The sequence below is a fragment of the Streptomyces sp. NPDC003697 genome, assembly GCF_053587115.1.
The window spans coordinates 1-44,231 of the sequence record NZ_JBSFNN010000057.1 but is presented as its reverse complement, the minus strand read 5'-3'; the positions used below and the strand labels follow the sequence as shown (position 1 = coordinate 44,231).

The window sequence follows — 44,231 nt, the reverse complement described above, 5'->3', positions numbered from 1 at the left end:
CCGCCGACCCCGGCGGCGGGCAGGGCCCGGGAGATCAGCTCATGTACAGGTACGGCGTGGTCGTGGTGAGCGGTGTGAAGCGGAGGCGTTCGGGGCACCGCCCCTGATCTCCGGAAGGGCGGCAGAGCGCGGCTGGCGTCCGTGCCGATGAAGGGCCGCTCGACGGGTGTGGTGCGGGAGGCCGGGGGCGGATCAGGATTCGACGATGCGGCGCACGTTGTCCAGGGAACCGCAGCCGGCCTTCAAGTGGCGTTCGCGCTCCTGCTGGAACACCGCGCCGAGCTCCTGGCGCCGCCGCATGGCCACGTTCTCGCGCGCTCCGTTGAGAATGGTGCGTTCTTCTTCGTCCGCGTGGTGGGTGACGGCTTCCACGAGTTCTTCCAGCTTCGAGTCCCATTCCTCGGAGCCGATCTCCTTGACTTCGAGGAGCTCCAGCAGGGCCTTGTTGCCCTCCTCGTGCTCGTCCTCGCCGTGTTCGACCTCTTCGTCGTCGATGTTCTTGTACCGCTTCAGGGCGGGGTAGACCTCGGCCTCTTCGGCGAGCGCGTGCGCGATCAGGAGGTCCGCGAACTCCTGCAACGCGGCCGCGCGGTCCGCTTCGACGCTTCGCATCTGGCGGAACAGGTCCTCCATGCGCCGGTGGTCCTGGAGGATGAGGTCGACGACGTCGTGTGTCTCGGCCATGGGTCAGGTGCGCCTTTCGCGAGGGGGGCGGGCCTCTTCCGCTTACCCCGTCCCGCCGTTTTGAGCGCCCCGGGCTGCCTGCGTGCCGCCGTCGGCGGTGTCCGGTGTGGGCCTCCCGGGTGGTGGCGCGACCGACACGACGAAGCGTGCCCGCACCGGCGCCGCCCCCGTACCCGGCGCCTGACTTCCCCCCAACCGGCCCCGTGGCCCGCCGAGGAACCACTCCCGCGCCCTCTCGCGACCGAACGGCACGGCAACCCCGCAATCGCGTCGGAAAACATTGACGCGTCGGAAATTCCCAACGTATTGTTCCCTCATGCCTACCGACGTGTTCGGCGTGCTGGCCAACCCGGTGCGTCGCAGACTGCTCGAGCACCTGCGCGAAGGGCCCCGCTCCACGGGCGAGCTGGCCGCACTGTTCGAACTGGGCAGGCCCGCCGTCTCCGAGCACCTGGCAGTGCTGCGCACCGCCCAACTGGTACGCGAGGAACCGCGCGGCCGGCACCGCTACTACCACCTCGAACCCGCCCGGCTGGCCGAAGTGAGCCAGTGGCTGCACCCGTTCGAGCACTACTGGAAGCAGCGCCTGGACGCACTGGCCGAACTCCTGGACGAGGAAGACGAGAGATGACCGAGAACAACACGATCACCTGCGAGAAGTTCCTGCCCCACCCTCCGGCGGCGGTGTGGAAGGCCCTGACCGACCCCGGGCTCCACGCCCGCTGGTGGGCCGCCGGAGACGTCAAGCCCGTCGTCGGGCACCGCTTCACCCTCGACATGGGCACCTTCGGCAGCCAGACCTGCGTGGTGACCGAGGCGGACCACCAGCGCCTGCTCGCCTACCGGTTCGCCGAGGGCACGCTCGACACCACCATCACCTGGCTGCTCCAGCCGGAAGGCGACGGCACCCGCCTCGTCCTCACCCACACCGGCTTCGACCTCGACTCCCCGATGGGTCGACAGGCCTACGACGGCATGGGCAAGGGCTGGCCCCACGTCCTGGAGCGCCTCGACACCGTCCTGGGCGAGACCGCCTGACCCCGCCTGCCCCGGGATCGACCACCCCGGCCACGTCGCGGCCGCCGGCGGAAACGCCGTCGTGCCGCTCCGCCGATCAGGCCCCACCGCCAGCCGGTACAGGTAGGGGGACCGCCCGCTTCAGCACCCCCTCTGCCCGGGGACGACCTTCGTACGGGAACCGGATGGCGAAAGTCCGCGACAGGTGCGGTTCGAGGGTAGGGTGCTCCATCTGGAGGTGCTGGGATGTCCGAGCTGTTCGACGCGATCGACGCGCTGGTCGCGTCCCGGGCGTCGCTGCCGCCACCGCAGGAGCGAAAGCGGCTGCGGAAGGCCCACGGTCTGACGGTCGAGGAGGTGGCCGCGGCGCTCAAGGTGCGCCGGGCGACCGTGAGCGGCTGGGAGGCGGGCAAGACCGAGCCGCGGCCGCCGGAGCGCGACGCGTACGCCCGGCTGCTCAACAAGCTCGGGGAGCTGTACCCCGCCCCCGCCGGTGAGTCCGTGTCCGTTCCGGAACCGGCGGCGCCGCAGACGTTGCCCGAGGCGCCCGCCCCGCCCACGGACCCGCGGGCTGTCTCCGCATCGCGGGCCTCCGCATCCTCGCCCCGGACGGCTTCCGGCGACAACAACCGACCCCGCCCCGCGACCGGCACCCACGTCGCGCCGGCCGGCACGACGCGTCCGGCGCGCACCACCGGCCCGTCGCCGACGTCGCGCCGCCCGGACACGCGGCAGGCCACTCCCGCGGACACCCCGGCCGGCACCCCCGCGGGCGCCGAGGCGCGCTTCGCGAACGGCCCGCTCGCGGTCGTCGACGTCGACGACGGCCACACCGTGGCGTACTGCGTCGGAGGCCTGGTCCTGGACGTGCCCGCCAAGTCCCTGGCGGCCCTCGTGGAGTGGACGCTGAAGGAGGCCAAGCTCGGGCAGCCCAAGCTGTCCGGCCCGGGCAAGGACGCCGACCCGCTGCTGGTGCTCACCGAGGCCGCGTTGCGGCACTACGGCCTGCCCGCCGCTCTCACGGAGGAGGAGCGGCGGGCGGGACGGCTGCCCGACGGCCACAAGGTCATCGGGCAGCTGGCGCGCGCGGAATGGAGGCTGACCCGGCGCGGGTTCGGCCCGTGGGCGCGGATCTACCGCCCGGCGCAGGGCTCGGAACGCAACTGCGTGCAGCTGTGCATCCCGTCGTGGCACGCGCTCGACGCCCGGCACTGGGGGAGCGCCGCCGACCTTCCGCCGGCGGACCTCGCCCGGCTGCTCGGCATTTACGCGGCACGGGTGATGACGCCGCGCGGGTCGACGGCGGTGACCGGCCTGGAGCTGATGACCGCCCTGCACCCGCCGACCCGCGCCTCCGAGCCGGACGAGACGGGCCGGCGGCACAGCGTGCACAACCCGGGTTCGCTGGGGAAGGACCCGGTGGACCCGGCGCCCTGCGAGGCCCCCGACGGGCACCCGCTCCTGGCCCACCTGCCGCGCTTCCACCGCCGCACACCGGCGGAGGTCCTGGCGGAGGAGGCCTACGACTGGGCCCGCCCGCTCACCGACGACGAGTGCACGAAGCGGTTCCTCGTCGGCATCGACGTCAACATGGCCTTCGGCGCCGGCGCCAACGGCCTGGTCGTCGGCCTGGGCGCGCCCACCCACGTCAAGCAGCCGCAGTTCGATCCAAAACTGCCCGGCTCGTGGCTGGTCGACCTCTCCCACGTCGATCTGTCGAGGGTGCGGGCCGGCAAGGAATGGGTCCAGCTGGACGCCGGCCTGCTGCCCAGCCCGTTCACACCGTCCGGCGACCGCCCCGAGGGACCGGCCTGGTACGCCACACCGACCGTCGCCTACGCCGTCGAGCTGGGGTACGACGTCACCCCGCTCGAGGCCTACGTCCGCCACGACAGCGGCCGGTACCTGGACGCCTGGTACAACAGGCTGCGCGACGCCTACGTCGCCACCATGGCCGACCTCGGCGTGCCCGCCGATGTGCCGCCGGAGGAGTTCCTGCGGGCCATGGACGGCCACAGGGAGCGCGACCCCGAGCTGGCGATCGCGGTGGCCGCGATCAAGGCGACCGTCAAGGGCGGCATCGGCAAGCTGCGCGAGCGGCCGCGCGGCGAAGGCTGGAAGCCCGGCCGGCCCTGGCGCGCCCTCGCCCGCCCCACCTGGCGGCCGGACATCCGCGCCGCGGTCATCTCCCGCACGCGGATCAACATGCACCGCAAGATCGTGAAACACGCGGCGTTCACCGGCCAGTACCCGGTCGCCGTCCTGTCCGACTGCGCCGTCTACGCCTCCGCCGGACCGTCGCCGCTGGACTTCCTGCCCTACCGGGAGGGCAAACCGCTGCCGGGCGGCTGGCGGCTCGGCGTCTCGCCCGGGATGGTCAAGCACGAGGGCACCCGGACCGTGCTGTGGGGCGAAGAGGTCCGCGAGCGGTTCGAGGCACCGCAGCTCAACCTCGCCCGGTACATCAAGACCGGCGAGATCACCGCCAAGGACGACGGGGAGTGACAGTCCGATGAGCGTGTTCGGGGACGGCCTGGACAAGGCCGTACAGCGGGCGTTCACCCGCCCCGTTCCCAAGAGCGCGGGCGCGCAGATGCGCTACCTGGTCAAACAGCTCAAGAGCACCAGGGCCGTCGCCCGGCTGCTGCGGATCTCCCAGCGCACCGTCGAACGGTATGTGAAGAACCAGATCAAGACGCCCCGCCCGGACCTCGCCGCCCGCCTGGAGAGCGAGGTCAGGAAGCGGTGGCAGCCGCAGATCCGCGCCAAGGCACGGCAGCAGGCCGCGACCACCGGCGGCATCGTCATCGACACCCGCGCACGCATCGGCTACACCGCCCCCGTCGGCACCACCGACGACGCCCGCCTGCGCCATCTGACCGTCGCCCTGCCACCGCAGTACGCGGCCCGGCTGTTCGACGCCCGGGACCGGGGCGCGCCCGACCAGCAGCTGCGGCAGATCGCCGCCGAAGCACTCAAGGAGGTCTACTTCCAGGACAGCGGCCGCCGCGCCGGCTCCCTGGAGGAGGTCCGCCTCACCGACGTCGAACACGTGGAGTTCGACCTGTAGGCACCCCGACCCACAGTGCGCCCCGAACCGACGGGGCCGGGAACACCGCGTGGCACCGTCGGCGGCACCCCCGCACCGTCACTGCGGCGGCTTGCCCCGGACGGCGAGGACCGACGCCCGTGCGGGCGTACTTTTGCCCCGTTGCAGAACCTGCCCCAGTGGGGGAGGAGGGGGTTAAGCGAGGGGTAGACATGTCACGGAGGGAGCCTGCCGCCTTGATGCCGCCCTCGGATGCCTCTCACGGCCGGAGCGGCCCCTCGCACGACGAAGGCCTGCCCCACCCTCACAGGGCCGAGCAGGCCTTCACCGGGCCGACGAGGGCGAATCGGCCTCAGGCGGTGGCCACCGCGAAGATGTGGATGACGCCGCCGTCCGTCGTGGCGGGCAGCGTCACACTCGCCAGCTGCTTGCCGGCCTGCAGCGCGATGGGCGCGGTGGCGAACACCTCCGTACCCACCGGGTCCTTGCCGCCGCCCTGCACGTCACGGTAGGCGGTGTGGACGGCGACCGTGTTGCCGAACGACGGCGTCTGCGAGCCGCCGCCCAGCGTCCAGTCGCTGAAGCCGATGCCGGCCTGCTGGGTCGTGCCGTCGGTGTACGTGAGCGTCGCCGTACCGCTCGCCGCGCCCTCAGCGGCGCTTCCCAGGAAACTCAGCTTCGTGGCACCGGCGGCCGTCGGCACGGCGAGCACCTGACCGCCACCGACCACCTCGATGTTGTCGGGCTCACCGGCGGCGGCCTCGGGCCAGGTGAAGTCGAACCCGCCGGAGGAGACCGTGTCACCCGGTTCGACGCCGGCGGCGGCGAGAGCCGCGGCCGAGTAGCTCCAGCCCTCACCGTCGAAGTCGGCCAGCGGATTCGCGTCGTCGGCCGAGATGCCGGTGCTGTTGACGTTCCACAGCATGCTGTTCTTCGCGGCGACTGTCACCGAGGCGGACGTCTTCGGCAGCGCTGCACCGGACGAGGACGTGAACGTCACCGGGACCGTGTAGAAGCCCTTCTTCGTCCCGGCGGCCGCGGAGACCGAGATCTTCGCACTGGCGGACCCACCGCTCGGCACCCTGACGTCACCCTGGCCTGGCGTCACCGTGATGCCTGCGGGCGGGGTGGCCGTCCAGTGGACGTCGGTGTCCTGCCCGTGGAGTGTCTGCACCCTGACGCTCGCGGTGACGGCGTCGCCACCGGGCTCCGCCTTGAGCTTCCCCGGGGTGACACCGGTGAAGTACTTCACTCCGCCGCCCGGGAACGACGGCGGCGCGTCGGCCTTGGCGCTGCCCCACGAGGTGTTGGGCCGGGACCCGAGGGTGTAGTCCAGTCGGCCGCCGTGGGCGACGAACGAGGCGGGGACCCACGGCTTGCCGGACTTCTTGCCGTTGACCCTCAGGCTCTGGACGTAGATGTTGTCCGCCGAGGCAGCAGGCGCGTTGATGGTGATGGTCCTGTGGTTCCCGGTGTGTATCACGGCACGCGGGAACAGCGGTGCCGAGAGCACCATGTCGGCGCGGCTGGGATTCTGCGGGTACATGCCCAGCGCCGAGAAGACGTACCAGGACGACATGGTTCCGGCGTCGTCGTTACCGGGGATGCCGCCGGGGGTGTCGGTCCACAGCTGGTCCATCTCCGCACGGACCGTCTCCTGGGTCCTGTACGGCTGCCCCAGGTAGTCGTACAGGTAAGGGGCGTTGATGTCGGGCTCGTTGGTCGGGTCGTAGCGTGTGGCGTCCCTGGCCGAGAAGTCGAAAGCGCCGTCCGGGGTGCGGAAGAAGGAGTCGAGCCGGGCTGTGGCCGCGTCGTTGCCGCCCATGGCGCTGGCGAGGCCCGCCACGTCGGAGTACACCATCCAGGTGTAGCGGGCGCTGGTCCCCTCGACGAATCCGCTGCCGGTGCCCGGGGTGAACGTACCCGCCCAGGTGCCGTCGGACTTGCGGTCGCGGACGTAGCCGCCGTGCGCGGTGGCGTCGGGGTCGAAGACGTTGGCCCAGTTGCCGGAGCGCTCGAGGAACTTCTTCTCGTTGGCGCGGTCCCCGATCCGGCCGGCGAGCGAGGAGATGCCGAAATCGGCCACCGCGTCCTCCAGCGTCTCGGCCGCACCGCCCCAGCAGTGACAGCCGTCGGCCGGCACGTAACCAAGGTTCAGGTACTTGTCCAGAGCCGGGCGCTGACCGACGCATTCGACGTTGCAGCCGGCACTGTCGGAGTCGTTCGCAGTCGGCACGGTCGCTGCCGTGACCAGGGACTTCAGGGCGCCCCTGACGTCGAAGTCATGCCCGCCGAAGGCATGGATACCGGCGAGCGCCACGTCCGAGGGGTCGCCCGACATCACGCTGGTCTTGCCGTTCTCCAGAAGCCAGCGGTCCCACTCGCCGCCCCTCTGGCTGGCGTAGTTGAACAGGGACTGGGCGTAGTCGCTGCCCGCCCTGGAGTTCAGCAGTGTCATCAACTGGACCTGGGCGCGGTACTGGTCCCAGCCGGAGAAGGTGCCGTACTGCGCCTTCTGGCCCTTGGCCAGCGTGTGGGGCTTGCGGTCGGCGCCCAGGTACCGGCCGTCGACGTCGCTGGTGAGAGTCGGCTCCAGCATGGAGTGGTAGAGCGCGGTGTAGAAGGTGGAGCGCTGGGCGTCGCTGCCGCCGCTCACCTCCATCTTGCCCAGTGCCTGCTCCCATGCCGCCCTGGCCCGGGACCTGACCGAAGCGAAGGTCCTGGTCCGTGGATTCTCCGCGCGGAGGTTGGCCTCCGCGTTCTCCGGCCGGACGTAGGAGATGGCCACCTTCGCCTGGACCTCGGTGGTGCCCGCCGGGAACGTCACGTAGGCCCCTGAGCCCTTGCCGGCCACCGGATTGCCGGACGAGCTGAAGCCCGTACCGCCCGTGGCGGAGGGGGAGCCCGGCTTCAGGGTTCCGTCCGTCCAGGTGCCGGACGTGGCGAACGGCGTGTCGAAGTGCGCCGTGAAGTACAGCGTGTAGAGGTCCTTGCGGTTGTTCGGGCTCTGCGGGCCGCAGAAGTTGCCCGCGCTGACCGAACCGGTCACGGTCCTGTCCTCGGTGTTCACCCGGACGTCGGCGGCGGTGCTGCCGCTCTCCGAGTTGGACGTGCGGAACAGCATGCTCGCGGGTTTGTCCGCGGGGAAGCCGAACCGTCCCGAGCCGGTACGCGGGGTGGCCGTCAGTTCGGCGGACGCGCCGCTGTCCAGACGCACCCTGTAGTAGCCGGCCGACGCCGTCTCGTTGGCGTGGGAGAAGGTGGCGGCGTACTTGGAGTCGGTGGTGTCGGCCGTGGGGGAGGAGTCGACCTCGCCCACGTACGGCATGATCGGAATGTCGCCGTTGGCCCCGGAGCATCCGACGCCGTTGAGGTGCGTGAGGCTGAAGCCCCGGATCTTCGTGGCGTTGTACTGGTAACCGCCCGGAGCGGGTGTCGAGGCCTGATTGCCGCGCGAGGTCTGCGGACTCCACGCCAGCATGCCGAACGGCTGGACCGCGCCGGGATAGGTGTTGCCGGCGTTGGACGAGCCGATCAACGGGTTGACGTAGGAGACCGGATCCTCGACCGCACCCCGGCCCTTCGCCGCCGATGCGGGGGTGACGGACACGGCCAACGCGGCGGCAGCCATGGCTGCCGCCGCGATGGAACCGAGAGCTCGCCGCCCGGGACGAGCCCGGCCCTCTGCTGGGGTATGACGTACCGATGAGCCTGACACCTGGCCTGCCCTTCGCGCCTGATGGGGGATCACCCCGCGCTTCTGGCACGCGCGTTCGCTCTCCCGCCCGGAAGTACATCGACAACGTTGTCAACGACGCGAGGATGCTCCCCCTGTCTTCCGGCGGTGTCAAGGGGTCGAGATCACAAACGGTCCTGCCTGGTGGCCGGTGTCCTGCGGGGCGGGTGCCGCGGGGCGGCGTGGCCTGGACCGGGTGGTGCCTGAGCGACGCTGGGAGCGGGCCGGCGGCTGCACCGGGCGGCGTCAGAAGTGATCGGAAACGTCGATTGCCGCGAGCGTACGGCCTGCGCCCCGCCGGACATCCAACGCGCCCTCGCTGCCCGGCGTCGCCCGCACGCGCACGCGACACGCCTTCGGACGGCCCATTCAGTGGCCACGAGGCCACGGGAGCCATAACTTATACAATGTGACAAAACGCCACATTGCTCTTTTCCTCAGCAGCGTAGGACTGGTCGCCTCCTGCGGCCCTGCCGCCCTGTCGGACTCGGCGGAGCGGACGCATCTCGTGCACCCGGGGGAATCAATCCAGAAGGCGGTGGACTCCGCCAAGTCGGGCGACACCGTACAGGTGATGCCCGGCACCTACCAGGAGAGCGTCAAGGTGGCGACGCCCGGCCTGACCCTGCGTGGTTCGGGCACCGCCACCGTCATCAAGCCGGCGGCGAAGGCCGCGAACGACTGCGGCCGGCGCGGCAACGGCATCTGTGTCATCGGCACCGAAGCCAAACGGCTCAAGAACGTCACCATCTCCGACCTGAAGGTGACCGGCTTCTCCAAAACCGGATTGATGTCCATGGCCACCGAAGACCTGACCGTGCGGGGGGTGACGGCCGAGAAGAACGCCGTGTGGGGCCTTGCCGAAGAGCACTCCGAACACAGCACGTACCGGGCGAACACCGCCCGGAACAACGGGGACGCGGGTATGTTCCTGGCCAACACCGTCGCAGCCGAAGAGGGCGGCGTCGACACCAAGGGCACGGTGGTCACCGACAATCGCTTGGAGAACAACAGGGTCGGCGTCACCGTCCGCCGACTGCGCAACCTGAGCGTCACCAGCAACAACGTCAGCGGCAACTGCGCAGGCGTCTTCATCGTCGGAGACGAGAACAAGCCGAAGGCCGGCGAGCTGACCGTGCGCGGCAACCGGGTCGTGAAGAACAACAAGTACTGCGCCAAGACCGAACGGCTGCCCTTCCTGCAGGGCTCGGGCATCATCCTGACCGGCGTCGAGAAAACCGATGTCACGGGAAACGAGGTGACCGGGAACTCCGGCACGTCCCCGCTGTCGGGCGGCATCGTGCTCTTCAAGAGCTTCGTCGGAGCAACCAGCGACAACAACCGGGTCAGGGACAACGCGCTGCGGGACAATTCCCCCGCGGACCTGATCAACCAGGAGAGCACCAAGAGCGGCAACACCTTCACCCGCAACGTCTGCCACGCGTCCAGCCCCACCGGGCTGTGCTGAGGCCCTACCCCGGACCCTGGGCAGCATCTCGGATCGTTCCGACGTGGTGAACGCAGCGAGGGTCCCGGGCGGTCCGCCCCATCGGGCCGCCCGGTGCCCCCCGAGCACTTGTCTGTATGCGGCACCACCGGCACCGGCACCCCGGCGGAGGACCTCATGCACGGTCTGGCGACGGACCACCGGCGCAGTCACCGGCCACTTGCCGGGCCGGTCCGCCCGGAAGGGACAGGCCCGCCTGCCAGGCCGCGAAGGACAACCGGTCCACCGACAGTTCGGCGATGCGAGTCATGGCGCGTGCCCCACGGCCGACGCCGGGCTCTACGCGCAGGAGGATCAGTCCCCCTCCGTTGTCGGTCGGCGAGGGCCCGACGGCATGCTGGGGGCAGCCTTGATCCAGTCGGAGCCGACGATCGGCGTCCCCTCGCACGGACACCGGCCTGATCCGTGCTGATCTGCGCGACGGGACCGTCGGGAATAGCGTGGAGAACAGCGGCACCGGGTCGGGAGGGATCTCCCGGTGCACTCCTCCGACGAGCAGGGCGCGAAGCAGGGAGACAGAGCCATGCCCTGGAGCCTGAACGGCACGTACCTGGAGAGCTGCAACTGCGACGTGGTCTGCCCCTGCACCACCTCGGGCTTCGCCGCGCCGGCCGACCACGAACGCTGCCAGGTGACCTTCGCGTTCCACGTGGACAGCGGGAACGTGGACGGCGTGGACGTCTCCGACCGCAGCGTGGCCCTCTTCATCGACGGGCCCCGGGTGATGGCCGAGGGGGACTGGCAGGTGGCGCTGTACGTCGACGCTTCGGCCGACGACGGCCAGGCGGAAGCGCTGGGCAAGGTTTTCTCCGGCCAGGCCGGCGGGCCGATGGCAGCGCTCACTCCGCTCATCGGGGAGGTCCTCGGCGTGCAGCGCGTCCCCATCCACTACCGCGACGACGGCCGCCGCCACGCCGCAAGGGTGGACGACGCCATCGACATCGAGATCGAGGACCAGGTCGCTCCGCAATTCGGCGACGACGGTCCGATCATGCGCCTGACCGGCATGTTCCACCCGGCGAACAGCACGCTGACGATCGCCCGCTCCACCCGGGCGACGGGCGACGGCGTGTACGGCCGGTCCTGGGACTTCACGGGAGCCAACGGGCACTCGGCACCCTTCACGTGGTCCGCATGACCGTTCGGCCGGTCACCGTCCGCAGGGCGGGCCCCGCCGGGCTGCTGCTGGTCGCAGCAGCCGCCGCCTGGATCTGGGCGGTGACGCGCTCTGCCGGCACGGGAGCGATGCCGGGCACCATGGGCCTGGGCCTGCCCGCCTTCCTGGCCGTGTGGACGCTGATGATGGCGGCGATGATGCTGCCCGCCACGGCGCCCGTCGCCGCACTGTACGCACGCACCATCAGCGCGCACCGCGCGCCCCACATGGTCGTTTTCACGGTCGCCTACCTGCTTGTCTGGGCGGCGGCCGGCCTGCCGGCGTACGCACTGGCCGGCGGCCTGGGCCGGGCGGCGAGCCTCCCCGCCGCGGCGGGGACCGCGGTGGCCACAGCCGTGTTCGCAGTCAGCGGCGTCTACCAGCTCACGCCCCTCAAAGACCGCTGCCTGGCCAAATGCCGATCGCCGATCGGGCTCATGCTGCGCTACGCCTCGTATCCGGGGCCCTCCCGCGATCTGCGTGCCGGGGCCCACCACGGGGCCTTCTGCCTGGGCTGCTGCTGGTCGCTCATGGTGCTGCTGGCAGCGTTCGGTCTGATGAACCTGTGGGCCATGGTGGTCCTGGCCGCCGTGATCACCGCCGAGAAACTCGCTCCGGCCGGCCGCCTGGTGGCCCGTGGCGTGGGGATGGCCTCAATCGCCCTGGCCGTCGCCGTCTTCTGGGTCCCTGCGCTGGCTCCGGGCCTCACCGGTGGCAGTACGGCAGGGATGTGAGACGGCCCGTGGGCGCCGGGGGATGGCATGGAGCAGGACCACGACGCCGGCCTGGACCTCGGCGACGGCGTTCGCCGCCGGGGGTGCCTCTCTGTCTTTCGTCAAGCAAGCTGTGGGGTTTGTCCTGGTCCCCGTGACCACGGACCTCGCCGGCTTCGCGCACATTCCCGACCACGCCCGTCACCCCCGGCGGATCCGGCCCGTGATCGGCACGCTGACCCCTGCCGACGAGGCCGAGACCCCCGCAGGAAACCGCGCAGGAGCTGTTCTCTGACGGGATGAACCAGTTCGGCCTCGACCCGCAGGAGCAAGAACCGCGCTACCACATGCGCCCCGACGGTCACACTGTGTGTGGGCGTGATGACAGGGGCGCCGATTGATTCTTCAAGTTTGACCGGACGGTAATTCTCCGCTCACTGTCAGAAGTTCAACCAATGCTCCGGCCAAGTAGTTTGCTTGGGACGGCAATACCGGGAAACGCGGATGTCGACACTCCTGAGAGACACTGGAAGGAGGGAGGCCCACAGGTGAACACCGATCCGATGGCCGACGACGTCTACCAGCCGACCGAGAACGACGTGCGCGAAATTGACGCCGCACGGCTGGACGACCTGGAGGACGCGGTCCAGGAACCGACCTATGACGAACTCCTCGACGTGGGGTACTCCCCGCCCGAGAAGCCGCTCGGCGTCACCAAGCACGGCACCACCGCGGCCGAGCAGCGGGAGGGCGAGAGCCTCGACCAGCGGTTGATCCAGGAGGAGCCGGATGTACGGGAGCCGGAGGGTGACGGGGTGGGCGACCTGCCCGGCGGCGACGGCGAGCTCATCGACCCGGAGGCGGGTGAGGCGCGCGCCGGCCGCCTGATGGCCCCGGACGAGGGCGTACATCCCGACACCGAGAAAGAGGAGGTCGCCTACGACGTGGGCATCGACGGGGGAGCGGCCAGTGCCGAGGAGGCCGCGGCCCACGTCACCGACGACGACTTCTCGCCGCCCGACGACGACCCCATCCCCCCGGACGATCCCCTGCTGTACCCCCGCCCCCGGCGCCGGCACCGGCAGAGCTGAGGAGTCAGTCCCGCAGACGGTCGATCTGCCGCAGCCTGTTCGTCGCGTCCAGGGCGGCGACCTTGTACGACTCCGCGAGCGTCGGACAGTGGAACAGGGCGTCGACGAGGTGGTCGACGGTGCCGCCGCAGCCCATCACCGTCTGTCCGATGTGCCCGAGCTCGGTGGCCCCCGTGCCGAAGCAGTGCACGCCGGGCAGCGTGCGGTCCTCCGGCGACACCAACGGCTTGAGCATGCCGTGCGAGTCGCCGATGATCTGCCCGCACGCCAGTTCCCGGTAGCTGGAGACGCCCGCCTCGAACGGCACGCGGTCCTCGGTGAGCTGGTCCTCCGGGACCCCACGAAGCTGTCTCGTCGACCATGATCCGCCCGCGCCCGGCGGCGGTCGCTCCGGCCTTGCCAGGTCCAGATCGTCGGTGAGCCCCTGCCGGCCCGTCACCCGTCCCACGCGGCTGAAGAGAGCAGCCCCGCCGTGAGGGAGAACGGAGCAAGCGCTCTGAGCTAGGGCCTGTATCGAAAGTGCTGGTCACAGCCGCTCGTCGAGGACTGCGATCAGCACGGTCGCCTCGTAGTGGACGGCGAGCTCGTATCTCGTGGCGACCGCGCGGTGGCGCTTGAGCCGATTGATGCCGTCTTCGCTCGCGGTTGGGCGCGGGCGGCGACCTCGGGCACCACCGTCGAACCGAGCCTGCTCGTCCATGCTCGACTTGAGCGGTGCTCGCGGCGCTTTCGCATCATGGCCAGGCAAGGAAGCTTTCGACTCATCAGAACCACGCCCGGCCTCTACTCACTAGAGTCAGGGGCCTTGGAGAGTCAAGGGGGAGCTTCGTGACCTTAGCTGTGGGTTTCTTCGATCTGTTCACCTACGGGATACCAGGAGCACTGCACCTATCCTTGATCATTTACGTGCTCACACGCTTGCAGATCATCGATCTCACCAATCTGGCCTCGGGGCCGTCAGCGCTACAGGTGGTCGGAGTCGGCGTTGCCAGTTACCTGTTGGGGCATCTCGCCTATCCGCTGAGTGCCCTCCTGGACAAGGTGGCACCGTGTTGGAACTGGAGTGTCGAGGACGCTCGTCTCGATTTCGTGGCCAGAGTGCCCGAGTCCCGGGACCGAGCCTTCGTGCGCACTGACATATCTCTGCTGCTGGCCGCGGTGGAACTCCACGACAAGGAGGCAGCGGGCGAGATCACTCGGCTTCAAGGCGTCGCGTTGATGCTGCGCAACTCGGCTCTCGCCCTGGTGTTCGCGCTCTTCATCGCGGTGATCGAGCTCGTCGTAGGGTCCGATCGTGTGCTGGCGGGATGCTGCGCGGCGCTGCTGCTCGTGAGCCTGACTGCAGCAGTCAGACACGGGCGCCGTGTGCGGCACTGGGACCGCCTGAAGACGTTGGAGATCTGCTTCTGGATCCCAGACATCGATGACAGGTTCAGCTCCAACCACCAGTGATCACAAGGCGCATCCGCAGGCCTGAGGCTCCAACCTCAGAGCCTCGGGCGTGGATCGAATGTGCTGGTCACAGCCACTCGTTGATTGCCGCGACAAGGACAGTCGCCTCGTAGCGGACCGCCAACTTGTGGTGCCGCGTGGCAACGGACCGGTGCCTTTTTAAGGCGGTTAATACCGCACTCGACCGCGTGCCGTTCGCGGTAGTCAATCGGGTCGAACTTCGGCGGCCGACCGCCAAGCGAGCCACGTTCATTGCGGTTGCGGGCCTGATCGGACTTGTCCGGGATGGTGCAGCGGATGCAGAACAGGTGGTACGCGCGGCCCCACGGCCCGTACTCATCCGGCACATCCCGCCATGGGATACCGGTGCGGACCCGGAAGCGTATGCCGTCGATCAGCTGTCTCCTGGTTCATATCGGCGGTCGGCCGGGCTTCTTGCCCTTCGGTAACAGCGGCTCCATCGCCGCCCATTGCTCCTCTGCCAGATCTCCACGTGCCACGGGCCAAGACCATCTCAGCTCAAGATCCACTTTCGATACACGCCCCAAGTCTGAGCCACTGCGGTGCGCGGATCGCGCCGTGTGTGCCGGCCGTCTGGACCTTCCCGGCGGGACAGGGCACCGTACAGCCCCGGAGAACGGTTTCCCCACACCAATCGAGGGCTGTCCACATGTCGATGGCACCAACTGTCCTGCGGCTGGCCGGAGCGGTCGCCGGCCTCGTGCTCCTGGCCACACAGACGACGACGGCGTCCGCCGCGCCGCCGTCCCGCCCGCCCACCGCCCCACGGGCCGCGTCCGCGGCGCAGACCTGGTATCCGCCCCTGTCCACCCGGGGCCGCTACATAGTCGACGCCCGGGGCGACCGCTTCCGGCTGAAGGGCGCCAACTGGGACGGGGCACAAGGGTCGTGGAAGGGCAGCGGCGACATCGGTGATCCGGCGAGCCATCACGCGGGCCAGGACTCCCACGGGATACCGCTCGGTCTCGACCGCGTTCCGCTGGACGGACTGCTCGCCGACTTCCACGAACTGGGCATCAACACCGTCCGGCTGCCGTTCTCCAACGAGATGATCCACAGCACGGACACGGTGCCCGACAGCGCCGTGCGCGCCAACCCGCAACTGCGCGGCAGAACATCGCTCCAGGTCTACGACGCCGTCGTGGACGCGCTCAGCCGGAGCGCGTTCGCGGTCATCCTCAACAACCACACCAACACCTCCCGTTGGTGCTGCGGGGTGGACGGCAACGAGCGGTGGAACACCGGGCAGTCCACCCGGCAGTGGGCCGACGACTGGGTCTTCATGGCCCGCCGCTACGCCGGGATCCCGGGGGTGGTCGGCGCCGACCTGTACAACGAGGTCAGACGCAACGTCCTGGACGACCCCAACTGGGGTCTGGGCGACGACCACGACTGGTACGCGGCCGCCCAGCTCGCCGCCGACCGGATCCTCACCGAGGGCGACCCCCGTCTGCTCATCGTGGTCGAGGGCATCAACTGGACCGGCCTGCCCGCCGACGGGCTCCCGCACGGCCGGCCGCAGCTCACCCCCGTGCGGACGCTCTCGCACACCCTCGTGGACGCGCACAAGCTGGTGTACTCCGCCCACTTCTACGGATACACCGGTCCGCACCACAGCGGTGCCACCGGCATCGGCGAGACACATGACCAGCGCTACCAGGACATGACCCGCGGGAAGCTGGGCGCGGCGCTCGACGGCGAGGCGTTCTTCGTCGAGGAGAGCGGCCGGCACTACACCGCGCCCGTCTGGGTGAGCGAGTTCGGCATCGGGAGCGGCGAGACGAACCCGGCGGCCCGCACCTGGTTCGGCAACATGACCGACTACCTCGCCGACCACGACGCCGACTTCGCGTTCTGGCCGCTGGTCGGCTTCGAGGGCCACGACGACTGGGCACTGCTGCGCTACGACGACGCCGGGCACCGTTCGGGCGTCCTGGACGCCGACTGGCGCGGCACGGCCTGGCGGCACCTCATGTCCGCGCCCGGAACGACCGGACCCGTGACGCCCGTGCCCGCCTGGCGGATGCTGACCACCGACCACGGCGACGCGGTGGAGTCACTGCGCGCACGGGCGACGGGCGACTGGGACCCCGGGGCCCGCAAGGCCGCCTGCCCCGACGGGCTGCGGCTGATCGGTCTGGGTCACACGAGCGGCCGTGGCCTGTGCACCGACGCCCACGCGGCGGCTCCGGCCACGGACACGGGGCAGACCGTCGTCACCGACGAGCGGTACGTGCCCGCCGGCGGCGACTGGGCGTCGGGGTACACGAAGCTCCAGTGCCCGCCGGGCGGTCTGCTGACCGGCTACAGCGTGCGCGGAGAGCGGGTGTCGGCGGCGCTGTGCGTGCCGGGCCGTACCCCGCTCGCGGGAGCCGCCCGCACCGTGTGGTTCGACCGGGCCGACAACCGTCCCGACGGTGCGGCGGCGGGTGACTTCGCCGAGGGCGACTACAAGGGGCAGTGCGCGACGGACGAGTACGCCGCCGGGATCGCGTTCACCACGCGGTTCGGCAGCCGCCCCGGGCCCGACGCCCTGCTGTGCCGCACCCTGCCGTGAGCGCGTGACCGGCCGGGTACCGCGGTGGGCGCCGTCGGTGCCCGGCCTTGGCGATGATCGAGGGCGGCAATACCGTCCTGATATATCGCGTGAACGCCATACGCCGTCCAGATCGCCCTCGACCTGCTGGCCCGGATGCCCAGGCTCGCCCCTCACCGGCAGGGCCCGGCTCTGGGAACCCCGCCGCCTTGCGGATCGCCACGATGGCGGGCACCGAACTCCGGCGTGTGGATCAGTGGGAACGTGCCGAGGAGGCCAGCCGGGTCGAGGCCCGAACCTCCGACGTGTTCGGGCCCTCGACCGGTCTGTGCACTTCAATGCGTCACCGGCGGGGTTTCGGTGATCTCCCACCTCCCCGGCCGCCGCGGTGGGGTGCTTCACGCCCGCGACGCGGCCCGGTGTCTGGGCAGTCCCGCCAGGGTGGTCAGGACGGTGTCGTTGGCGTTCCGGTCGCCGACGGTGAGCCTGAGTCCCTCGCCGGGGTAGTGGCGCACCTGGACACCGGCGCCGGCGAGTGCCGCGGCGCCCTCGTCGACCGGATCGGGCGCGGCGAGCCAGACGGAGTTGGCGTGGCCGTGAGGTACGCCCCAGCCGAGGGACACGAGTTCGCCTCGGAGCCGTTCGCGCTCTGCGACGACGGTGTCCACGCGTAGCCGCAACTCGCTCTCGGCCCGCAGCGAGGCCTTCACCGCCGCCGTCGCCACCGCATTGATCCCGAAGGGCAGCTGCTGCCGGCGGATCCGCCCCACCAGGTCCAAGGAGCCGAGGCAGTAGCCGACCCGCAGGGCGGCCAGGCCGTAGGCCTTGGAGAAGGTGCGCAGGACCAGGAGGTTGGGATGCGCGTCCAGGAGCGAGGGCGTATCCGGCAGGTCGGTGTCGCGGGCGAACTCGATGTACGCCTCGTCGAGGAGCACGGTGACGTGCCGGGGAACCTGACGCAGGAACGCCGACAGCGCGTCCGCGGCGACGAGGCTTCCGGTGGGGTTGTGGGGATTGCACAGCACCACGACGCGGGTGCGGTGGTCGAGCGCCGCGAGCAGGGCCCCCAGGTCCTGGTGGCCGTCCGGCGACAGCGGTACGGGGACCGGCCGGGCGCCGGCCATGGCGGCCAGGAGCGGGTAGGCGTCGAACGTGCGCCAGGCGTACACCACCGTGTCGCCGGGCCGCACCACTGCCTGGAACAGTTGCAGGGCCACGCCGACGGATCCGCTGCCGACCGCGACGCGGTCGGAGGGCACCCGGCACCACGCGGCGATCCGTTCGGTGAGCTCGTCGGGGTGGAACTGCGGGTAGCGGTGGGCCTGCGCGACGGCCCGTTGCATCGCCTCGCGCACCGACGGCAGTGGGGGATACGGGCTTTCGTTCAGGGAGAGCCGGTGCAGGACGGGGATGTCCACGGCTCAGTCCCGCCCGCCGTGCCAGCGAACGGCGACGGCACCGGCGAAGTCGCCCGCGTGGGCGAATCCGCCGAGCACCATCAGAGCGCCGTCCTCCACCCGCCCGGAGCTGATCGCCCGGTCCAAGGTGACGGGGATCGCCGCCCCGAACAGGTTCCCGCACTCGTCGAAGGTGTTCAGATGCCGTTCCGGCGGCAGTTGCAGCGCTTCTCGCCAGTTGCGCAGGAAGGTGCGGTTGGGCTGGTTGGTGATGAGGACGTCGATGTCGGTGCTCTCCACGCCGAGCCGTCGGCACAGGTCCGTGATCACCTCGGGGACGAGGCGGTTCCCGCGTGCCAGGACCTTGGCGACACTGGCATCGGTGAACCCGATCCGCAGCTGGGACTCGCCCGGCTCCCAGTACTTGCGGCCGTCGTCGACCGCCACGGTCATGTCACCGGCGTACTCGCCTATGTGCCGGGTCTCCAGGTGGAGGACCGGCGACTGTGCCGACGTGGTCAGGTACCCCACGCCGCACCCGTCGCCCGGGATCGCCGCCTGGGCGAGTTTGCGCACTTCGGACTGGGTGAACCACTGCCCGGCGGCGCTCTGCGCGTTGCATATCAGCGCGGTCCTCGCGTCGGTGCTGGTGAGGATCTGCCGGGCCAGCTTCACCATGTACACGAAGGATGCGCAGCCCGCGTTGGCCACGTCGACGAGCCACTCCGGGTTCAGGCCCAGCCGACGCGCCACCTCGGTGCCGGCGCCCACGAACGGCAGGTCCGGCAACTGGCTGTGCACCAGCAGCACGTCGACACCGCGGATTTCGTCCCGGCCGTGCCGTTCGATCAGGGGCTGTACGGCGCGTTCGACCATGTCCGCGTTGGTCTCGTGCCCGGCCACGTGGTGCCGTAACGGCGGGACCTTGAACATGGGGTGGTTGCGGAGCTTGTCCTCGGCTCCGGGGAAGTCCGTGTAGAACTCCGCGGGGACCGGCTCGCCGGGCAGGTAGCTCGCGACGTCGGTGAGGCTGACCGTGGTCACCGCGCCACCGCCTTCGCCGGAGCCGAGACGACCGGCAGGCCGCGCCGGTGACGGTGTTCCAGGATGGCCTTGAGGTTGTGCATCTCCACGGTGTGCCCCGCGTAGAAGAGGTCCCAGTAGTCGCCCACCCAGGGCCGCTCCGGGCGGGGGGCCAGGTCGGGGCGCGGGTTGTCGTCGTAGTAGGGGTGCCGGCAGTTGGTCCAGGTGATGACCGAACCCGGCTTGTCGAGCACCAGCCGGGCCGGGACGACACGCATCAGGTAGATCATCCACAGCGTCTCGCCCTGGTCCCAGGAGCAGTGGTAGTCCACGCTCATGGCCTCGCGGTTGGCGACCACCTTGCAGTAGATCCTGGTGTCGTCCTCCAGCCGGTCGTGACCGACCCACAGCCCCGGTGTGCCGGTGGGCGCGAAGTCCCGCAGGCTGCAGGTCCACTCCTCCAGGTGGTGGCCCTGGCGCAGGTAGTCGTAGACCTGCTCCGGGGGGCAGTCGACGTACTCGTGGATGGTGCAGTACTGCCCGTACACCTGATGGTGGGGGTAGACCGCGTGAGTGAGCTCCATGCAGTGGGCGGTCAGTTCCTCCTTGCTTGCATTCTCGATCCGGACCAGACCGGGGATGTCAGCCAACGTGGACGACTCCTCGCGCATCTGAACTCTCCTTGCTCTCGGCTGCTTGGGTGAAGGACTGGAACGGCAGGAACGGGGGGATCTCCCGTGGGTCACAGGCCACCGTGACGAACGCCGGGCCATCGCCCGCATTGCCGCGCAGCAGTGCCGTGCGCAGCTGCTCCGCGTCGGTGGCTCCCGTGACCTGCAGGTACGGGAAGGCGGCGGCCACGCCGGCGGCGAGGTCGGTGCGGGCGAACCGGTCGTGGTCGCGTACGCCGCCCTGGAAGATCTCCTCCCGCAGCGCGCACATGGCGTGTGCGTTGTTGTTGAAGATCACGAACGTCACGGGTGCGCCGTACTCCACGGCGGTGTGCACTTCCATCCCGTGCATGAAGAAGGAGCCGTCGCCTGCGAGGACGTAGGTGCGCCGGCCGGTGGCGAGCGCGGCGCCGATGCCGGCACCGAAGGTGTAGCCCATGCCGCCCATGCCGACCGCCACCACGAAGCGTCCCCGGCGCGGTGCCGGGAGGAGATGGACCGCGCTGGCTCCCGCGTTGCCGGCGTCCACGAAGACGTGTGCGTCCTGCGGGAGTGCCGCCTCCACCGCGGCGACGGCATCGGCATGGGTGACTGTTCGCTCCCGGGCCGGAAGGCGCGGGCCGGGCACGAGGGTGGGAAGGGCGCCGGCGTGCGGAGGGCAGGGACGTGGGCGGGACGGCAGCCGGGCGGTCACGGCGCGCAGTGCGTCCCGTAGGTTCCCGCCCAGGGCGGTGCCCGCCACGAACGGGGGTTCGGGGCCGATGCAGACGACGTCCGTGGCTGCCAGGGCCCGGTCCAGGCCGCCGCTTGCCAGGAGCGGCAGCCGGGTACCGGCCAGCAGGCACACGTCGGCCCGCCGCAGACAGTCCTCGACGTTGGCGTGGCCCATCACCCCGGCCACGCCGGCGAATCGGGGATCGCGGTTGTCGAAGACGTCCTTGGCGTCCGGGGTGACCGCCACCCACGCCCCGAGGGACCGGGCCAGGTCCGCCAGATCCTCACGCGCGTCCTCGGCGGCGACGCCTTCACCAGCGATGACGAGGACGCGGCCGGCGCCGCGAAGGGCGTCCACCACGGCGTCGACGGCAGCCGTGTCGAGTCGCGCCGCGGATGCCGCCGGAGAACCGGCCGGGGATGCCGCAGCGTGGCCGCCCGTTGCCGGGGCCGCGTCGTGGGCGGATGCCCGGATCAGCGCCTGCTGCACGTCCTTGGGCAGCAACAGCACGGCCGGCCCCCGTGGGTGGGCCTGTGCCGCAGCGACTGCCCGGGGCAGCAACCGCGCGAGGGAGTCCGCGTCATCGACCCGGGCACAGAACCGGGAGACGGGTGCGAAGACCGCCCGGGCGTCGAAGGAGCCCGTCTTGCCGCTGGAGTCCTGGAACGCGCCGTGCCCCTCCTGGCTGGTCGGCGGCTGACCCACCAGGGCCAGTACGGGCACCCGGGAGGCGTGGGCCTCCGCCAGACCCGGTACGAGGTTCATCGCCCCACCGCCCGAGGTGGCGGCAACCACGCCGAGGCGCCCGGTGGTACGCGCGTATCCGTCGGCCATCGTGACGGCGGAGAATTCGTGTTTGGCGACGACGCAGTCGATGGCTCCGCCGCGGTGCACGGCGTCGTACAGGTCCTCGATGTTCGCGCCGCCGACGCCGAACATGTGGGTGACGCCGGCCCCGGCGAGCTCCGCGGCCAGACAGTCGACCAGGCGTACCGTTTCCGCCTCGCGTAATTCCGATGTCGTGCTGGTCATGCGGGGCTCCCCTCCCGCTCGTGGCGCCGGTCGATGAGGCCGGACGGCGAGATCACCTGAAAGCGGTGCCGATATTCCCTGGGGGTGAGTCCCAGGGTTCTTCCGAAGGAGCGGAAGAACGTCTCGGTGGTGGCGAACCCGCAGCGGCCGGCTATCTGGCTGATCGTCAGGGCCGTGGTTTCCAGCAGCTCGCGGGCGCGGACGATACGCGACCGCTCGACGTACTGACCGGGTGTCGTGCCCACCTCGCGACGGAAGACCCGGGCGAAGTTGCGCTGGCTCATGTTGGCCTGCCGCGCGATCTCGGCCACGGACAGCGGACCGTCCAGGTTGTCCAGGATCCACTCCTGCGCTGCCCGGATCGGCGGATGGTCGGCCAACTGGGCGTCGAGGACGGCGCTGTACTGGGACTGTCCTCCGTGCCGCTTGAGGAACAGCACCAGGAAACGTGCCGTCTCCAGCGCGAGCGCCGACCCGTGATCGGCCTCCACCAGGGCCAGCGCCATGTCAATCCCGGTCGACACACCCGCGGAGGTCACGAAGGGACCGTCCCAGACGAAGATCGGTTCGGCGTCCACCGTCACATCCGGATAACGGCCCGCCATCGTCTCGCTGTACGCCCAGTGCGTGGTGGCGCGTCTGCCGTCGAGGAGGCCCGCCTCGGCCAGCAGGAAGGATCCGCCACACACGGAGGCGACTCTGCGTGAACGGGCCGCTGCCCGGCCGATCCAGGACACGAGCGTCTCGTCCGCGAGCGCGTCGCTCAGGCTCCATCCACCCGGCACGAGGAGCGTGTCGATCGGACCCTGCCCCGCCTCCAGCGGCGAGGCCTCCACCACCATCCCCGCACTCATGGGCACCATTGGTGCGTCGGCGGAGACGAAGTCGGTCCGGTAGGGGACGCCCGAGGCACCCAGGAGCCGGTTCGCGGTATCGAACACTTCAATCGGTCCGGTGATGTCCAGGGCCATCGCACCCGCGTACACCACCACAACAACACGTCGCTCCAACACGGTCACAGCCTGTATCGGATCTCGCACCGGCTGCAATGACAGATTATTGACGCATCCGGCCAACGAGCGGCGCGGAGCGGGCAGATAGGGCGCTGGTCAGGCACTTCCTGTGCCGAGCCTCGGCGATGGGTGAGGCAGCTCACAGCAAGTCTGCTGTCACCCTTGCTCGTTGACGGCGTGACTACCGGTGTTCGTCGTGGTGGTACCTCCCCGGTGGGAGACCACGGACAGGCTGCCGGCGCCCGCCCCGGTGACCGGCGGCGGCCGCCCGCGGGGCGGCCTCCGGACCGATGGGTGGCCGCGGTGGTCACCTCTGACTCACCGGGTCGGAGGAACCTGGTCGACCGGCGGGGAAGTGTCCGCGAGGCGCCGCGTCCACGGCTCGCACGCACAGCGGGTCTCGACGGCACCCGTCGTCTCCCGCGACGTCATCGGCGACCCCGCGTCCTCGACGCCGCCCTGACCCAAACCGACGGCACCTTGGCCAAGGTTCTTCGGCTGGTACGACAACGAGCGGGGCTACACCGACCGGCTGCTGGACCTGACGCAGCTGGTGTCCGACGACCGACGGCAACGGACCGCGGACGTCGGGTCCCGGCGCGTCCTCACAGCTTGAGGCTGAACCACGTCGTCTTCCCCTCGTCCGTGGGCCGCACGCCCCAGTCGTCGGCGAGGGCACGAACGAGCAGCAGGCCGCGCCCGGACTCCGCGTCCTCCGCCGCGAGGCGCGGCTGGGGCAGGTGGGGGTTGCGGTCGCTGATCTCCACGGTGAGATCGGTGTCCGTGCGGCACACGTGCACCCCGATGGGGCCCTGGGCGTGCTGCACGGCGTTGGTGAGGACCTCGGAGAGCAGGAGGAGAGCGTCGTCCGTCGTGCGCGCGCAGCCCCACGTACTCAGTGCCTTGTCGAGGAAGTCCCGGCCCGCCGGCACGGATTCGGGCGTGGCGGGCAGGTCCGTGGTGGCCGTGGCCAGCGGAGCCGCGGGCAGCTGCGTCAGCAGCAGCGTGACGTCGTCGTGGCCGTCCGCGTCGGGCAGGAGCATCGACAGGACGTGGTCGGCGGCGGTCTCCAGGTCGGGTGCCGCGGTCGGGAGCTCGTCCAGGGTGGAGACCAGTTGCGTGAGCTTGTCCTCGATGTCGGTGCCGGGCGTTTCTATCAGGCCGTCGGTGTAGAGCACGAGGGTTGCTCCCGGCTCGACGGTGCCGCAGCACTGCTCGTAGATCACCCCACCGACACCGAGAGGGGCGTTCACGGGCGCCGGAAGCGTCCGGGTGCGTGCGCCGGGGACGGCGACGAGTACCGGCAGGTGGCCGGCGGAACACACGGTCACCTCTCCCGCGTCGGCAGCGATGACCAGGTAGCAGCAGGTGACCAGTTGGTCGGGGACGTCGAGATCGGCGACGACGGTGTCCAGCGCCTGCATCAGCTGACGCGGCTGCAGCCCGGTCTTGGCCAACGCATGGGCCGCGGACCGGAGTTGCCCCATGACAGCCGCGGCTTCGAGACCCCGGCCCATCACGTCGCCGATCAGCACGCCCACCCGGCCGGCGCCGAGCGGGATCAGGTCGAACCAGTCGCCGCCGACGCCTGCGCCCTGGGTCGCGGGCCGGTAGCGGCTCGCGGTGGCGAGGCCGGGGATGGCGGGTGGTGTGCCCATCAGGCTGCGCTGCAGGGTCAGGGCGATGTGCCGCTGCTGCTCGTACAGCTCCGTCAGCTCGGCCTCTGCACGCTTGCGGTCGCTGATGTCCCGCACGATCGCGCACGCCCCGACGACCTCGCCGTCCGCTGCCCGGGTCGGCCACAGGGTCACGTCGACGTCCAGCAGTTCTCCGGAGCGGGTGAGCCGCAGCGTCTCGAAGTGCTCGACCTTCTCACCCTGGCGCAGCCGCTCCAGAAGCGCGGTGATCTCGTGCTTCCTCGCGGCCGGTGCCAGCATGGACACGTGCCGCCCCAAAACCTCGTCCGCCGCGAACCCGTACAACCGCTGTGCCGCGGCGTTCCAGTAGGTGATGTGGCCGTCGAGGGTCTTCGCGAGGATCGCGTCCTGCGAGGACTCGACCAGTGCGGCGAGCTCGTTGATGCGCTCTTCGGCTGCCTTGCGTTCGCTGACGTCGCGTACGGCGGCGGAGACGAGGAGGCCGTCGGTGGTCTCCAGGGGGCTGAGGCTGATTTCGACGGGGAATTCGGTGCCGTCTTTGCGTAGTCCGTACAGGTCGAGTCCGGCGCCCATGGGGCGGACCTGCTGGTTGTGGGCGTAGCCGTTGCGGTGTGCGGTGTGGTGGGTGCGGAAGCGGTGGGGGACGAGGAGTTCCACGGGGCGGCCCAGGAGTTCTTCGCGCTGGTGGCCGAAGAGGGCTTCGGTCTGGGCGTTGACGAGCCGGATGGTGCCGGTGTTGTCGACGATGACCATGGCGTCCGGCGCCGCCTCCAGCAGTCCCCGGAACCTCTCTTCGGCTGCCTTGCGTTCGCTGACGTCGCGTACGGCGGCGGAGACGAGGAGGCCGTCGGTGGTCTCCAGGGGGCTGAGGCTGATTTCGACGGGGAATTCGGTGCCGTCTTTGCGTAGTCCGTACAGGTCGAGTCCGGCGCCCATGGGGCGGACCTGCTGGTTGTGGGCGTAGCCGTTGCGGTGTGCGGTGTGGTGGGTGCGGAAGCGGTGGGGGACGAGGAGTTCCACGGGGCGGCCCAGGAGTTCTTCGCGCTGGTGGCCGAAGAGGGCTTCGGTCTGGGCGTTGACGAGCCGGATGGTGCCGGTGTCGTCGACGATGACCATGGCGTCCGGCGCCGCCTCCAGCAGTCCGCGGAACCTCTCCTCCGCGGCGCCCGGCACACCCGCGGGGGCCCGGGCACCGCACCGGCACGTGTCGAGATCCACCGCGCCGGTGGGACCGGGTGGTGCTGCTTCGGTCAAGTCGCCCATGTCGTCCTCGCCCCCCTGGCTCACGATGAGTAGGTCATCTCAGCGCAAACCGTGCGGTTGTACGGTGCCATGTCGTGTAGTGGCGCCACAGTGCCCGAACTTGTCCACTGACGACGGTCACGCTGACCGCTCCTGCGCGGCGCCCGCCCGGTCACCGCGGGAGCGACTCTTGCACGGGCGCCCGTTGCCGGCCGGTGGCCGATGACGGCCATGCGGAGCACGGTGGCGCGGACCGAGTCGGTCACCAGGTCTGGGCGGTGCTGTTCGGGCGTGATGGAGACCGGGCGGGCGCGTGCCCAGGTGTGCTCGACGAAGGCCGGTGGCCCCGTTGCAGGATCGCAGAGAACATCAGGGGCGTTTGCCCGCCAAGGCACCGTCTTCGTCGGGGAGGGAGTGTCCTCCGCAGCAGGCTGCGGAGGCATACATTATGTCTAGATGCAAACGTCAGACATTAGCCAGCCCCTGCGCATAAAATCAGGCATCCACTAGCCCCTGCACGTAGCGCGTCGGCAACGGCGCGTGATCGGCAACGAGAGAAGCGGGACTGCAAGATGGCCATGAAAGCGAGCGGCGACGCACCACGCAAGGTGATCGGTCGGACGGTGTTGCGACCACGGGAGCAGGTCGAGGAGACCATCAGGGCCGCCATCCTGTCCGGCGAGCTCAAGTCCGGCGAAATGCTGCCTCCGGAGGCGGAACTGGCGCGCCAGTTCAACGTCAGCCGGACGACCTTGCGCGAGGCCCTGCGGGTGCTGTCGTCGCAACATCTGATCACAAAGGTGCCCGGGGCCAGGGGCGGCAACTTCGTGCAGTCGATCGACTACCACTCCCTGGGCGACGTCATGATGGAGTCGGTCGACAACCTCCTCGCCCTGGGCAGCATCGAGTTCGACGAGGTGGCCGAGGTCCGGCAGCAGCTCGAGGTGCCTTCCGTACGCCTCGCGGCAGTCAACCGGACCGACGAGCACGTCCAGCAGTTGACCGCCATCGTTGAGCGGCAGAAGACCGCATCGGTGGACGATCCCGAGATCCCGGAGCTCGACCGCCAGTTCCACACTTTGATCGCGCGGGCCTCCGGCAATCGCGTGCTGGCCAGCTTCGTCGCCGCTCTTCACCACGCCACCGAGCCGGTGCACTACCTGGACCTCTCGCCCGAGGTCGGCCGCGAGACCGTCAAGCAGCACCAGCGGATCGTCCAGGCCGTCCAGCGGCAGGATCCGGACGCAGGCGAGGCGGCGGTGGTCAAGCACCTCACCTACCTGAGGCGCCACATCACAGCACATCGGACTCGCTGACGGCCTGCTCCTGAAGGGCGCGCACTGTACGGATATTTAAATGTTGGACCTTGCGCGCCCTGTCTATTGTCACTAGCGTGCCTGTCGTCACACCTGCTGTGACCCGCGCTACACCACCCGGTGTCGCCAGCAGCGCGGACTACTCCTCGTTCTGGAGGACACCGTGGCCACTCCGACCGAGAGCTCGCACGTCGCCATAGCGCGGGTCGCTGGTGCCAGCCTCATCGGCACGACGATCGAGTTCTTCGACTTCTTCATCTTCGGCACCGCTTCGGCGCTGATCTTCGGGAAGCTCTTCTTCCCCGACCTCGACCCGCTGATCGGTACCCTCGCCGCCTTCGCGACCTTCGGCGTCGCGTTCGCCGCACGCCCCCTCGGCGCCCTGATCTTCGGGCACTTCGGTGACCGGGTGAGCCGCAAGCAGATGCTGGTCACCAGCTTGATGATGATGGGCATCGGCACCATCGCAGTCGGCCTCCTGCCGACGTACGCCCAGGTCGGCATTCTGGCGCCGGTTCTCCTCGTGGTCTGCCGGCTGGTTCAGGGGCTCGCGCTCGGCGGTGAGTGGGGTGGAGCGGTTCTCATGGCCGTCGAGCACGCACCCAAGCGAAAGCGGGCCTTCTACGCCAGTTGGCCGCAGATCGGCGTGCCCTTCGGGCTGGTGATCGCCACCGGCATGTTCTTCCTGGTGCGGCAGCTCCCCCAGAACCAGCTCGAGTCGTGGGGCTGGCGGATCCCGTTCCTGGTGAGCGCGGTGCTGGTGGCACTCGGCCTCTACATCCGACTCAAGATCGATGACTCCCCGGCGTTCAAGGCGGTCAAGGAGAAGGGTCAGGAGGAGCGCTTCCCGGCCGCCACGGTCTTCCGCAGGACCGGCGGCCGCGTGGTCATCGGCGCCCTGACCGTCGCGGCCGCGAACATTCCCTTCTACATGGTCACCGTGTTCGCCCTCACCTACGGGGCTGAGGACGGCGTGAGCAAGAATGCGATGCTCGGGGCGGTCTGCCTGGCGTCGCTGGTGCAGATGGGCACCATCCCGTTCGCGGCACGCTTCTGCGATCGTTACGGCCGCCGCCCGGTCCTCATGGTCGGCTGTGTCGCCACGATCCTCATGGCCTTCCCCTTCTTCTGGCTGATCGACACGCACAACCCCGCCGCCATTGTGCTGGCCATGATGATTGCGCTGCCGGTCTGTCACACGCTGACCTACGCCCCGCAGTCGAGCTTCCTGCCCGAACTGTTCCCCACCCAGCTGCGCTACAGCGGCGCAGGCATCTCCTACACGCTGGGTGGACTGCTGTTCAGCGCGCCCGTGCCGTTCATCAGTGCGGCGCTGATGGACCGCTTCGGTGGCGCATGGCCGTTGGCGGTGTACATCGCCTGTGGTGCGGCCATCAGCCTTGTCGCCGTCATGGTGGCCAGGGAGTCCCGGGACGACGAGATCACCTGGTCGGCGAAGCCGGCCGACGGGGAGGTCTCCTCGAGGACCGACGGCACCGCGGATCACCTCCCGGCCGCCCTCTGAGAACGGCCGCGGGTCGCCCGGCGCTGGCACGCGGGCGACCCGCGGCACCTAAAAGTCCACTATTAATCTTCCGGTACATGTTTCGACGTTACGGAGAAGTGAACCCGATGACTCCGACCCCGGCCACGGCCGGCCCGCTGGCCGGTGTGAAAGTGATCGATATGACGACGTCATATGCCGGACCGACAGCAGCCATGTATCTCGCCGACCTCGGGGCCACGGTCATGAAGGTGGAACGCCCGGGGCGTGGTGACGACGCGCGGAGCTGGGGGCCGCCCTTCGTCGGCGGGACCTCTGCCTGGTTCGCCTCGGCCAACCGCAACAAGCAGTCCGTGGTGCTCGACCTCCGTGTGCAGGAAGGGCGCGAGGCGCTGCGGCGGTTGCTCGACACCGCCGATGTGTTCCTGCAGAACATGAACCCCGCCAAGCTCACCCGGATGGGCATCGACGGCGAGACGCTGCGGGCACGCAATCCGCGGCTGGTCTACTGCGCGATGTCCGGATTCGGTCTCGACGGGCCCGACAGCGACCTGCCCGGGTACGACCTGGTCGCTCAGGCGCGATCGGGCCTCATGTCGGTCACCGGGGAGAAGGGCCGCAGTCCGCAGCGGGTATCCACCGCGCTGTCCGACGTGGTGACCGGTATGGCTGCCGCGATCGCGATCAACGCCGCGCTGGTGCGCCAGACCAGCAGCGGCGTGGGGGAGATCATCGACGTCTCCCTGCTCGACACCGACCTCGCGCTGATGGCCCCGCGGATCGCGGCATTCTGCGCCGGTGAGCCAGAGCCTGCCCCCAGCGGCGGGACCGACTCGGTGCTGGCCGTCTACCAACCCTTCGAGACTGCCGACCGCACCATCGTCGTGGCCATCGGCAACGACGCGATGTGGCAGCGGTTCTGCACGGCCGTCGGGCTGCCCGAGCTCAGCGCCGACCCGGCGCTGGCCGACAACGCCGGTCGCCGCGAGCATCGATCCCACATCACGGCGCTGGTTGCCGACCGGCTCTCGACGAGGCGGGCCGCGGAATGGCTCCGTGTCCTCGGCGAGGTCGAGGTGCCGGCCTCCTTGGTCCAGACCCTCTCCGAAGTCGTGAAGGACCCGCAGGTGGTCGCGCGCGACTCCCTGCTTCCGGTGCCAGGATTTCAGGACGATTTGGTGAGCATCCGCAGTCCGTTCCGCCTGGCCTCGCAGGGTGCACCGCGCAACGAGCGCTTCCCCGGGCTCGGAGCGGACACAAGGTCGGTGCTGCTCGAGGTCGGCTACACCGACGAGCAGATCGACGACCTGGCCGTCGCAGGTGCGGTCGGCCTCGGCACCGAGGCGGTGGCGTCGTGACTGCCCCGGAGGCACTCGTCGTCGAGTGCCTCGGCCCGGTCACCACCCTGACCATCAACCGGCCCAAGGCGTTCAACGCGCTCAATGCCGATGTACTGGCCGAACTGCGTCAGGCCGTGCTCGAGGCGGAGGCGGACCCGGCGGTCCGCGCGGTCGTCGTCACGGGCACCGGTGACAAGGCGTTCAGCGCGGGTGCCGATCTCAAGGAACTGGCCGGAATGACCGCCGACCGGGCGCACGAGACCATGCGCGCGGGCCAGCGGGTGATGCGCGACATCGAGCGCGCCGCTGTGCCGGTCATCGCCGCGGTCAATGGCGTCGCCCTCGGCGGTGGGTTCGAGCTGGTGCTCGCTTCGACCTTCTCTGTGCTCTCGACCCGTGCCTCGCTCGGCCTGCCGGAGTCGGGCCTCGGCCTGATCCCGGGATACGGCGGCACCCAGCGGCTGCCCCGCGCCGTCGGCGCGCAGACCGCGGCCCACCTGATGCTCACCGGAGCCCGGCTCAACGCCGACCGCGCCTACCAGCTCGGGCTGACCCCGGTGCCACCGGTCGCGCCAGAGGACCTCCTGGCGACCGCCGTTGCGATGGCCGAGAAAATCGCAGCCCAGGGGCCCCTCGCGGTCCGTTCGATCCTCACCGCCCTCGAGGCGGGCCGCGGCGCCTTGTTCGACACCGGCCTTCAGCTCGAGACCGGCCTGGCGGCGCTCGCCATCGGCGGCGCCGAGTCCGACGAAGGCATCAGCGCCTTCCTGGAACGCCGGCCCGCCGTCTTCGCTGACCCCGCAACCGCCCCGGAGGAGACCGCATGAGTGTCGAACCACTCGACCTCGACACCGACCCCAAGGCCTACCTGGCCCTGCACGACCTGCTCGACGAGCCGGCTGCTGACTCCGCACTGACGGAACGGGAGCGTGAGGTCCGCACGATCACCCGAGACGCGGTGGCCCGGGAGGTCGCCCCGCGGGCCGCCGAGCTCGACGCAACCCATGCCTTCGCCCACGAGAGCGTGCAGGCCTTGGCACAGGCAGGCGTGATGGGCCTCGTCTTTCCCGAGCACCTCGGCGGCACCGGCGACACCAACGTCGCCTACGCGGTGGCGATGGAGGAGGTGACGGCCGGGTGCGCGGCGACGTCGCTGGTCTTCATGACCCAGACGCACGCGGCATACCCCCTCCTGATCGCCGGCAGCGACGAACTGGCACAGCGGTACATCCCCCGTCTGCTGGATGGCTCGCTCTACGGCTCGATCGCCATCACCGAGCCCAATGCCGGCAGCGACGTCGCAAGCCTGCAGACCACCGCCCAGCCGACCGGTGACGGCTACCTGCTCAACGGGTCGAAGACTTTCATCACCACAGGCGACAAGGCCGGTGTGATCATCTGTTTCGCGACCGTCGACAAGAGCCTGGGACGCCGTGGGGTCACCGCCTTCGTCGTCGACAGCGGTTGGGACGGCGTGGGCCATGGGCAGCCTTTCGAGAAGATGGGCATGCACGGCTCGAGCACTGCGGAGCTGTTCTTCGACGATGTGCGCATCCCCGCCGACCACGTCCTCGGCAAGGAGGGTGGGGGCTGGCGCGTGGTCATGAACTCCGTGGTCAAGACGCGCATCAGCGCCGCCGCCCAGGGGGTCGGTCTGGCGCGGGCGGCGTACGCGCGCACCCTCGCCACGCTGACCAGACTGCACGGCACCCGGCTTCCCGACGAGCACACCTTCGCGCTCGCCGACCTGCGCGGCCGCATCCTGCAAGGGCGGCTGCTCCTGCACGCGGTCGCCCGCCAGGCCGACGCCACCAGCGACATCCCGACCGGCCTCGTCGGGATGATGAAGCAGACGTGCACCGACCTGGGCTTCACCGCGGCAGTAGAAGCGACTCGAATTCTCGGCCCCTACGGCGACCTCGCGGTCCTCGGCGTCGAGCGGTGCCTGCGCGATGCCAAGGTCACCCAGATCTACGACGGCACCAACGAAATCCAGCGGCTGCTCATCGGTCGCGAGATCACCCGCGCGATAGGAGAGCTGGCATGACGGATCTGCGTGGCAAGGTCGCGATTGTGACCGGCGCCGGCCGTGGGCTGGGCCGGTCGATGGCCCAGGCGCTGGTCGAGGCCGGAGCCGCCGTCACCGTGGCGGCCCGCACCACGACCGAGCTCGACTCCTTCGTCGACGAGGTCAAGGCGGCCGGCGGGCAGGCGCTGGCCTGTCCGACCGATATCACGGACGAGGCCTCGGTCGAGAGCATGGTCGAGGCCACCGTCGAGACCTTCGGCCGGATCGACATCCTCGTCAACAACTCCGGCATCGTCGCCACCACGCCGCTGCTCGACCAGCCCGCCGACGAGTGGGACCGGGTGCTGGCGACCAACCTGCGTGGCACTTACCTCGCCACCCGGGCAGCCGGCCGGCACCTGGTGGCGCAGGGCGCGGGCAAGGTCATCAACATCGCCTCGAACTTCGCCCTGCAAGGCGTCGCCAACCACGCCGCGTACTCCGCCTCCAAGGCCGGCGTCATCGGCTTCACCCGCTCGATGGCCATGGAGTGGGCGAAGGCCGGCGTCCAGGTCAACGCGATCGCCCCCGGGTACTTCGCCACCCCGCTCAACGCCGAGCTGCGTGAGGACGCCGAGACCCTGACCAAGGTCGTCCGCGCCATCCCGGCCCGCCGCATGGGCGAACCGGACGAGCTCAAGCCGTGGCTGCTGCTCCTGGCCGGCAGCGCCTCGGACTTCATGACCGGCGAGGTCATCGTCATCGACGGTGGCCAGAGCGTCCGATGAACCAGCTACTGAACGAGCAGGAGAACTCGTGAGCAACGCGAGCAAGACCGTCGCTGTCCTCGGCGCCGGCACCATGGGCTCGGGTATCGCCACCGTGATGGCGCGAGCCGGGCACCGGACCATCCTCTACGACGTCGACGAGGCCAGCCTGACGCGCGGCATCGACACCGTGCACGGCTTCTTCGACAAGAGCGTGCGGCTGGGCAAACTCGACGCGACGGCTGGGCAGGCCGCCAAGGACGCCCTGGTGGGCAGCACCGACCTGACCGACCTCGCGCCGTGCGACGTCGTCGTCGAGGCGGTCTTCGAGGATCTCCAGCTGAAGAAGGAGACCTTCGGCATGCTCGACGAGATCGTCTCGGAGTCCACGCTCTTCCACACCAACACCTCCACGCTGTCGGTCACCGGCATCGCGTCCGGATCCCGGCTGCCCGAGCGGGTCGTTGGCACCCACTACTGCAACCCAGCGCCGCTGATGAAGCTGGTCGAGGTCGCCGACGGCCGGCACACCGCCGACTGGGCGCACAAGGCCACCGTCGAGTTCCTCGCCTCCCTGGGCAAGACCAGCGTGGTCACCAAGGACCGGCCCGGCTTCATCGTCAACCGGTTTCTGATCCCGTGGGAGAACTCCTGCATCCAGGCCCTCGAGGCAGGACTCGGCACACGGGAGTCCATCGACGCCGCCGTGCTCGGCGCCCTGGGCCACCCGATGGGACCGTTCCGGCTGCTCGACATCGTCGGCCTCGACATCCACCAGCAGGTCGCGACCCGGCTCTACGAGCAGTTGCGCGACCCGCGTTTCTTCCCGCCGCCGATGGTCGAGCGGATGGTCGCCGCAGGCGACCTCGGCCGCAAGACCGGACGCGGTTTCTACGAGTACGACGACACCCGGCTGTTCGGGTCCTGAGGAAGGCAGACGATGAACGACTTCCAGAAGATTGCGGTGCTCGGCTGCGGCACCATGGGCGCCGGCATCGCCCAGGTGCTCGCCGCCTCCGGCCGTGACATCGTCGTCCTCGAGACCGACCAGGACCGGATCGAGGCCGGCACCGCTTCCATCGCGGAGTTCCTCGACGGCGGCATCGCCCGCGGGAAGGTGACCCAGGAGGACAGGACCGCGGTCCTGGCCCGGATCAGTGGCACCACCGACGTGGCCGACCTCGCGGGCGTCGACGCGGTGATCGAGTCGGTGACCGAGAACGCCGACGTCAAGAAGGCAGTCCTGGCCGAAGTGGCGGCCGTCGTGGGGGAGCGGACCCCGATCCTGACCAACACCTCCGCGCTCTCGGTGACCGACCTGGCGGCCGCGCTGCCGAACCCGTCCCGGGTCGCCGGCCTGCACTTCTTCAACCCCGCGCCGCTGATGCGCACCGTCGAGGTGGTCCGCGCACTGCAGAGCGACGAGGACCTGGTGGACCGGCTGGTCGCCCTCGTCGACAGTCTCGACGGAAAGGAGCCGGTCGTGGTCAAGGATCGGCCCGGGTTCCTCGTCAACGCGCTGCTCCTGCCCTACCTGAACGACGTGATCCAGGAGTACGACGACGGGCTGGCCACCGCCGAGGACATCGACCTCGCCCTGAAGCTCGGTCTCGGCTACAAGTCCGGGCCACTGGAGATGCTCGACATGATCGGCCTCGACGTCCACCTCCACGCCACCGAGAGCGCCTACGCCGCGACCCTCGACGCCCGCTATGCCCCACCTCCGCTCCTGCGCCAGATGGTCGCCGCCGGCTGTCTCGGCGCCAAGAACGGCCGAGGACTCCGCACCGCAGAGAAGGACGCCCGATGAACACACCGACCTACGACGACATCCTGGTCAGCGCCGAGGGCCCGGTCCTCACCATCACCATCGACCGGCCCGAGTCCGGCAACAAGTTCCGCCACCAGACCTGCCTCGAGCTCTTCGACGCGCTCCAGAGGTTCCGCCTCGACCGCGAACTCCGGGCAGCCGTGCTGACCGGCGCCGGGGAGAAGTTCTTCTGCATCGGCGGCGAGCACGACCCGGTCACCTCCCTCGACCAGTCGCAGGTGCTGCCGATCATCGACGTCTACCAGGCGATCGACACCATCCCCAAGCCGATCATCGCCGCGGTCAACGGGTTCGCTGTCGGTGGCGGCAACGTGCTGCACACCGTCTGCGACCTGACCATCGCCTCCGAGACCGCGGTGTTCCGGCAGGTCGGTCCCATGGTCGGCAGCTTCGACGCCGGCTACGGCTCCTGGTACCTCGAGGACACCATCGGCCGCAAGCGGGCCAAGGAGATGTGGTACCTCAACCGCAAGTACTCCGCCGCGCAGGCACTCCAGATGGGCCTGGTCAACGAAGTCGTCGCCCCCGACCAGGTCCGGGCCCGTGCCCTTGAGGTCGCCCGCGAGATCACCACCCGCAGCCCCCTGGCCATCGCCGGGCTGAAGGGCGCCTTCTCCGCACGGCACAACGGCGTATCCGGCCAGGCCCGGATGGCCCACGACCAGCAGCTCACGCTGTACCTGCAGACGCAGGAGGCCCACGAGGTCAGCCAGGCGTTCGGCGAGCGGCGCGAGCCCAAGACCGAGAGGTTCTGGTCATGAGCTGGCGCGGCCCTGCACTCGACAGCGACCAGCGTGACCTGATGGCCATGCTGGACGACTTCGCCGCCGACCACGACATCGTGCTCGCCGACAGTCCCGAGGCCGTCGCGGGACTGGTCGCCGAGCTGGCCGAACTCGGCGTCTGGACCCTCGGCACCGCTGAGGCGCACGGCGGCGGCGGCGCCGACCGCGCCACCACCGCCGTGGCGCTCATCCAACTCGGCCGCAGCTGGCCCGCGCTCGGATGGGCCGCCGCGCAGGCGCACACCGCGGCCGACCTGCTCTCCGGCGACGACCGGTGCGCCGACCTGGTCACCCGTGTGCACGCCGGCACCGCGGCCGTCGCGGTCGCCGACGCAGGCTCGGCGCACGTGCGGCTGGCCTGGTCCGGCGACACCCTGCACGGCTCGGTCGACCGGGTCGACGTCGCCGCAGAAGCGCCGTACCTGCTGGTGCTCGCGGGCGAGGACACCGCGCTGCTGGTCGAGCCGTCGGCACTCGAACCCAGGCCACTGCGCCGGACCGGTCTCGGCGGGGCACTCACGCGCTCCCTCGAGGTCGACGCGAGCGGCTCCGCAGTCCTGGAGCTGACGGGCGTCGATGTCCCGGCTGCACGAGCACGGCTCCGGCTCGGTGCCGCCGCGGTCGCCGCCGGCATCGCAAGCGCTGCCGCCGATGCCGCAGCGACCTACGCCGCCGGACGGCACCAGTTCGGCGGCGCACTGACCGCCATCCCGACCGTGCGGCAGTCGCTGCTCGCTCAGGCGTCCAAGGCGGCCGTCATCCTCACCGCCGTGCTCGCCGCCACCGAGGACGACCCCGTCCGCTCCTACGCGACCGCACATGAGGCCTGCGGCAGCGCGATCGACGTGGCCGCCGCCGCGTTGCAGTCGCACGGCGGTTACGGCTACCTCGCGGAGTACCCGGCCGAGCGGCACCTGCGTGACGCGGTCTCGCTTCGCGCCGCCGCCGACATCCAGAGCGCGGCCGTCCCCACGGCGCGCTCACTGGTGGGATTCCCGCCCGCCACGGTCCTCCGGAAGGACGCATGATGACCATGGCTCGGACGCACACCCCGCTGGCTGAGCTCCTCGACGGCCAGCGCACCCCGGTCACGGACGCCGAGGCCCAGGCGTGGCGAGCCGCCGGCTGGTGGGAGGAGCGATCGATCCGTTCACTGTTGACGGATGCGGCGCTGACCCACCCCGACCGGGCCGCCCTCGTCGGGCACCGTACGTACGGCGGCCGGGTGAGTCGCACCTATGCCGAGTTCGACGCCAACGCCCACCATGCCGCGAGCGTGTTCGCCTCCCTCGGCGTCGGCCAGGGCGATGCCGTCGTGCTGATGCTGCCCAACTGGGTCGAGTACGCCGAGATGGTCTTCGGCATCAACGAGATCGGCGGGATCTACGCCGGTATCCCGGTGACTTACGGAGAGCGCCAAGCGGCCGCGATCCTGCGCCGCAGCAAGGCCAAGGTCATGGTCGTCCCACGGCGATGGCGCAGCACCGAGCACCTCGAGCTCTCCCGCAAGCTGCGCGCCGAGATCCCCACTCTCGAGCACGTCATCGTGCTCGACGACGACGGCTCCGGCCTCCGTGAGGGCGAGTCCCTCTGGTCCAGCCACGCCGGCGTACCGACGCAGACCTTCCCCGACCCCGACCCGAGCCGGCTGTGCTACCTCGGCTTCACCTCCGGCACCACCGGAGAGCCGAAGGGCGCGATGCACAGCCACAACACGCTCATCTACGCCGCCCGACAGCAGGCCGAGCACGTCGGTCCGAAGGTGTACGGCGACCCGATGGTGCACCTGGTCGCCTCGCCGGCCGGCCACCACACCGGGTTCGTCTGGGGCATTGTTTTCACGGTGCTGCTTGCCGGCACCGCGGTGCACGTCGACCGATGGGACCCCACCTGGGGCACGCAGGTGATCCGGCAGGAGGGCGTCACAACGTTCTTCGGCGCACCCACCTTCCTCCAGGACATGATGCGCACCGACCTCGCCGGCGATCCCGACTGCCCGCTCAAATGCCTCGTGATCGCTGGCTCCCCGGTGCCCCGCAACCTGCCCGCGCAGGCCCAGGAGGCCCTCGGCGCCTACATCTGCCCGGCCTGGGGAATGACCGAGTGCAGCATCCTGATTTCCTGCACCCCTGACGAGCCCGCCGCGATGCAGCGCACCGACGGCTCAGTCTTCGCCGGCTCTCAGGTCCGGGTGGTCGGACCGGACGGCGAGGACGTGCCGACCGGCGAGGTCGGCAACCTGCTGATACGCGGACCAGGCATCGTCTACGGCTACTTCGACCGTCCCGACGCCACCGACGACTCCTTCCTCCCCGGGCTGTGGTTCAAGACCGGTGACCGGGCCAGTCTCGACGAACACGGCTGGGTCTCGCTGCGCGGCCGTAGCAAGGACATCATCATCCGCGGCGGCGAGAACATCCCCGTCACCGACGTCGAGTCCCTCGTCTTCGACCACCCCGACGTCGTCAACGCCGCGGTCGTCGGCATCCCCGACGAGCGGCTTGGCGAGCGGATCTGCGCCGTCCTGGTCATCAAGGACGGCCGACCCCAGCCGACCGTCGAAACCCTGGCCGAGTACCTGCTCGCCCAGGGATTGTCCAAGCACTACCTGCCCGAGCGTGTCATCAGCCTTCCGGAGCTGCCGATGACCCCGAGCGGCAAGATCCAGAAATTCAAGCTCCGGGAGATGTTGTGAGCCAGCCCGTGCTGCCCCTGACCGGGGTCAAGGTCCTCGACCTCTCCACGCTCCTGCCAGGCCCTCTGGCCACACTGATGCTGGCCGATGCCGGCGCCGACGTGGTCAAGCTGGAGCGTCCTGTGCGGGGCGACGAGATGCGCTCCTACGAGCCGAAGTTCGGTGACGCCAGCGCCAACTACGCTGTGCTCAACCGAGGCAAGCGCGCGTACGCCGTCGACTTCAAGGATCCAGCCCAGCGCGAGCGCGTGCTCCGGCTCGCGGCGGAGGCGGACGTGGTCATGGAGCAGTTCCGGCCCGGTGTGGCCGACCGGCTCGGACTCGGGTACGACGACATCCGCGCCGTCAACGCGGATGTCGTGTACTGCTCGATCACGGGCTACGGGCCCACCGGTCCTCACGCCCGGCGCGCCGGCCACGACCTCAACTACCTTGCCGAGTCCGGCCTGCTCGGCGTCGTGACCGACAGCAGCGGCTCACCCGGCTTGCCGGTGACCGTGCTGGCCGACATCGCCGCCGGCACCTACCCGGCCGTCGTCAACATCCTGCTCGCCCTTCGCCAGCGCGACCAGACGGGTGAGGGTGTGCACCTCCAGGTGCCGATGACCCGCAATCTCCAGGTGCTCGGCTATGGCTACTTCGCCACACACCAGGCCGGCGCCGGCTGGCCCCGCCCCGGCGCCGAGCAGCTCACCGGCGGCAGCCCGCGCTACCACATCTACCCCACGGCCGATGGCCGTCATGTGGCCTGCGCGGCCCTTGAGCAGAAGTTCTGGGATCGGCTGGTCGAACTGGTCGGCCTCGACGCACAGTTCCACGACGACACCGGCCAGGAACAGGCCGTGATCGCCGCGCTCGGCGAGCGGTTCGCCGCCGAAACCGCGGACCACTGGCGCTCGGTGCTCGACGGCGAGGACGTGTGCACCGTGATCGTCGCCACGTGGGACGAGGCCGTCGCCGCCGGCCTCGTCGACGTCGATGCCCCCGAGCGCGTGTCGGTGCCGGGTGGCGCGGACTCGTTCCCGACCCTCCCGAGCCCGATCTCCTCCGCGCTGCGCCGCGGACCGGGCACCACGCCGTACCCATCGCTCGCCGAGCTCGGCGACGCATCCCCCTGGGCCTGAGGCCCCTCAACCGTCGAAGGAGTCACCGATGCGCGCTGCGCTCGTCAAGGAGTTCGGCCCCCCTTCCACCCTGGTGGTGGAGGAGATCGACGACCTGGCCCCCCGACCCGGCGAAGTCGTCATCGAGGTCGGCGCGGTCAGCATCAACTTCCCCGACATCCTCGTCGTCGAGGGCACTTACCAGAACCTGCCCGAGCGACCGTTCAGCCCCGGCAAGGAGGCGGCCGGACGCGTGATCGCCGTAGGTGAGGGTGTCGAGCGTATCGCCGTCGGACAGCGGGTGCTGGCCCTGGTCGAGTACGGCGGATATGCCGAGCAACTCCGGGTGCCGGAGGAACTGGTCATGGAGCTCCCGGACCAGATGACCTATGAGGAGGCTGCGGCCTCCGGGCTGGTCTACTCGACGGCGCACTTCGGGCTGCTCAGGCGCGGCCGGCTCAAACCCGGTGAGACCGCGCTCGTCACCGGGGCCGGGGGCGGAGTCGGGTCGGCCGGCGTGCAACTGGCCAAGGCCTGGGGTGCCCGGGTCGTCGCCCTGGCCCAGGACGACGCGAAAGCCGAGCTGGCCCGCACCCAGGGCGCCGACGTGGTGCTCACCTCGACCCCCCAGACGCTGCGCGACGACCTGCTCGCCGCCACCGACGGCAAGGGCGTCGACGTCGTGCTGGAAATGCTCGGCGGCGACTTCCTCACCCAGATCGTCCGGGCCACCGCCTGGGAAGGGCGGATCGTCGTCGTCGGCTTCGCCTCCGGTGGCCAAAACCCCATCAAGCCCGGGCACCTGCTGGTCAAGAACATCAGCATGGTCGGCCTCCAGAGCAGCGACTACCGCGACCGCACCCCCGAACTGATGCGCTCCACCATGGCCGAGATATTCGACCTGTTCGTTCAGGGCAAGGTGAACGCCGCCGTCGACACCACCTTCCCGCTCGAAAAGGCCGCCGACGCCCTGCAGTACGTCAAGGACGGCAAGGTCAAGGGCAAGGTCGTCATCACCACCGGCCTGGGCGGAGCCAGGTGACACTCTGGTTCGACGACCTGGTGGTGGGCCGCTCCTGGAGCAGTCCCTCTCGCACGGTCACAGAGGCCGACGTCGGGGACTTCGCCGGCCTCACCGGCGACCGGTTCCCCCTGCACACCAGCGAGGAGTACGCCAAGCGGACGCAGTTCGGCACCCGCGTAGCCCACGGCCTGCTCGGGCTCACCTTTGCCCACGGGCTGATGTGGGCACGCACGGGGGAACTCGACGAGTCCGTGATCGCCTTCCTCGGCATCCAGGAGTGGAGGTTCGCCGGACCCATCCACTTCGGGGACACCATCGACGTCGCGTACGCCGTCGTCGCCCAGCGGCCGTCGTCCTCGAAGCCGGACCGGGGCGTCGTGGAGTTCGAGGTGCGCGTCACCAACCAGCACGACGTTGTCGTCCAGCACGGCATCAAGACCATGCTCATCGCCCGAAAGGACCCTCGATGACCTCCGCCTTCCTGTACGCCGCCGCGCGGACGCCGTTCGGCCGCTTCGGTGGCGCCCTGGCCGACGTGCGTCCCGACGACCTCGCCGCCACGGCGCTCGCCGGCGTGCTGGCGAAGGTACCCGAGCTGGACCCTGCCCTCATCGGCGACGTCGTCCTCGGCAACGCCAACGGCGCGGGCGAGGACAACCGCAACGTCGCCCGCATGGCGGTCCTCCTGGCCGGTCTGCCGGTCTCAGTGCCCGGATCGACAGTCAACCGGCTCTGCGGCTCCTCGCTCGATGCCGCAATGACCGCGTCGCGGATCGTCGAGACCGGCGACGCCCACGTCGTGCTGGCCGGCGGCGTGGAGTCGATGACCCGCGCACCGTGGGTGCTGCCCAAGCCCTCCCGTGCCTACCCTGCGGGCCATGTCACGGCCGTTTCCACCACGCTCGGCTGGCGGCTGATCAACGAGAAGATGCCGGCCGAATGGACAGCTTCACTCAGCGAGTGCAATGAGCAGCTTGCCGACCGGTTCCAGATCTCCCGGGAACGCCAGGACGCCTTCGCCGTCCGCTCCCACCAGCTCGCCGACGCGGCCTGGGCGGCCGGACGGTACGACGACCTGGTGGTCGCCGTCCCCGGCGTCGACCTGGCCCGTGACGAGGGGATAAGGCCGGGCTCGACGGTGGAGAAGCTGGCCGGGCTGAAGCCGTCGTTCCGCCCCGACGGCTCGATCACGGCAGGTAACGCATCCCCACTCAACGACGGAGCCTCCGCCCTGGTGGTCGGCTCAGAGGAAGCCGCCTCGGTCATCGGCACCGCACCGCTGGCCCGGATCGCCGGCCGTGGTGTCCACGCGCTGGCGCCGCAGGATTTCGGGTTCGCGCCCGTGGAGGCTGCCAACGCCGCGCTCGCCCGTGCCGGCATCCACTGGGCGGACGTCGAGGCCGTGGAGCTCAACGAGGCGTTCGCAGTCCAGTCCCTGGCCTGTGTCGATGCCTGGAAGATCGACCCTGGCATCGTCAACACCTGGGGCGGTGCGATCGCGATCGGCCACCCTCTCGGTGCCTCCGGGGGGCGCATCCTCGGCACCCTCGCCCACCGCCTCGTCGCCGACCGACAGCGATGGGGTGTAGCCGCCATCTGCATCGGGGTCGGCCAGGCCCTCGCCGTCGTCATCGAGAACGTCACCCTCGGATCGGAGAACCAATGAGCCTTCCCCACAGCGTCGGTGTCTATGGTGGCGGCCGGATGGGAGCAGGCATAGCGCACGCCTTCCTCCTGGCCGGCACCTCGGTGACCGTGATCGAGGCCGACGGGGCAGCCGCGGCAGCGGCCGACGGGCGTGTTCGCGGCAGCCTCACCAAGGCGGCCGAACGCGGGAAGCTCCGCGAGCCGCTCCCGCAGGTTGAGGGGCGCTTTACCGTGGCGACTGACCCGTCGGCGCTCGTCTCGTGTGCGCTCGTCATCGAGGCGGTCCCCGAGTCCGTCGAGCTGAAGACGTCAGTGCTCACCCGCGTGGAAGAGTTTGCCCCCGAGGCGTTCCTGGCCACCAACACCAGCGCTCTCTCCATAGACAATCTCGCGGCCGCGCTGGCGCGGCCGGAGAGGTTCATCGGCCTGCACTTCTTCAACCCCGTTCCCGCCAGCGAGTTGGTGGAGATCGTGGTCGGCTCGAAGACGTCGGCGGACCTCGTCACCGACGCCAACGAGTGGGTGAAGGCCCTGGGCAAGACGGCCATCACGGTGACCGACTCCCCGGGCTTCGCCTCCTCACGCCTCGGTGTCGCACTCGCCCTGGAAGCGATGCGGATGCTCCAGGACGGTGTCGCCTCGGCTGCGGACATCGACACCGCCATGACGCTCGGCTACAAACACCCGATAGGCCCCCTGAGGACCACGGACGTAGTGGGTCTCGACGTGCGGCTCGCCATCGCCGAGCATCTGGCGAAGGAGGTCGGGCCACGCTTCGAGCCGCCCGCCATCCTGCGTGAGAAGGTCGCGGCCGGGCACCTCGGCCGCAAGACCGGACAGGGCTTCTACACGTGGTGATGCCAACACGCACAAATCAAAAGCACGCGCTCATAGCGTTCATCGACGAGGACGACGCCTACGACAACGCGTTGCCCGGGCGGGACCGCGGCCGTCCAGGACCGGTCCGAGGCACCCTGATGGCCTTTAGGACCGGAACACCCGTCCGCACCCGCCAACGCACACCATCCACCAGCCGTCGCCGTCCCGGCCACCTGCGACTTACACCCGCCGCAGGCAGCAACGGCTCCAGCACCGACCACCGCTCATCAGAAAGATCCCTACGCACCGCACGGCGATCCTCACCGTACGAGGCGTGGACCGGGGCCCAGGTTGTGGTACATGACATGCAAGCCGACCGGACCCAGCGTTGGATGCCGGAACGCGCCAGGAACGGTGCCGATCATGGCGAACCCGAGACGCTCATACAGCCTGACCGCTGGTGCGTTGGAGGCCGCGACAGCGTTGAACTGCACGCCGGCGAATCCGCTGCCTCGTGCCCAGTCCAGCAGATACTCGCCCAATGCTTGGCCGACACCCCGACCGCGAGCTTCTGGTGCGACCATGAAGTTTCCGCTGGCGATGTGCGAACCCGGGCCCGGCCGGTTGGCGTACATGTTGGAGGTGCCGAGTACGCGCTGGTCCTCCACGGCCACTACGACGTGCCCAGGCGGTGGTACCACCCACAAGTCGCGCGCCTGCGCCTCAGTTTGTAGCGGGTCATAGCAGAAGGTGTCCCCTTTGCGGATGATCTGCTCGACGATCGGCCAGACCTGCGGCCAATCAGGCTCCTCGAACGTTCGGATCTCCATCTGCGTGAGATTAACCAACGGTGTGTGGCACTCCCACCGGTTATTTCGTCCTCGGTCACCGGCCGTCCCGTCCTCGACACCCGTCTCGCCTACGCCTGCCACGTCGTGGGCAAGTACGGCCAGACCTGCAGCGCCGCGCAGGCTGCCGCGGTCGACGCGGCCGTGTACGAGTGGCTGGCCGGCGGCACCTACGGCATCGACGGCGCCCGCGGCAAGCAGCGTCTGGCCTACCCGGAAGTGGACCCGTCCGTCCGGACGACGGCGCTCGGTTTCCTGGCCGAGGCCAGGAAGTACGCGGGCCCCTACCGGCGGGCCCACCGAGCCCGCATCAGCATCCCGCAGTCGCCCTGGAGAGGGCAGTCTGGACCGATCACGTGTACGCGTTTCCGAGCCGCACTCTGCCCCCTTCCGGGTGGAGCAAGCCCGGCCGGAAGCCTGATTTTCCGGCTCTCCGAGTGACGCCACCCACGAGAGGCAGGTCACGTCCTAAGCGGGATCGTAGAGCCGCACAGCGGTCTGACGTGTTGAAAAGCCCCGAAATGACCGAATTGCGCAGTTTCTACGTCCTTGCGTAGTAGGTCACATTCTTGCGTCCCGTTAATGCGGTCGCTAATCATGTCTCTCGTCGCCGCAAGCAGCGGGTCGGGCCGGGCGGGATCGCCGGGGCCGTCCTTGTTTGCCGCGTTGTGCGGGGCCTCGCCCCGACGCCCGACAGGCCGCGACCGGATGATCCGGCCGGCGCCTCAAAGACGTTCCCCAGGAGACCCCCATCACCGTGATCACTGCTGCGTCCCGCCTCGCCCGTCTGCGCAACCTGGCCGTCACCGGCCTGGTCACCACCGGCGCCGC

General features: G+C 69.9%; 38 protein-coding genes and 2 pseudogenes. 28 read left to right on the top strand and 12 right to left on the bottom strand.

The window, feature by feature from the left end; translation table 11 throughout:
* Positions 1 to 192: 192 nt before the first annotated feature.
* Positions 193 to 684 carry a hemerythrin domain-containing protein gene (locus ACWDNY_RS21650; protein WP_451647420.1) on the bottom strand — a complete coding sequence of 164 codons (492 nt, stop codon included), beginning with the start codon at positions 682 to 684 and terminating at the stop codon, positions 193 to 195.
* A 316-nt stretch (positions 685 to 1,000) separates the two neighbouring features.
* Here ACWDNY_RS21650 and ACWDNY_RS21645 point away from each other — a divergent pair, with 316 nt between their 5' ends.
* The 4 genes from ACWDNY_RS21645 (at position 1,001) to tpg (ending at position 4,771) form a co-directional block, all read left to right on the top strand.
* Positions 1,001 to 1,315 carry an ArsR/SmtB family transcription factor gene (locus tag ACWDNY_RS21645; RefSeq protein WP_451647419.1) on the top strand — a complete coding sequence of 105 codons (315 nt, stop codon included), beginning with the start codon at positions 1,001 to 1,003 and terminating at the stop codon, positions 1,313 to 1,315.
* Positions 1,312 to 1,722 carry an SRPBCC family protein gene (locus ACWDNY_RS21640; RefSeq protein WP_451647418.1) on the top strand — a complete coding sequence of 137 codons (411 nt, stop codon included), beginning with the start codon at positions 1,312 to 1,314 and terminating at the stop codon, positions 1,720 to 1,722. Before ACWDNY_RS21645 ends, ACWDNY_RS21640 begins: the two co-directional genes overlap by 4 nt.
* A gap of 225 nt (positions 1,723 to 1,947) precedes the next feature.
* Positions 1,948 to 4,206: a telomere-associated protein Tap gene (gene tap, locus ACWDNY_RS21635; protein ID WP_451647417.1), complete on the top strand. Its 2,259-nt coding sequence runs from the start codon at positions 1,948 to 1,950 to the stop codon at positions 4,204 to 4,206.
* A 7-nt stretch (positions 4,207 to 4,213) separates the two neighbouring features.
* On the top strand, positions 4,214 to 4,771 hold the full coding sequence (gene tpg / locus ACWDNY_RS21630; protein WP_451647416.1) for a telomere-protecting terminal protein Tpg: 558 nt from the start codon (positions 4,214 to 4,216) through the stop codon (positions 4,769 to 4,771).
* Positions 4,772 to 5,102: 331 nt separating this feature from the next.
* On the opposite strand, the gene ACWDNY_RS21625 is transcribed toward tpg, so the two are convergent.
* On the bottom strand, positions 5,103 to 8,381 hold the full coding sequence (locus ACWDNY_RS21625) for a GH92 family glycosyl hydrolase (RefSeq protein WP_451647415.1): 3,279 nt from the start codon (positions 8,379 to 8,381) through the stop codon (positions 5,103 to 5,105).
* 514 nt (positions 8,382 to 8,895) lie between these two features.
* Between ACWDNY_RS21625 and ACWDNY_RS21620 the strand changes: the two genes are divergently transcribed.
* The 4 genes from ACWDNY_RS21620 (at position 8,896) to ACWDNY_RS21605 (ending at position 12,953) form a co-directional block, all read left to right on the top strand.
* Positions 8,896 to 9,954, top strand: coding sequence for a right-handed parallel beta-helix repeat-containing protein (locus tag ACWDNY_RS21620; RefSeq protein ID WP_451647414.1), 1,059 nt, complete (start codon positions 8,896 to 8,898; stop codon positions 9,952 to 9,954).
* Positions 9,955 to 10,516: 562 nt separating this feature from the next.
* Complete coding sequence (locus tag ACWDNY_RS21615; RefSeq protein ID WP_451647413.1) at positions 10,517 to 11,131, top strand: DUF1326 domain-containing protein; 615 nt, start codon at positions 10,517 to 10,519, stop codon at positions 11,129 to 11,131.
* The gene (locus tag ACWDNY_RS21610) at positions 11,128 to 11,883 is read left to right on the top strand and encodes a DUF2182 domain-containing protein (protein ID WP_451647412.1); all 756 of its coding nucleotides are present in this window, start codon (positions 11,128 to 11,130) and stop codon (positions 11,881 to 11,883) included. Before ACWDNY_RS21615 ends, ACWDNY_RS21610 begins: the two co-directional genes overlap by 4 nt.
* A gap of 527 nt (positions 11,884 to 12,410) precedes the next feature.
* Positions 12,411 to 12,953, top strand: a complete 543-nt coding sequence (locus ACWDNY_RS21605) for a DUF5709 domain-containing protein (RefSeq protein WP_451647411.1) — start codon at positions 12,411 to 12,413, stop codon at positions 12,951 to 12,953.
* 4 nt (positions 12,954 to 12,957) lie between these two features.
* Here ACWDNY_RS21605 and ACWDNY_RS21600 read toward each other — a convergent pair.
* Together ACWDNY_RS21600 and ACWDNY_RS21595 are read right to left on the bottom strand one after the other, a co-directional pair.
* A pseudogene (locus ACWDNY_RS21600) lies at positions 12,958 to 13,293 on the bottom strand (Si-specific NAD(P)(+) transhydrogenase); the annotation flags it as partial.
* 186 nt (positions 13,294 to 13,479) lie between these two features.
* On the bottom strand, positions 13,480 to 13,653 hold the full coding sequence (locus ACWDNY_RS21595) for a hypothetical protein (RefSeq protein ID WP_451647410.1): 174 nt from the start codon (positions 13,651 to 13,653) through the stop codon (positions 13,480 to 13,482).
* Positions 13,654 to 13,781: 128 nt separating this feature from the next.
* Between ACWDNY_RS21595 and ACWDNY_RS21590 the strand changes: the two genes are divergently transcribed.
* Positions 13,782 to 14,405 carry a hypothetical protein gene (locus ACWDNY_RS21590; RefSeq protein ID WP_451647409.1) on the top strand — a complete coding sequence of 208 codons (624 nt, stop codon included), beginning with the start codon at positions 13,782 to 13,784 and terminating at the stop codon, positions 14,403 to 14,405.
* 35 nt (positions 14,406 to 14,440) lie between these two features.
* Here the strand turns inward: ACWDNY_RS21590 and ACWDNY_RS21585 are convergent, their stop codons facing one another.
* The gene (locus ACWDNY_RS21585; protein ID WP_451647422.1) at positions 14,441 to 14,767 is read right to left on the bottom strand and encodes a hypothetical protein; all 327 of its coding nucleotides are present in this window, start codon (positions 14,765 to 14,767) and stop codon (positions 14,441 to 14,443) included.
* Between the two features lie 308 nt (positions 14,768 to 15,075).
* Here ACWDNY_RS21585 and ACWDNY_RS21580 point away from each other — a divergent pair, with 308 nt between their 5' ends.
* On the top strand, positions 15,076 to 16,983 hold the full coding sequence (locus ACWDNY_RS21580; protein WP_451647408.1) for a glycoside hydrolase family 5 protein: 1,908 nt from the start codon (positions 15,076 to 15,078) through the stop codon (positions 16,981 to 16,983).
* A 377-nt stretch (positions 16,984 to 17,360) separates the two neighbouring features.
* Here the strand turns inward: ACWDNY_RS21580 and ACWDNY_RS21575 are convergent, their stop codons facing one another.
* From ACWDNY_RS21575 to ACWDNY_RS21555, 5 genes are read right to left on the bottom strand one after another with little or no spacing between them, the layout of a single operon-like run.
* The gene (locus tag ACWDNY_RS21575; protein WP_451647407.1) at positions 17,361 to 18,380 is read right to left on the bottom strand and encodes a histidinol-phosphate transaminase; all 1,020 of its coding nucleotides are present in this window, start codon (positions 18,378 to 18,380) and stop codon (positions 17,361 to 17,363) included.
* 3 nt (positions 18,381 to 18,383) lie between these two features.
* Entirely contained in the window at positions 18,384 to 19,403 is a 1,020-nt protein-coding gene (locus ACWDNY_RS21570) for a 3-oxoacyl-ACP synthase III family protein (RefSeq protein ID WP_451647406.1), read from the bottom strand.
* A complete protein-coding gene (locus tag ACWDNY_RS21565) occupies positions 19,400 to 20,032 on the bottom strand; it encodes an SRPBCC family protein (RefSeq protein WP_451647405.1) in 633 nt (210 codons plus the stop codon). The genes ACWDNY_RS21570 and ACWDNY_RS21565 overlap by 4 nt, the downstream gene beginning before the upstream one ends.
* Positions 20,025 to 21,800 (bottom strand): thiamine pyrophosphate-binding protein, encoded by a 1,776-nt coding sequence (locus tag ACWDNY_RS21560; RefSeq protein ID WP_451647404.1) that lies wholly within the window; start codon positions 21,798 to 21,800, stop codon positions 20,025 to 20,027. Before ACWDNY_RS21560 ends, ACWDNY_RS21565 begins: the two co-directional genes overlap by 8 nt.
* Positions 21,797 to 22,840 (bottom strand): GlxA family transcriptional regulator, encoded by a 1,044-nt coding sequence (locus ACWDNY_RS21555; protein ID WP_451647421.1) that lies wholly within the window; start codon positions 22,838 to 22,840, stop codon positions 21,797 to 21,799. The genes ACWDNY_RS21560 and ACWDNY_RS21555 overlap by 4 nt, the downstream gene beginning before the upstream one ends.
* Before the next feature lie 367 nt (positions 22,841 to 23,207).
* Here ACWDNY_RS21555 and ACWDNY_RS21550 point away from each other — a divergent pair.
* Positions 23,208 to 23,429, top strand: a pseudogene (locus ACWDNY_RS21550) (hypothetical protein); the annotation flags it as partial.
* Here the strand turns inward: ACWDNY_RS21550 and ACWDNY_RS21545 are convergent.
* Positions 23,419 to 25,758, bottom strand: a complete 2,340-nt coding sequence (locus ACWDNY_RS21545; RefSeq protein ID WP_451647403.1) for a SpoIIE family protein phosphatase — start codon at positions 25,756 to 25,758, stop codon at positions 23,419 to 23,421. The pseudogene ACWDNY_RS21550 and the gene ACWDNY_RS21545 sit on opposite strands and share 11 nt — an antisense overlap.
* A gap of 527 nt (positions 25,759 to 26,285) precedes the next feature.
* On the opposite strand from ACWDNY_RS21545, the gene ACWDNY_RS21540 reads away from it, so the two are divergent.
* The 16 genes from ACWDNY_RS21540 to ACWDNY_RS21465 all read left to right on the top strand — a co-directional run bounded on the left by ACWDNY_RS21540 (position 26,286) and on the right by ACWDNY_RS21465 (position 42,591).
* Positions 26,286 to 27,029, top strand: coding sequence for a FadR/GntR family transcriptional regulator (locus tag ACWDNY_RS21540; RefSeq protein ID WP_451647402.1), 744 nt, complete (start codon positions 26,286 to 26,288; stop codon positions 27,027 to 27,029).
* Between the two features lie 163 nt (positions 27,030 to 27,192).
* Entirely contained in the window at positions 27,193 to 28,554 is a 1,362-nt protein-coding gene (locus ACWDNY_RS21535) for an MFS transporter (protein WP_451647401.1), read from the top strand.
* Positions 28,555 to 28,661: 107 nt separating this feature from the next.
* Positions 28,662 to 29,891 carry a CaiB/BaiF CoA transferase family protein gene (locus ACWDNY_RS21530; RefSeq protein ID WP_451647400.1) on the top strand — a complete coding sequence of 410 codons (1,230 nt, stop codon included), beginning with the start codon at positions 28,662 to 28,664 and terminating at the stop codon, positions 29,889 to 29,891.
* The gene (locus ACWDNY_RS21525; RefSeq protein WP_451647398.1) at positions 29,888 to 30,700 is read left to right on the top strand and encodes an enoyl-CoA hydratase/isomerase family protein; all 813 of its coding nucleotides are present in this window, start codon (positions 29,888 to 29,890) and stop codon (positions 30,698 to 30,700) included. The genes ACWDNY_RS21530 and ACWDNY_RS21525 overlap by 4 nt, the downstream gene beginning before the upstream one ends.
* Positions 30,697 to 31,920, top strand: coding sequence for an acyl-CoA dehydrogenase family protein (locus ACWDNY_RS21520; protein WP_451647397.1), 1,224 nt, complete (start codon positions 30,697 to 30,699; stop codon positions 31,918 to 31,920). The genes ACWDNY_RS21525 and ACWDNY_RS21520 overlap by 4 nt, the downstream gene beginning before the upstream one ends.
* Positions 31,917 to 32,669 (top strand): SDR family NAD(P)-dependent oxidoreductase, encoded by a 753-nt coding sequence (locus ACWDNY_RS21515; protein ID WP_451647396.1) that lies wholly within the window; start codon positions 31,917 to 31,919, stop codon positions 32,667 to 32,669. The genes ACWDNY_RS21520 and ACWDNY_RS21515 overlap by 4 nt, the downstream gene beginning before the upstream one ends.
* A 28-nt stretch (positions 32,670 to 32,697) precedes the next feature.
* Positions 32,698 to 33,576, top strand: coding sequence for a 3-hydroxyacyl-CoA dehydrogenase family protein (locus tag ACWDNY_RS21510; protein WP_451647395.1), 879 nt, complete (start codon positions 32,698 to 32,700; stop codon positions 33,574 to 33,576).
* A gap of 12 nt (positions 33,577 to 33,588) precedes the next feature.
* Positions 33,589 to 34,458, top strand: a complete 870-nt coding sequence (locus ACWDNY_RS21505; protein WP_451647394.1) for a 3-hydroxyacyl-CoA dehydrogenase family protein — start codon at positions 33,589 to 33,591, stop codon at positions 34,456 to 34,458.
* A complete protein-coding gene (locus ACWDNY_RS21500) occupies positions 34,455 to 35,240 on the top strand; it encodes an enoyl-CoA hydratase-related protein (protein ID WP_451647393.1) in 786 nt (261 codons plus the stop codon). The genes ACWDNY_RS21505 and ACWDNY_RS21500 overlap by 4 nt, the downstream gene beginning before the upstream one ends.
* Positions 35,237 to 36,292, top strand: coding sequence for an acyl-CoA dehydrogenase family protein (locus tag ACWDNY_RS21495; protein ID WP_451647392.1), 1,056 nt, complete (start codon positions 35,237 to 35,239; stop codon positions 36,290 to 36,292). The genes ACWDNY_RS21500 and ACWDNY_RS21495 overlap by 4 nt, the downstream gene beginning before the upstream one ends.
* Positions 36,289 to 37,959: an AMP-binding protein gene (locus tag ACWDNY_RS21490; RefSeq protein WP_451647391.1), complete on the top strand. Its 1,671-nt coding sequence runs from the start codon at positions 36,289 to 36,291 to the stop codon at positions 37,957 to 37,959. The genes ACWDNY_RS21495 and ACWDNY_RS21490 overlap by 4 nt, the downstream gene beginning before the upstream one ends.
* On the top strand, positions 37,956 to 39,083 hold the full coding sequence (locus tag ACWDNY_RS21485; RefSeq protein WP_451647390.1) for a CaiB/BaiF CoA transferase family protein: 1,128 nt from the start codon (positions 37,956 to 37,958) through the stop codon (positions 39,081 to 39,083). Before ACWDNY_RS21490 ends, ACWDNY_RS21485 begins: the two co-directional genes overlap by 4 nt.
* Positions 39,084 to 39,111: 28 nt before the next feature.
* The gene (locus ACWDNY_RS21480; RefSeq protein WP_451647389.1) at positions 39,112 to 40,104 is read left to right on the top strand and encodes an NADPH:quinone oxidoreductase family protein; all 993 of its coding nucleotides are present in this window, start codon (positions 39,112 to 39,114) and stop codon (positions 40,102 to 40,104) included.
* Positions 40,101 to 40,556, top strand: a complete 456-nt coding sequence (locus ACWDNY_RS21475; protein WP_451647388.1) for a MaoC/PaaZ C-terminal domain-containing protein — start codon at positions 40,101 to 40,103, stop codon at positions 40,554 to 40,556. The genes ACWDNY_RS21480 and ACWDNY_RS21475 overlap by 4 nt, the downstream gene beginning before the upstream one ends.
* Entirely contained in the window at positions 40,553 to 41,752 is a 1,200-nt protein-coding gene (locus ACWDNY_RS21470) for a thiolase family protein (protein WP_451647387.1), read from the top strand. The genes ACWDNY_RS21475 and ACWDNY_RS21470 overlap by 4 nt, the downstream gene beginning before the upstream one ends.
* Positions 41,749 to 42,591 carry a 3-hydroxyacyl-CoA dehydrogenase family protein gene (locus tag ACWDNY_RS21465; protein ID WP_451647386.1) on the top strand — a complete coding sequence of 281 codons (843 nt, stop codon included), beginning with the start codon at positions 41,749 to 41,751 and terminating at the stop codon, positions 42,589 to 42,591. The genes ACWDNY_RS21470 and ACWDNY_RS21465 overlap by 4 nt, the downstream gene beginning before the upstream one ends.
* Before the next feature lie 281 nt (positions 42,592 to 42,872).
* Here ACWDNY_RS21465 and ACWDNY_RS21460 read toward each other — a convergent pair whose 3' ends face one another.
* Positions 42,873 to 43,382, bottom strand: a complete 510-nt coding sequence (locus tag ACWDNY_RS21460; protein WP_451647385.1) for an N-acetyltransferase family protein — start codon at positions 43,380 to 43,382, stop codon at positions 42,873 to 42,875.
* A 24-nt stretch (positions 43,383 to 43,406) separates the two neighbouring features.
* On the opposite strand from ACWDNY_RS21460, the gene ACWDNY_RS21455 reads away from it, so the two are divergent.
* Positions 43,407 to 43,841: a hypothetical protein gene (locus ACWDNY_RS21455; RefSeq protein WP_451647384.1), complete on the top strand. Its 435-nt coding sequence runs from the start codon at positions 43,407 to 43,409 to the stop codon at positions 43,839 to 43,841.
* Positions 43,842 to 44,231: the final 390 nt, after the last annotated feature.

Bases quoted from the DNA above. Each gene is read 5' to 3' on its own strand.
- ACWDNY_RS21615 (WP_451647413.1), top strand. From the start codon at position 10,517: ATGCCCTGGAGCCTGAACGGCACGTACCTGGAGAGCTGCAACTGCGAC.
- tap (WP_451647417.1), top strand. From the start codon at position 1,948: ATGTCCGAGCTGTTCGACGCGATCGACGCGCTGGTCGCGTCCCGGGCG.
- ACWDNY_RS21650 (WP_451647420.1), bottom strand. From the start codon at position 684: ATGGCCGAGACACACGACGTCGTCGACCTCATCCTCCAGGACCACCGG.
- ACWDNY_RS21470 (WP_451647387.1), top strand. From the start codon at position 40,553: ATGACCTCCGCCTTCCTGTACGCCGCCGCGCGGACGCCGTTCGGCCGC.
- ACWDNY_RS21495 (WP_451647392.1), top strand. From the start codon at position 35,237: ATGAGCTGGCGCGGCCCTGCACTCGACAGCGACCAGCGTGACCTGATG.
- ACWDNY_RS21520 (WP_451647397.1), top strand. From the start codon at position 30,697: ATGAGTGTCGAACCACTCGACCTCGACACCGACCCCAAGGCCTACCTG.
- ACWDNY_RS21465 (WP_451647386.1), top strand. From the start codon at position 41,749: ATGAGCCTTCCCCACAGCGTCGGTGTCTATGGTGGCGGCCGGATGGGA.
- ACWDNY_RS21515 (WP_451647396.1), top strand. From the start codon at position 31,917: ATGACGGATCTGCGTGGCAAGGTCGCGATTGTGACCGGCGCCGGCCGT.
- ACWDNY_RS21530 (WP_451647400.1), top strand. From the start codon at position 28,662: ATGACTCCGACCCCGGCCACGGCCGGCCCGCTGGCCGGTGTGAAAGTG.
- ACWDNY_RS21500 (WP_451647393.1), top strand. From the start codon at position 34,455: ATGAACACACCGACCTACGACGACATCCTGGTCAGCGCCGAGGGCCCG.
- tpg (WP_451647416.1), top strand. From the start codon at position 4,214: ATGAGCGTGTTCGGGGACGGCCTGGACAAGGCCGTACAGCGGGCGTTC.
- ACWDNY_RS21560 (WP_451647404.1), bottom strand. From the start codon at position 21,800: ATGACCAGCACGACATCGGAATTACGCGAGGCGGAAACGGTACGCCTG.
- ACWDNY_RS21610 (WP_451647412.1), top strand. From the start codon at position 11,128: ATGACCGTTCGGCCGGTCACCGTCCGCAGGGCGGGCCCCGCCGGGCTG.
- ACWDNY_RS21625 (WP_451647415.1), bottom strand. From the start codon at position 8,381: ATGGCTGCCGCCGCGTTGGCCGTGTCCGTCACCCCCGCATCGGCGGCG.
- ACWDNY_RS21505 (WP_451647394.1), top strand. From the start codon at position 33,589: ATGAACGACTTCCAGAAGATTGCGGTGCTCGGCTGCGGCACCATGGGC.
- ACWDNY_RS21580 (WP_451647408.1), top strand. From the start codon at position 15,076: ATGTCGATGGCACCAACTGTCCTGCGGCTGGCCGGAGCGGTCGCCGGC.
- ACWDNY_RS21480 (WP_451647389.1), top strand. From the start codon at position 39,112: ATGCGCGCTGCGCTCGTCAAGGAGTTCGGCCCCCCTTCCACCCTGGTG.
- ACWDNY_RS21490 (WP_451647391.1), top strand. From the start codon at position 36,289: ATGATGACCATGGCTCGGACGCACACCCCGCTGGCTGAGCTCCTCGAC.
- ACWDNY_RS21540 (WP_451647402.1), top strand. From the start codon at position 26,286: ATGGCCATGAAAGCGAGCGGCGACGCACCACGCAAGGTGATCGGTCGG.
- ACWDNY_RS21595 (WP_451647410.1), bottom strand. From the start codon at position 13,653: ATGGACGAGCAGGCTCGGTTCGACGGTGGTGCCCGAGGTCGCCGCCCG.
- ACWDNY_RS21640 (WP_451647418.1), top strand. From the start codon at position 1,312: ATGACCGAGAACAACACGATCACCTGCGAGAAGTTCCTGCCCCACCCT.
- ACWDNY_RS21645 (WP_451647419.1), top strand. From the start codon at position 1,001: ATGCCTACCGACGTGTTCGGCGTGCTGGCCAACCCGGTGCGTCGCAGA.
- ACWDNY_RS21460 (WP_451647385.1), bottom strand. From the start codon at position 43,382: ATGGAGATCCGAACGTTCGAGGAGCCTGATTGGCCGCAGGTCTGGCCG.